Raw genomic sequence first — 41,749 nt, 5'->3', positions numbered from 1 at the left:
CGTGAGCTGCGCCGCAATCAGCACGCTGCGCGGTACCAGCCCGATCACGCGCAGCGCATCAGCGCCCATCGGCGCACGCACGCCAGCCGGCGTCCACGCATCGACGCTGAGCGTATCGGCCAGATCGAGGTCCTGCTGAGGGAGGACGCCAGTCCCGAACAGATCGCCGGCCGCACCGGCTTGGCCAGTCACGCATGGATCTATCGGCACATCGACGCCGACCAGAAGCTTGGTGGTCAGCTGTTCATGCATCTACGCAAACGCCGCCGCAAGCGCCGTCGGCGTGGCGTGCGCGATGGCCGCGGGCAGCTGACGCATCGGCGCAGCTGGACACAGCGCCCAAGCGTGGTTGAGCAGCGAAGCCGCATCGGCGACTGGGAGCTGGAGACCATCAGGGCCTCGCACGGACGCGCCGTGGTGGTCAGCATGACCGAACGCTGCAGTGGCCTGCATCTGCTGGCTTATTCACCCGACGGCACCGCCGAGAACGTGCGCAACGCCATTGTCCAGCGACTGGGCGGCCTGCGCCATGCAGTTCACACCCTCACCGCCGACAACGGCAAGGAGTTCGCCGATCATCGGCTCATTGCCGCCTGCCTGCAGAGCGATTTCTATTTCGCAGATCCCTACTGCCCATGGCAGCGCGGCAGCAACGAGAATGCCAACGGATTGACACGCCAATACTTGCCACGGCAGACCGATGTCAGCACCATCACCGATGCGCACCTGCGATGGATCGAGCAGCGGCTCTACAATCGTCCGCGCAAGATACTTGGATTCAAAACGCCCCTCGAAGTCTTCTCCGAGGAGGTCCTCAAAAGCGTTGCGAATCAGAGTTGAATTCGCCATTGAAATAACCCATCACGATGCGCCGCGTTCTTTCGCATGCGGTGCGTGCGTCTCGCTATTTCCATCGCATGCCGCGCATGGGGAAGATGCCGGCGTCGTTGCCAGGCAGCGTTTGCAATGGCGACCGCCAGCCGTGGCATGCGCCGACACCGCGACGCCATGAAACGGCGCACTGTCGTTCGCATGATTCCGCGCAGCAGTCTCCACTGCTGCGCGGCTCTGTGCTGCGCCGATCTACCAGCGGTACGCCACCGACATCTGGTACTGCCGCCCGGCAATCGGCCGGCCCATGAAGAGACCACCGGTGGCCGCACCAGGCACGCGCACGTTGCCTTCGGTCAGGCCCAGCGTGTCGGTGACGTTGCTGCCGCTGGCGGTGACTTCCCAGTGTTCGCCCACATGCAGGTTGGCGCCCAGCTCCAGCATGTCGTACGAGGGCAGGCGCTGGCTGTTGGCCAGATCCGCGAAGCGCTCGCCGATGTACGAATAGGTGGCAAACACCTTGAGATCGCCGAACGGTAGCATCCAGTAATAGCTGGGCGTGATGCGGAACTGGCGCTTGGGCTGGCGCATCACCTGGTTGCCGGTGAACTCGCGATAGTTGCGGTATTTCGCATCCAGCCACACCCCGGTGCCAGCCAGTTCGAACCCGCCCAATGGCCGAATCGCGCCTTCGACTTCCAGGCCGCGTGCGCGCGAATCGCCGACCGCGGTGAAGTTCTGGCCATTGGCCAGAAATGCCTGGAATGGCGAATTTTTAAAGGTGTTGTAGAACGCGGTGAGATACAGGTCGTAGGCACTGGTGCCGGACTTCACGCCAAGCTCGTATTGATCCACGTCCTGCACGCGGTTCTGGCCATCGCGCAGGTTGTCGAAGCCGGGAAACTTCACCCCGGAGTTGACCCGCACAAACAGGCTGTTGTTCCGATCGAGCGTGAAGTTCACGCCGGCCGTCCACGAGAACGCTTCATCGTCTTGATCGATGCGCCGCGTGGTCGCAAGCGCCAGCGAGGTGGCGTTGTCGTATAGCGTGGCCGGGTTGCCATCCAGATCCACAGTGGCGGTGTCGTGCACATCGCCGGTGACGCTCTGGCACTCGTAGCGCGCGCCCAGGTCCAGGCGCAGACGCTCGCTCAGCTCCCACTCGTCGGCAACGAATGCGGCGATGTTTTCGCCGTTGTACTTGGCGCGCAGGTTGAAGAAGGCAGTGCTGGTGAAACCCTGGCGCGTGGGCTGCCGGCCATCGTCCAATGCCACATCGATGCGGCGTGCGTTGTTTTGCGCGGTCAGCAACAGGGTGTTGCCCAGGTACCAGGTGTCGGCAGAGGAATACTTGGCGTCATACGCACCTACGGTCAGCGTGTTGCCGGCAAACAACTCGCGGCTCAGGCGCAGATCGTTGGTCAAGGAATTCAGGCGTTTGTCCACCGACCACCAACCGGCTTCGAGCACCTGCTGATTCGCATCCACCGCGCCTCCTCCATTGGTGTAGCTGGCGCTACCGCTGCTGCCGTAGCCGGCGATGAAATCGCCCAGGCGTTGTGGCGCATCGCCGGTAAATAGCGCGTAGGTTGGCGCGCTGCCGTTCATCACGTTGAAGCGGTCGGCCACGGTCCAGCCGCCGCGCTCCCAGTTCCATTCGCCGCCGAACACGTCGATGTCGACGCCGCGGCCATCGGCCAGATCGCGTCGCAGCGTCTGGCCATTGGGACCGACGAGAAGATCCACAGTGCGGAAGTCGCGGCCGAGCAGGGTGCCGGTTTGCGCGTTCAAGCCGGGAAAGCTGGAAAGAGCGTTGCCGTTGTTGCGCGAGAGCAACGGAATCGCGGTGTAGAAGGCGTTGTTATCGTCGGTGTGGCGCGCATAGAGCGACAGCTCGCCGCTGTCCCAGCGCTTGCTCAAGGTGGCGCTGAACTGGCCGCCCTTGTCGGCGGAGAACTGCGGGTCGCGCACGCCGTCGGTGTCGCGAAAAAAACCGCCCACGCTGTAGTACCAGCCATTGCCCATCGGCCCGCTGTTGAACACATCGATGCGGCGCAATGCAGTGTTGCCGCCGGTCAGGCGCACGCTGCCTTCGGGTGCATCCTGGCCTTTTTTCTGGATGAAATTGACGGTCAAGCCAGGCTGGCCGTTGGAGAAGATGGGGCTGGAGCCACCACGCAGCACTTCCATGCGTTCGACCGTATCGTCGACGCGGAACAGCGTGGAATTCTCCAGGAACGACAAGGTCGGCGGCGGGAACAGCGGCGAGCCATCCAGTTGCATGGTCACGAACGGCGCATCGCCTTCGGAGGGCATGCCACGCACGAAGATGTTGGCGCCGGTGCCGCCACCGCTGGGCTCGGCCCACACGCCGGGCACGATCTTGAGCAGATCTGCGGTGCTCTGCGGCACCGCTTGTTGGATCTGCTCGGGGCTGGCCGTGGTGATCGAAAAACTGGCGTCGCGTTTGGCCAGGCCTTTGAAGCGCGCGGTACCACTGACGATGACCGCATCCAGCGTGGTGGCGTCCTGATTGCCCGATGCAGGCGTGACGGTCTGCGTGCGGCCATCCGGTGCCAGCAGCACGGCAGCGACGGCGAGCGAGAGGGCGTAGCAGGATGATGAAAAACGCATGCGCAAGGCTCCTTGTCTTAAATGCAAGAACGCCGCCAAGCCACGCGGTGGTGCGCAGGCATCGGCAGCGCGTGCACGCGCCCGCCCGCGCCATCGCGTCGCTTGCGCCCCCTGTCAGCGCAGTGCTCATGAAGTTTTAACCCTAGATGCACCACAGCCTGTTGTGCGACGCAGCAGCCGCGGTCTGCACTTTCATGATGACGGTACGACGATGTTTGCCTGGCTGTGGCGGCGATCACATCCTGTGCATCGGCTGACGCACGCAGCGACGAGCGGGTCTGCAGATCTCATGCAGCAGCGAGGAAGCACACGCTGCTATGCTCGCAACGCGCATGAAAAGGCCGCCCGAAGGCGGCCTCGCTTCCAGTCAGCGGGGAGAGAGTCCGCTGTCAGAAGAACAAGCGCACGCCGAACGAGGCGTTGCGGCCAGGCAGCATCACGTCATCCTTCAGGAAGAAGGTATGCACGCGTGCGTCCTGATTGGTCAGGTTGTTGCCGTCCAGAAACACTTCCCACGCAGTGCTGCCGCGATCCACGTGATACGCCAGATGCGCATCGACGAAGGTATAGCCGTCGGTCGGTGTTTCGTTCACTGCCACCTTGTCCTGCTTCATGGTGCGGGTGGCACCGAGCGATGCGCGCCACTGTTGGGCATTCCAGCGCAGCTGCGCGCCGAAACGCCCCGGTGCGATACGCGGCAGGTTGCCGCCATCGTTCAGACGCGCGCGCACAGTGTCGCCGAAGACGCGCAGGTCCCACGCGCCGTTATCGTTGTTGGCCAGATGAAAGGTGGCCTCGCCCTCGAAGCCGTGGAAGGTCGCATCGGCCTGCGTCCATTGGCGGATCGGCAGGAAGTCGTTGTCTTCTTCGTTGAACCACTGGCCGCCGGTGTCGACGATATAGATGAAGTCGTTGTAGCGGTTGTAGTACGCCGCCACCTTGGCATCCACCCATGCGTTCTGGAAATTCAATCCCAGCTCGGCCTGATTGGCTTTCTCGGTCTGCAGATCGGCGCCGCCGATTTCGAAGGTGAGCGTGGCGATGTGCGGGCCGTTGGCGAACAGTTCTTCTTCGGCAGGCGCACGTTCGGCGTGATCGAGATTTGCGGTCAGACGCCATTGTTCGTTGAAGCGGAAACCGCCGCTGGCCGAGAAACTGGTCGGGGTGAAATCGCGGTCTACGCCGATATCGGTCTGGTACTTGACCGTGTCCACGCGCGCACCGAATTCGGCGGTGACGCGCTCCCAATTGTTGCGTGCCACGGCGAATGCGCCGAGCGAGCGCGTATCGGTCTTGGGCACAAAGGATTCTTCACCGATCGCCTGGAAGGTGCTGTCGCTGCCCAGCAGGCCGAATGCGGTCTGCCAGCCGCCGCCAAACGTAAGCGAGGCTTTCACGCGGCCTTCGTTGGCCCGCTTGGTGAACACGGTGCCGACTTCGGCGCCTTCGAATTCGGTAAGTGCGTAATCGGTGTGGCCGACGCTGTAACGCAGCGCGCTGCCTTCGCCCCACGGATCGGTCAGCCCGCCCTTGAGGTCGTAGCGGTCCTGCTGCAGTTTCAGCGAAACACCGCGCTCGCCGATGGACGGGTCGCCCGGCTCGCCGGGGTTGCCGTAGTTGTCGCGGAAGCGCGACGCCGACAGGCCGACAAATCCCCAGTCGCCCGACAGCGACGCACCGATCGAGCCCACCTTGGAATCAACCCAACTATTGAGCTGACGGCCCTTCGGCGTGTCGTAGTCGTTCTGGTTGCGATACACGCCATCGGCATGGATCGACAGCCCGCTACCGTTGCCGGCGTCGACGCGGAACATGTCGGTGTTGCCGTCCTTGTTGCCGTCCTTGTCGTCGCCGTCGACGCGCACTTCGGCGCGCCCGCTGAAGCCGTCCACCGGCGTTTCAGCGATGCGCCCGTCGACCACGTTGACCACGCCGCCGCTGGCGCCGGAGCCGTACAGCAATGTCGACGGACCCTTCAGCACGTCGATCTGATTGGCCAGGAATGGCTCGATTGCCGGGGAATTGTCCTGGCTGACGGTGGACACGTCCTGGGTGGACAGGCCGTCGCGCAACACCGCCACGCGCGGGCCGTCCAGGCCGCGGATGATCGGCCTGCCGACGCCGGGGCCGAAGTTGGAACTCTGCACGCCGGGCAGGCTCGCTACGGTTTCGTCCAGGCTCGAACTGCGCACCTCGTCCAGACGTTCACCGGCCCGCACTTCCACCGGGCGGGCGGCTCAACTCACCGGCCGCAGCGCGCAGCGGGCTGGCGGTGACCACCACCTTGTCCAGATCCTTGATGTGCCGGCCGCTGGATGGGCTGGCAGCGTGGCGCGTGTCCGAGCTGGGCGGGGTCTGTGCATCTGCAACGACCGGAGCGTCCTCGGCCATGGCCAGGGCAGGGGTCAACAGACTGGTCAGCGCCAGCGAGAGCGACGGAACGAGGCATCGAAACGTGCAGGCATGATAGGCGGGACTCTGTAATTGTTACCGTGTATCAGTGGCAGGCGCAGCTTGCCTGCTGCGCCGGCGGCGAAGGCCTGCACGGCTGCGCGATGCAATGATGCAGGGCTGAAACAGTAAAACGTTATATTATTCCACATCGCCGCGAGCACCTGCTGGACCTCATGCCTCCACCGACCCTTCGTCATCTTCTCGACCGCTTCGGTGCGACCGGGTCGCTGCTGTGCGCCTTGCACTGCGCGGTATTGCCGCTGGTGCTGGCCCTGGCGCCCTCGTTGGGCCTGTCGTTCTGGCTGGGCGATGGGGTGGAACTGGCCATCGTGGTGTTCGTGACGCTGCTGGGCCTTTTCAGCCTGGTGCTCGGGTATCGCCGGCACAAAGCGCTGCATGCGCTGGCATTGCTGCTGCCCGGCCTGGCGCTGCTATGGGTCGGCCTGTTGTACGACCCGCTGCATCATTCGGTGGTGCCGCATGCGGTGGTGATGACGCTGGGCGGCGCCCTGGTCGGCATCGCGCACTTGGTCAATTTGCGCCTGAATCATGGGCATGTCCATGACGCCAGCTGCGCGCACTAAGAACCGCTGGCAAGGCGGCTGCGTAGCCTCCGGGCCAATGCGGATGGCAGCCGGAATCGGCCTCTGCCACTCGCACGTTCGGGTTGATCGGCGGCTTGCATGCTGCCCGATGCCAGTTCGCCACTGCGCGCACTGCGCCTGAGTCAGATCGCTCTGCAAGGTCAGTCGGGCGCTGCCTGGCTACGCTGGCCGGAGCCGCCGTGGTAGGCTTGCCGGCCTTGTGCGAGGGCGCTGCCGGTGAAACCTCGCCAGACCTGTGCCAGCACGGGAATTTGTATTCACATTCAGGAGTCGACGAAATGGGTAAGGGTGACCGTAAGACCGCCAAGGGCAAGCGCTACAACGCCAGCTACGGCAATTCGCGTTCGCACGCGGCGAGCAAGGTTGTCGTGGGTGCAGCTGCCCCGGTTGCCAAGAAGGGCGTGGTCAAGGCTCCGGTCAAGAAGGCCGTCGCCAAGAAGACCGTCGCCAAGGCCAGCTGATCCCGGCTCGCTTCGCGACACCAAAACGCGGCGCTTGCGCCGCGTTTTTTGTTTTGCAGACCGGTGATTTACGCTCCCGGCCGGCCCATCAATGTGCGCCCCATGTGTGCGCGATGCCGGCGGCGATACGCGCTAGAAGCGATCGATGACGCTGATGCCGAGGTCGCGCGTAGCGTCCATGCCAATCAGCACCGCAATGGCCTCGTCCAGGCACACCCTTCTGCCGATGAGCCGTTGTGGTGCGATCTTCCCGGCCTGGATCATCGCCAACATGGCATCGTACCGCCATGCCTGCATCCCGTGGCTGCCGTAGATCTCCAGTTCGTGGCCAATCACCTGCGCCATCGGGATCCTGGGCGTGGCGTGTTCGCCCAGCATCAGTCCCACCTGGACATGACGGCCGCGCCGTCGCAGGTTGCTGATGGAGTTGAAACAGGTCGTCGGGCTGCCGAGCGCATCGATGGAAACGTGCGCGCCTCCCTTGGTGATCTCGCGAATCGCCTCCACCGTGTTGGCCGCTTTCGACGCGTTGACCGTTGCGACCGCGCCGCATTCGACGGCGAACGCCAGCTTGTCGTCGAAGATGTCCACCGCAATCACCTGCGCCCCCAGTGCCGCTGCGATCATCACTGCCGAAAGCCCGACGCCGCCGCAGCCATGGACCACGACCCATTCGCCAGGGCCGGTTCTGGCCTGATCGACCACCGCCCGAAACGAGGTGGCAAACCGGCATCCCAGGCTTGCCGCCGTCGCATCGTCGATGCTCTCCGGCAGTCTGACCAGATTTGTCTCGGCAAAATCGATCGCGACATACTCGGCGAACGATCCCCATGCGGTGAAGCCGGGCTGGAACTGGTTCGAGCATACTTGCTGATTGCCGCCATGGCACTGCACACAGCGCCCGCACCCGGACACGAACGGCACGGTGACCCGGGTGCCGATCGCAAAGCCCGATATGCGTTTTCCCATGGCGACCACTTCGCCGGCGAACTCGTGTCCCGGCACGTGCGGCAATGCGATGTCCGGATCGTGCCCCATCCAGCCGTGCCAATCGCTGCGGCAGATGCCTGTGGCTGCCACTTTGATCACCACGCCGTCATCGCTTGGGGGCGGGTCGGGGAGCTGCAGAATTTCCGGGACCTGTTCAAAACGCTCGAAGTGCATTGCACGCATACATAACCTCGGGAAGCAGCACGATGAAGAGGGGATCTACTGCGCTGCACCACTGGCGAGCAGTGCGGCAGCCTATGTTCGTGGGGGAGCGTTGTCCTCGCCGCTGTTTCCGGCCAAGGTCTGGAGCCGCGACGTCGACGCGCGCTCTGCAGCGGGACCAGCAGGCGCCTGCACGGTCAACAACTGCTCTGCCAGGCCGCGGTAGATCGGCGTCTTGCAGACCAGCCCGGAGACTGCGCGCGCGATCAGTACGGTGGCCAGGATCGGCAGCAGCATCTGGCTGGTGTCGGTCAGTTCCAGCGAGATGATAGCCGAGGTCAGCGGCGCCTGGGTCACGCCGGTGAGATACGCGCACATGCCCAGCAGCACGAAGGTGCGCGGGTCCACGCTGGGCATCAGTACCGACAGGTTGTGACCGATGCCGGCACCCACTGCCAGCGCCGGTGAAAACAGACCGCCCGGAATGCCGGCCAGATACGAGACCAGATTGGCGATGAGTTTCATCATGCCGAACTCATGGCCGACGACCGCGTGCCCCTGCACCAGACTGCGCGCCTGCTCGTAGCCGGTGCCGAAGGCGCCTTGCCCGAACACCAGCGCAAGACCGACCAGGGCGAGGCCGCACAGCGCAGCCAGCAGCACCGGATGCCGCTGACGTAGCGCGCCCAACCAGCGTGGTTTGCCGCCGACGCTGGCCAGCACCAGCCGCGCGAATACCCCACCGAGCAACCCGGCCACGCTGCCGCACAATGCGATTGCCAGCCATGCCTGGCCCAGCGGTAAGGCGACAGCTACCTTGCCGAAATAGGTGTAATTACCCAGCAGGCCCAACGACACCACGCCACCGACGATCACCGCGGTGAGCAAGGTGCCGGAGAAGCGGTGCTCGAAGCGCCCGCTCAGTTCTTCGATCGCAAACACCACGCCGGCTAGCGGTGTATTGAAGGCCGCTGCGATACCGGCAGCGCCACCGGCGAGCAGAAAGTGCGAGAGCTCGCGCGGTTCGCGAAAACCGAACCAGCGCCCGAACACATGCATCAGGCTGGCACCGACGTGCACGGTGGGCCCTTCGCGCCCCACCGATGCGCCGCCGAGCAGCGACAAGGTGGTCAGCGCGAGCTTGCCGACCGAGACGCGCAACGAGAGGTTGCTGTCGCGAAAGGCCGGGTCGGGGTGCTCCAGCGCGGCAATCACTTGCGGGATGCCGCTGCCGCGCGTTGGCCGCAGCGCACCGGAGGTGAGCCAGGCAAGCAGGGCGAAGATGCCCGGCGTCAGCAGAAATGCCCACCAGATCGAATGCGCTGTGATGCGTTGAAACAGATGGAAGGCCGCATCGCTGGCCTTGGCGAACACGATCGCCACCAGCGCCACTGCAATTGCGCCGCCCCATAGAGCAGCACGACGACGCCAGCCTTCGCTGGACAACAGCGGCCGCGAGCGACGCGGCGGGGGATTTGAACCAGACATCCCGCGATTGTCGCACTGCCTGGCGGCAGCCGTGTCTTCAACGCTCCACATGCCCGCGCTGTTGCCGGTATTTGCTATCTCGCGACGCCATGGAATGGCGTCTTCAAGTGTCTAGATCGCTGCCTACGCTGCGCGATCATGCCGGTTCGTCAGCGCTGCCGAAGGTGCCTGGCGCGTCTACTCTGGCCTGGCCGCCGGCGGCACGCGCAAGGCCGGCAGCAAGGTCGCCGGATTGCCATCGTTGGGTGCGGCCGGAATGCCCGGCAGCCGGGTCATGCGTGCATAGACATCCACGTTGTCCAAGCCCGGCAGTGTCTTGCCCTGCGCCAGGTCCGGGCCTTGTGCCAGGACTACCGCGCGCATCGACGGCAACCCCGGATCGAAGCCATGCGAGCCGCGCGTGTCTTCCTGCGCGCGTTTGGCGAGCTTGTTCGGAAACAGCGCATCCCAGCCTTCATGCATCGGGCACACGACCGGCGGAATCCGCGGGTGGCGGCCGTAATGCCGGCGCGCTGGCAGCTCTGCCTTGCGCCAGCGGTCGCAGTGCGCGTGCGCGCCAGGCAGGCTGGCCTCGGCAGCGGCCTGTTGCCCGGGCAGTGGCTCCAAACCGATCACCTGGCCATCGATGATTGCGGTGGCGATCTGCGGCGGCGCGATGTCTTCCACGCTGATCGCATGCCCGGGCGCAACCTCGGCCCTGCCATGGTCGGAGACCACGATGATGTTGATGCGCGCAGGCGTGCCATCGCGTTGCATGCCTGTCAGTAGCCGGCCGATGGCCGCATCCACCGCGCGCACGGCGTCGGCGTATTCGCGCGATTCCAGGCCGTGGTCCTGGCCGGCTTCGTCCACGCGTTCGAAGTACAGCGTGACCAGGCGATTGCGCTGGGTACCGTCGGTTTTCAGCCAGCCCCGCACCGCGTCCACGCGCGTGTCCAGGCGCATGCCTTTTTGGTAATGGCGCCACTGCGACGGGCGTACGCCCTTGATCGCCGCCTCGCCGCCTGGCTGCCTGGCCAGGACCAGGTTGCCGCATGCTGGCCGGTATTTTCCACGCCCACCCACACCGGTTCGCCGCCCCACCAGCGCGCATCGCCCACCGCCTCGGAGGTGCGCAACCAGAAACCCCCAAGCGTCGGGTCGCGCATGCTGTTGTGCACGATGCCGTGGTGATCCGGGCGCAGGGCGGTGACCAGGGTGTAGTGATTGGGAAACGTCAGCGATGGATACGAGGGCGTCATCCAGCGCGCACGCACGCCTTCATGCGCCAGTTGCGACAGGTTCGGCGCGATGCCGCGATCGACCATGTCCGCGCGCAGGCCGTCGATGGAGAACAACAATAAGGTGTGCGGTGTGCTGGCCGATGCGGTGTTCGCCGCTGCAGTTGGCAACTGCGTGGGCGCGCTGCGCGAAGAAGGCGGGCTGCTACAGGCCGCAAGCAGGGCAAGCGCCGCTACGGCAACTCCAAAACGTCGGTCGATCATGGCGTGAGTTTACGGCGCAGCGATGACGCCGCTAGTGTGATGTCCCGCATGTGACTTTCCATTCTTTGCGTGGTCCAAGCAGTATTCTTGGCACTGTGGAGACGCATTGATGGGAAGGTCTGCAACACGAGCGGACGTGGGATTTCGCTTGATCGCTGCGGTCGCTCATGCTGCAAATCAATGACTTGCGAGTTATGGAGACTGCCCCAGCTACTGATCGGAAGTTAGCGAACCAGTTGTTCACAGGTTCCCTCAGTCAGCCAGTGCGTAGTGCGGATGCAGGGGCGAACAGATCGTCGGCGCGCGCACCACCACGCGGCGACCAGCCTTCCAGCTGCAACAACGCCTGCTTGGTCGGCAGCCCGCCGCCGAAGCCGGTCAATGCGCCATTGGCGCCGATCACGCGATGGCAGGGCAGCACGATCGGCAGCGGATTGCGCCCGTTGGCCGCACCCACTGCGCGGTTCGCGGTCGGCTTGCCGACCGCCTGCGCAAGTTGCGCATAGCTCCAGGTCTGCCCGAACGGAATCTGCGCCAGCGTGCGCCAGACGCTGAGCTGAAACGGTGTGCCGATCGGCGCCAGCGGCAGATCGAAACTGCCTCGCCCGCCATGCAGGTAATCGAGCAACTGTTCGCGTGCTGCGCGCACCAGCGGCGCATCAGGATCGTGCAACCAGCGCGCACGGCCGATGGCGTCGTAGCGGTTCTGCGCGAACAGGATGTGGTGCACGCCGGTGTCGTCGGCGGCCACGCTGAGCGCGCCGATCGGCGAGGGAAAGGTGTCGTAGTGCAATGTGCTCATGCGCGGGTGTCCTTACGGTCGTTGGCCAGATGCCACAGGTGCAGCACGGCGAAGGCGCGCCACGGTCGCCACGCTTGCGAACGTGCATCGGTGGCGCGCGCGCTCAGGCGCTCGGGGGCGCCGAGCACCTGCTGCAGGATCAAATCGCCAGCCGGAAACGCATCGGGATGCGACAACGCACGCATGGCCAGGTAATGCGCGGTCCACGGCCCGATTCCGGGTAGCGCGGTGCAGGCGGCGAGGAAGTCGGGCAGACGCTGCCCGGCACCGCAGTGCAGCTGGCCTTGTGCGCAAGCCGATGCCAGCGCACGCAGCGTGGCGGCGCCCGCACGCGGTAGCCCGAGTTGTTCCAGTGGCGCGTCGGCCAGCTGGTCGGGCGTGGGGAAACTGCGATCCAGTCCAGGTGGCATGTCGGTATGATGGCCGCCATGAGGGTCCACCAGCCGCGCCGCCAAGGTCGCCGCGCCGGCGGCACTGATCTGCTGGCCCAGCACCGCACGTACCGCCACCTCGAAGCCGTCCCAACCACCGGGCACGCGCAGGCCTGGTCGGCGTGCGATTGCCTCGGCCAGCAGTGGGTCGGGCGCAAGCGTCGCGGGCACGGCTTGCAAGTCCGCATCCAGATCGAACAGCCGTCGCACGCGCCGCCCGCTCTGCGGAATCTGGCGTGGGTCGGTCGCCCCGATGCGCAGCAGGAGTTCCGCGCGCTGCGGCGCCGCGCTGACGCCGATCACGCTGGCCTTGCCCGGCGGGCCGGTCACGCGACGGTCGCCGCTGGCATCGACCTGCTCGATCCCCGGGATCGCACGGCGCTGCAAGAAGGCCAGCATCGCCGGCAGATCCAGTGGCGGGCGATAGCCCAGGCGCAGTGTGAGCTCGCCGCCCGGCACCTCGGCACGCTGCTTGCGCAGTGCAGAAGGCGGCATGCCGCAGCCCTGCAGGAAGGCCGCATTGAACCGCCGCAAGCTGTTGAAGCCTGCTGCGAGCGCCACCTCGGTGACCGGCAGTGCGGTTTCGGTGAGTAATTGCTTGGCCAGCAGCAGCCGATGCGTCCCGTGCACCTGGATCGGCGTGGCACCCAACTGTTGCACGAATTGCTGCTGCAGCTGGCGCGCGCTCAAGCCCACCGCATCGGACAGCGTCTGCACCGGCTGCTCCTGCAGCGCGCCGTCGGCAATCATCGCCAGTGCGCGCTGCACGCTTTCTTCGCCCAGATGCTGCTGCGCCTGCGGCGACAGCTCCGGCCGGCAGCGCAGACACGGGCGGTATCCGGCCGCGCTGGCCGCCGCGGCAGTGGGGTAGTCGCTGACATTGGCCGGCTTCGGCGGCGGTGCCGGACACACCGGGCGGCAATAGATGCCGGTGCTGCGCACGGCGGTCAAAAACAACCCGTCGAAACGTGCATCGCGCGCCAGGCGGGCACGGTCGCATTGGGTTCGGTCGGGCGTCGCGATCTGCATGGCGCCAGTCTATGCGCTTGCCCGCGCACCGGCTGGCCGTTTTCGGACAGGGGTGCGGCGGGCCTGCGCGTCATGGCCGGGTCAACCCATCCGCCCATTCAGCCATGGACTGCGGGCGATCTCCGTCGTGGTCCGTGCCCCCCATCGTGTTGAAATCGGTTTGCCTCTCACTTGCCTGCGTGCTGGTGCTAGCCGCTTGCGATCGTTCGGCGATCTCCGCCGATGCAGCGGTTGCGCAGCAGAGTGGTGCAGGGCAGGCGGGTGATGGCGACCATATGGTGTCGGTGGATACGCCCGACCCCATACCGCGCCCGCGTGCGCAGTCCGGCAAGGCGGGATGGCCGCAGGCGGAGTTGGAATCGGGCCAGGCCTGGATCAGCTGCGCGACCGATGACAGCCGCGAGGCCGGCGACGGCACACTGCTGCCGGCATTGGACCGGGCCAGCGTGGAAGCGGCGCTGGCGCCATGCCGCGAGACCGGGCTGGTGCGGGTGCGTGACGCCGGCAAGATCAACGCCGGGTTTGCGGCGCTGGTCTGGCGCCTGGCCTCGGTGGCCGAGCAATGGAAGTTGCCGCATCGCTTCCTGGATCTGGATTCCAGCGGCGGTCAGGTGGAGGCGGCGATCCGCGCCGGCGACACCATCGGTGCATCCACCTGGACCATCTGGATGCGCGAAGGCTCGATCTCCCATAGCGCGTGTGTGTTCGTGCTGGCGGCTGGCGACAACCGTCTGGTCGCCGGCAAGGTCGGCATCCACCGCATGATGCGGATCAGCTCCAAGGCCACCTCGCGCGCCGAGTTCAATCGCCAATTGCGCGAGGTCTATGGCAACGCCAAGGATTATCTGGAGCGCAACGGCGTGGTAGTGGCGGTGGCCGACCTGATGCTGACGGTGCCCAACCGCAGCCTGCGCCTGCGCACGATGGAAGAACTGCGCGAATACGGCCTGGATGGCACCAACGCGGTGCAGGACGATCTGGAACGCATCCGCCAGATGCGCACGTGCGGCGCAAGGACGCGTTTTGGTCGCCTTCGATCAGAAGTGCAAGGGTGAGGGTGCGGACTTGGACGCAGTCAGTGCCTGCGGGTTGGCGTTGAAGCAGCGTTTCGGCTTTCCGGATGCGACCTGCCCGGAAGAAAGTCCGCTGGCCGAAACCGATGCGGCTGCCCTGCCGCCGGCCAGCCCGACGGTCGAAACGCAGCCTGGTGAGGCGGAGAACGGCCAGGCGCAAACTGGCCAGGCGCACGGCGACCAAGCGCAGACCGGCGAGGCCCAGAACGCTGCCGCAGGCACTGGTGCGCCCGCTACCGCGCCAGCGCAGGATGCCGCCCAGGCCGACCCGCCGTCGGCGACCCACCCTGAAGGCTGAATGCAGTGACGGGCTTCACGCGTATCGCACTGCACGCTGCCTATCGTCGCTGCATCACAACCGAGCCGGTGGGGGCGTATGCGAGGCAAGACCAAGGGGGTGTTACTGGCCTATCTACCGTCGGCCCTGTTGGTGCTGGTCGGCTTCGGTGTCGCCGAGGTGCTGCGTCTGGCCGCTGCCGCCATGCATGAACAATGGCCAGCAACGGTGGCAACGTGGCTGAGTCTGGTAGCGCTGATTGCCGCGATTGCGCGTGGCTTCTGGGTCAGTTGGCGCCTGTGGCGGCCGCGTGGTGTGGCGGCCGTGCCGCCGGCTCCCGGAGGCGAGGTCTAAATTCGATGAGGGCGCGGCGGTGTGGTTGCCGACGGTGGCGTGGCCTTCCTCGGGATCGGCGCGAGGTGCTTCCACTACATTGCCACGCGTGCGTCCGCATCCAATTGACGCTGCCATCCGCAGCGTCTGGGCGACTCCAAAAAAAGACGAAAGCGGCCGCGGCCAGATTTGGTGACCGCCAATGCGTGTCGCTGTCGCCGGGGTTCCATGCTCGCCGCTTGTACTGTCGATGAGCACATCGTTCACCAGCTCCTCGTCACCGCTCGCCATGGTTTGCCTTCCGCGCCATCCCGCCCTGCACGCGGGACTTGTGTTGCGCAGGGCGCACCCTAGACTGCGCTACGTACCGCAAGGTGTGCAGTGCCTCTCCTTTCCACCCGATCCTGACAAGGTCCTCGTCCCATGCCTCGTTCTCGTCTGGTTATCGCGTTGGCACTGGCTCCAGTGCTGGCGTTCGCTCAACAGCCGCAGGCCGCCAGTCGCACCGCTAGCCCGGCGGCGCGGCCGGCACCTGCGGCGCCCGCAGGCCAGCCGGCGCTCACCCCCGCGCAGCAAGCGCAGCTGACCAAGCAGAACACCGAAATGACCCAGGCGGCCCTGCGCGTGGCGCAGATGGTGGACGGCAACCAGGTCGCTTCCTTGTGGGATGGCGCGTCCAAAGTGGCCAAGACCGCCGTCAAGCGCGATGTCTTCGTCAGCCAGATCGGCACCGAACGCGCGCGGCTGGGTGCGGTGGTCGGACGCGGGCAGGGCTCGGTGACGCGGGTCAAGTACGGCCCCGGCGCGCAGGTGCCCGAAGGCCTGTATGTCAACGTCAGCTTCCCGACCCGCTTTGCCAAGGCGCAGCAGCCGGTGCGCGAGTTGGTGTCGTTCCGTCTGGACGAAGACAAGACCTGGCGGTTGGCCGGTTACAGCCTGCGCCCGGCGGTGAAGTGATGGTTCCATCGGCCGGGAGAAACGTATGCAACTGACGATCGAACTGCAGATGCTGGGCTGGGCGATGGTGCTGGGGTTGGTGCAATTGCTGGCTGCCTCGGCCAGCATGACCGCCCAGCGCGGCGCCAAGTGGAATGCCAGCGCACGCGATGGCGCGGCCAAGCCGCTTACCGGCGTGGCCGCGCGGTTGGACCGTGCGTTCGGCAACTATCTTGAAACCTTTCCGATCTTCGCTGCTGCCGTGCTGGCAGTGAACGTCGCGGGGCGCAGCAGTGCAGAAACAGCACTCGCCGTGCAGCTCTACCTATGGGCGCGCGTGGCCTATGTGCCGGTGTATGCCGCGGGGATTCCGTACCTGCGTAGCGCCATCTGGGTGGTGTCGTTCTGGGGCATCGTCAAACTGGTGCGCGCACTGCTGGGCATTTGATGCAGCAGTGCCGCCAGGCATGAGGCTCGACCCGACGCTTGCACCCGCGCCAGGATTGCATCGATTGCCGCCTGCGTCTTGTCGGTAAGCAGGCCCTCTTCCAGAATTCGGAATCGCCCACAGCGCAACCGGCCTTGGTCACATCGGCACGCCGGTCGCCGCGCCACGCATCCCGTTCGTGCAAGGCCAGCATCGTGCATCCGCCTCGCTCGGCATGGCCGCCGCGGATGGAGTGCTCCAGCCAGAACGGCGTGTCCGAATCGATGGCGATCGAAAAAATGGAGACGTCGTGGGTTGGATCGTCGGCCGAAGGTGCGTTGTTGCGCTGACTGATCTCCACCACCTTCATGCGTCAGGCTCGGCATCCGGGTCCAGTGCCAGCACGCGAATTTCCACATCGTCCAACTGCACCAGCTGACCGGGGCGGATCTTGGCGGTCTTGCGCAGCTCCTGTACGCCGTCGACGCTGACCGCGCCGCTGGCGACGATCGCCTTGCCCTGGCCGCCACTGTCGGCAATGCCGGCCAGTTTGAGCAACTGGTTGAGTGCGATGTAGTCGCCGTCCAGGTCGAATTCCAGGGATTGCATGGTGTGCTCGGTCGCAGTGAGGCAGGGATTATCCGCCTACTCGCGCTGGAAACGCGCGATCTGTTCCAGCAGGGATTCGGTACGCGCGACGCTGCGGCCGGCATGTGCGGCATCGAGGCGTTCCAGCCAGGGGGGGGGGGGCACTGCGCTGCAGGCGCCGATAACCTAACCAGGTGCCGATGCCGCCAAGCACGCCGACCAGCACGTTGCACAGCATCCAGGCGGTCGGCAACGACTGGCCGGTGAAGGCCCGCCACGCAGCGTCTGCCACCGCTACCCACAGTACCCAGAACGCTACGCCCAGCCACGGCGCCACGCGCGTGCGCCAGCGCCGCAGCTGTGCAAGCGCGCGCTGTGTCTGTAACAGGGGCCTGGCGAAATCCAGTTGCGACAACAGCCACAGTTGACGGACCGCCGAAGCTGCCAGCGCAACACTCCAGACTTGCAGCAGCACTCCGCCGACGACGGCTGCCGCCTGATCGGCAAACGGGAGCCAGCTGTGGGCGATGACGCCGCTCAGCGCGATGGCGCACAGCAGTTGCGCCGATTGGCTCAGCCACAACGGGCGCAGTTGCGCACGTGCTGCGTGGCTGCGCATATCACCCAGCAGTTGGCTGGTGAGTGCAGTTTGTTGGTCCAGCCGTTGTTCCAGCGAACGCCAGGCCAGGGCGATGTCATCCAGTTCCATGTCTTGCTCCGGTTGCGGATCGGTGTGGGTCAACGTTCGCCGCGCATACGGGTTTTCAGGCGGCTGAGTTTTGTGGCGACATTGGTTTCGCTGATGCCGAGCACTTCGCCGATTTCGCGGTAGCTGTGCTTGTCCAGATAGAGCAACAGCAGCGCGCGTTCCAGCGGCGGTTGGTGTGCGATGAAGGCATATAGCGCGGCCACCTGTTGCGCGCGGACAGGGTTGTGCGCCTGTGGATCTGCGATGCGCTCCATCCCGCATCCAGCGCGATCGGCTCGCCGGCCGCGTAGATCGCTGATCGCCACGTTCAGGGCGATGCGATACATCCAGGTGGAAAACGCCGACCCGGGTCGTAGCCGGGAAATGCCCGCCACAGGTGCGTGGCGATTTCCTGCGCCAGTTCGTCGCGGTCGTGGCAGTAGCTGGCGGCCACCTTCAGCACGATGCCGCGGTGTTGCTACAGCAGGCTGCTGAAGTGGGTCTGCAGGTCTGTGTCCAGGGGCATGCCTCCGGCCGGGCAGGTAAGGGGGATTGGCATGCAGGATGATTCGCGCGAACGCGCAATTCCTCACAACCTGAATGGTCTGTAACGAAAATTTCGACAGCAGGGGGGCTGAGAAGGCACACTATCCGGCTTTGCGCCTGCCGGCTTCGTGCGGCGCCTCCGGAGTTACCCATGACCCAAGAATCTTCCGCGCCGCTGCTGTTTGCAGACCTCGGCCTCTCAGGCGCTGTGATGAGGGCCGTTGCCAATGTCGGCTACGAGTCGCCGTCGCCGATCCAGGCTGCCACCATTCCCGCGTTGCTCGCCGGCCGTGACGTCCTCGGCCAGGCCCAGACCGGCACCGGCAAGACCGCCGCGTTCGCGCTGCCGGTGCTGTCCAACGCCGATCTCAACCAGGTCAAGCCGCAGGCATTGGTGCTGGCCCCGACCCGCGAACTGGCCATCCAGGTCGCCGAGGCGTTCCAGAAGTATGCCGAAGCCATTCCGGGCTTCCGCGTGCTGCCGGTGTACGGCGGCCAGCCGTATGCCCAGCAACTGAGTGCGCTCAAGCGCGGCGTGCATGTCGTGGTCGGTACCCCCGGCCGCGTGATCGATCACCTGGACCGCGGTACGCTGGATCTGTCCCAGCTCAAGACGCTGGTGCTGGACGAAGCCGACGAAATGCTGCGCATGGGCTTTATCGACGACGTCGAAGCGGTACTGAAAAAGTTGCCGGAAAAGCGTCAGGTGGCATTGTTCTCGGCCACCATGCCGCCGGCCATCCGTCGCATCGCGCAGACCTATCTGAAGGATCCGGCCGAAGTCATCATCGCGGCCAAGACCACCACTTCGGCCAACATCCGCCAACGCTACTGGTGGGTGAGCGGGCTGCATAAGCTGGATGCGCTGACCCGCATTCTCGAGGTCGAGCCGTTCGACGGCATGATCATCTTCGCACGCACCAAGGCCGGCACCGAAGAGCTGGCGCAGAAGCTGCAGGCGCGCGGTCTGGCCGCGGCCGCCATCAATGGCGACATGCAGCAGGCGGCGCGCGAGAAGACCATTGCCCAGCTCAAGGACGGCAAGCTGGACATCCTGGTCGCCACCGACGTGGCCGCACGCGGCCTGGACGTGGAGCGCATCAGCCACGTGCTGAACTACGACATTCCGTACGACACCGAAAGCTATGTGCATCGCATCGGCCGCACCGGCCGTGCCGGACGCACGGGCGACGCGATCCTGTTCGTGACGCTGCGCGAAAAGGGGATGCTGCGCTCGATCGAACGCGCCACCCGTCAGCCGATCGAAGAGATGCAGCTGCCGAGCGTGGATGCGGTCAACGACACGCGCGTGGCGCGTTTCATGACCCGTATCACCGAGACCCTGGCCGGCGGCCAGATCGACATGTACCGCGATCTGCTGCAGCGCTATGAGGCCGAAAACAACGTGCCGGCGATCGATATCGCCGCCGCGATGGCCAAGCTGCTGCAGGGCGATGCGCCGTTCCTGCTGACTCCGCCGGTGCGTGGCGCACGCGAAGACGCCGCGCCGCGCGAGCGTCATCAGCGTGCCGATCGTGGCGACCGCCCGCGCTTCGAGCCGAAGTTCGAGCGCGGCCCGCGGGCCGACGGTGAGCGCGCCCCACGTCCGCCGCGTGGCGACGATGCCGGCGGCGAGCGTCCGCGTCGCGATCCGGTCGCCCCGCGTGGGGAGCCGGAATTGGGCATGGAGAGCTATCGCATCGAAGTGGGCCACAGCCATGGCGTGAAGCCGGCCAACATCGTCGGCGCGATCGCCAACGAAGCCGGGCTGGAAAGCCGCTATATCGGCCGGATCGACATTCAGGACGATTATTCGATCCTGGATCTGCCGGCCGACATGCCGCGCGAACTGCTCACCCACCTGAAGAAAGTCTGGGTGTCCGGTCAGCAGCTCAACATGCGCAAGCTGGAAGAGGGCGAGGCAGCCGCGTCGCCGGCCAAGCCGCGCTTCCCGCGTGGCGGCAAGCCGTCCGGTCGTTCGAACGGCCCGGTCCGTCCGATGGACCGCGCTGGCGCACCGCACCGCAAGGGCCCGCCGAAGCCGCGCGGCGAGTAAGCGTGGCCGGCACCGCCTGCGGGGTCACCCTGCAGGCGGTGTGGTTGCCTAGTATCGCTATGCGTAAATTCGCATAGCGAGCGTGTGACGCGTTACGGTGCCTCACTGCGCCGGCGATCAGGCTGGCCTGGTTAGCGTTGCTAACCCGATGTGCATCACGCCAAGCGGGTATTGCCATACAGACTGGGCCGTTGCGGCCGTTACTGTCTTCGGGCGCCCACTGGGCGCCTGAGTCGCACTGGGGCGGCGAAGGACGGACGGCGATGGCGCAGGCAAACGGCGGTGGACAGATCATGCAACTGGTGCGTGGCTGGCTGACGCTTCCTCTAGCGCTCTTGATCGGTATTGCCGTCTGCATGGCGGTGGTCTCGGCGCTGCTGATCGAAATTCAATCCGGCGCCACCGCCTGGATCGTTGGCCAGAGCCATTGGTCCAACGCCCAGCAGGAATCGGTGTACTGGATGGAGCGCTACCTGGGCAGCGGCAATACAGCCGATCTGCAATCCGCTTGCCGCGTGCTGGAAGTGCCGCTGGGCGATCGTGCGGCGCGCGTGGCGATCGAACAACCGGTGATCGATTGGGACGCGGTCTACGCTGGTCTCGGCGCTGGTCGCAATGCCCGTGAGGACATGCCGCATATGGTGCGGCTGTATCGTTATGGGCAGCAGTTTCCGTATCTCGGCGACGCCATCGCGCTGTGGAAGCGCACTGACGGCGACGTCCTGCAACTGAGTGCCTTGGCCGATCGTGCCGCCTCGGTACAGGCCGCCACCCGGCCAGACCCGCGCGCATTGCAGGCACTGCGCGATGAGCTGCATGTGCTGGATGGCCGCATGCGCCGCGATGCTTCCCAATTCCTGGGCTATCTGACCCGCTGCGCGCGGCTGCTGCACGATGTGATGGTGGTCTGCAGCCTGGTCACCTTGCTGCTGGTGCTGATCACCTGCGTGCTGGCCATGCGGCGCATCCGCGATTACCTGCTGTCGCACGAAGGCCGCTTCCGCACCGCGTTTCAGCAGGCGGCGCTGGGCATGGTCAAGTTCGATCTGCGCGGCAACGTGCTCGATGCGAACGCGTCGATGGCCAACATCCTGCTGTACCGGCCGGAAGAGCTGCAGGCCTGCACGCTGGCCGAGGTGATGCACCCGGAAGACATCAAGCTGGACAGCCGCGGCATGCTCGATTGGCCCAAGCTGCTGCAGTCCGGCGAGAAGCGCTTCGTCCGCGCCGACGGTGGGGTGATGTGGGGCCGCTGGAGCGCATCGCTGGTGGAGCCGGGGCCGGAAGAGCCGACCCTGGTGCTGGCGGTGATCGAAGATGTGTCGCATGCGCACGACCTGGCCGACCAAGTGGCCTTCCATGCGTGCCACGATGCGCTGACGGGGCTGATCAATCGGCATGAAATCGAGCGCCGGCTGCAGCTCCTGATCGAACTGCCGCGATCGCCGCAGATGTGCCATGCGCTGTGCTTTGTCGACATGGACTATTTCAAGCTGGTCAACGACACCTTCGGGCATGCAGTCGGCGACAAGTTCCTGTGCCACTTTGCCGATGTGATCACCATGCAGTTGCGTCCCGGCGACTGGCTGGGGCGTCTGGGCGGCGATGAATTCGCCATCCTGTTGGCCAATACCGATTTGCCGCAGGCGCGCGCCTTGCTGGAGGGCATGCACGCCGTACTCGGGCAACCGTGGAGCCATCAGGGCGGGCGACCGCTGACGCCGAGCTGCAGTTTTGGTGTGGTGGAGATTCGCCAGTCCGCCAGTGACGTCAATAGCTTGATGACCGCTGCCGATCTGGCCTGTCATGCGGCCAAGGAAGAAGGGCGCAACCGCATTCGCTGCTTCAACGAAACCGATGTGGCGCTGGCGCAGCGCCGCCACGACGGTGGCTGGATCAGTGCGGTGCAACTGGCCATCGCCGAAGAACGCTTGCTGTTGTACGCGCAGAAAATCCAGGTGCTGAGCGACCCGGGGCGGCTGCAGTACGAGGTGCTGGTGCGTATGCGTGCCAGCGACGGGCGGGTGCTGAGTCCGGGTGAATTCCTGCCGGCCGTGGAGCGTTACGGCTTGGGGCGCATGGTCGATACCTATGTGCTGGAATCCTTGTGCGCGCAGCTGTCGGCCAACCCGATGCATCTGGCGATACTGGACCTGTGCCACGTCAATCTGTCTGCGCAATCGATCGCGCAACCGGATTTTCTCGACTTCGTCTGTGCCCTGTTCGAACGCTACCCGGCCCTGGTGCCGAAGCTGTGCATGGAGATCACCGAGACCGCGGTCATCGGCGACCTGGAACATGCGCAACGTTTCGTGCAGAGCGTGCGTGCGCGTGGCTGCCACGTGGCGCTGGACGATTTCGGCAGCGGCATGGCCTCGTTCGGTTATCTCAAGCAATTCACCGTGGACGTGTTGAAGATCGACTGCGGCTTCGTGCGCAACTACGCGCACGATGCGGTGGATCGTGCGGCGGTGCACTCGATCGCCCAGGTCGGGCTGGCGCTAGGCATTGAAGTGGTGGCCGAAGGTGTGGAATCGGAGGCCGACATCCCCGGGCTGCGCGACGCTGGCGTAGGCCAGGTGCAGGGCTTCAGTCTGCATCGTCCCTGTCCGCTGGAAGAGCTGCTGCACCCGCCGCAGCTGGTGCCCGTGTCTGGATAAGGCGTCTGAGCATGCGGCTGCACGCAGCATCAGACGGGCGCTGCGTGTACCCATCTGGCGAGTACCAACTGCCGATTGCCGATTGCCGATTGCCGATTGCCGGTCTGGGCAGCTGGCATGGCGCACGGCCTGCGCTAAATCGCCGATAATTGGCAGATGACGACGCGACTCAACAAATACATAGCCGAAACCGGCTTCTGCTCACGCCGCCAGGCCGATCGCTTGATCGGCGAACGGCGGGTGACCGTCAATGGCGTGCCCGCCGGCACCGGCGCGGTGGTCGGCGAGGAAGACACCGTGCTGGTGGATGGCCAGCCGCTGCGCGTGCGCGAGGCCAAGAAGCTCGGTGGCCGCAAACATGTCTACATCGCGCTCAACAAGCCGGTGGGCATCACCTGCACCACCGAGAGTTCGGTCAAAGGCAATATCGTCGAATTCGTTGGCCACGAGCAGCGCATCTTCCCGATCGGCCGGCTCGACAAGGAGTCCGAAGGGCTGATCCTGATGACCAGCAACGGCAACATCGTCAACGAGATTCTGCGCGCGGAAAATCGCCACAAGAAGGAATATCTGGTGGCGGTCAACAAGCCGGTCACCGACGAATTCCTGCGTGGCATGGCGCGCGGCGTGCGTATCCACAACGAGACCACGCTGCCATGCCACACCGCGCGCATCGCCAAATTCGGCTTCCGCATCGTGCTGGAGCAGGGCTTGAATCGGCAGATCCGCCTGATGGCCGCCGAGTTTGGCTATCGGGTCACGCAACTGCGCCGCGTGCGCATCGACAACATCAAGCTGGCCGCGCTCAAGCCAGGGCAGTGGCGCAACCTCAGCGATGCGGAATTGCGCGGCCTGCTGCCGCAACGCACCGACTGGTAAACCCGGCAGACGCGCCGACCGCGCCGCCGCGTGTCTGTCGTCCGCCTGCTGATCACGCCGGCCTGGCAACGGCTCAAGACGAGCGCTGCAGCGCCCACGCCCCGCGCTAGAGCATCAGCCGCAGCGTGGCTTTTGAGACGTAACAGTTGCTGCGCGCGACGTGCGCTGTCGCATCACGTCGTGCAAGTCAGTCAACGATGTTTTTCGCTTCGGCCGTTCCCAGCAATTCCGGATGCACTACCTTGCGCCGACGCTCCAGCACCGGATGCAGGAATACTGCGCCAAGAATGATCGCCACGCCGAGATAGAACTGCAGGGTGAGTTCGCGTTGTTCGCCCAGCAGCGCGATCGCCAGCACGATGGCGTAGACCGGTTCGAGATTGGTCACCAGCTGCACCGAATAGGCGCTGAGATGGCGCAGTGCCACCAGCGCCAGCGCGAACGGCAGCAGGGTGCAGGCCAGTGACAGTGCCAGCAGCAAGACGCCATCGTGCAGGCTGGGCACGACCAGTAGATCGCCGTGCAACGCCGGCAGCAGCAGCGGCATCGCCGGCGCGAGCAGGGTCAAGGTGAGCGTGCCGGCGCCGAGTTCCAGCGCGGTGACGGTGAGCGGGTCGGCATGCGCCACCATGCGTTTGTTGAGCGAGCCGAATAACCCGACGAAGACTGCCGAGATCGCGCCGACCACCACGCCGGCCCGCATGCCCTCCGGCACCCCGCCAACGACGAGCGCCACGCCGGGCAACACGGCCAGCCCGAACAGCAGCTCGCGCGGGCGGAACGGGCGCTTGGTCACCCACGGCTCGATCACCGCCGTAAAGACCGGCGCCAGCGCGATGCAGGTCGCCGCTACCGACGCATTGGCCAGCTTGATTGCGTCGTAGAAGGTGAGCCAGTGCAGGGCAACCAGCGCGCCGATGCCGCAATAACCGAGCACCACACGCGTGGCCACAAGGCTAGCGCCACCACCACGATCAACATGCGCCACCACACCAGCGGCAATGCCTGCAGCGTGATCAGTTTGCCCAGGATCGCGGTGATGCCCCAAAGCAGCACGCAGAAATGGATTTGCAGTTGCGCCTTGCGCAGGTCGGTCGTGGGCATGCGCCATTGTCGCCGAAAACGCGTTGATCGGCGTTGCAAGGGCGGCGGATGCGGGGCGCAGCGGCGGGTTAAGGGAATGGCGAATGTGACTGCCGGGCAGTCATCGCGCGGCCGGTCGCCAGCCATCGCCCACCCGCATCGCGGCAAGTAGAGTCAACCAGCGATTTGGCACATCACGCCGCGATCGAGTGCTCCACCCCAGTGATCGCCACTGCACCCCAAACACAGCCGCATCATGCATCGCCGATTGCGCCGCATGCGCGGGGCCAAGAGCGGCCAAGCAGACGTAGCAAGCAATCGTCAGGCGGGCGTGGACGGCACACTCAAAACCGGTATGTGCGCGCAGTACATGCCGCATCGGGCACCGGGCGCACCGTCTGCCGGCTGCGCCATCGTGTTGCCAGCTGCTCTAACGTGTCGATAGCTCTTTCAACAACGCCATCGCTGCCGCAGGGTTGCGCTCCTTCGCCGCACTGATGAAAAACACGAAGACCTCGCGTGGCTGACGTGCTGGCGCTGCCGATGCATCCACATGCGGCAGATCGGCCGGGTCGTCGCCACCTCGCCAGGCCTGGATGCGCTCAGCCCAGCGCGCCAATGCCGGCGCCGGATATCCCGCATGCAGGCGCGCCTGGCTGCGCATCAAACGCGCATAGACAAAATCGGTGGACAGATCCGCGAACGAGGGATGCTCGTGCGAATCGGTGAATACCGTGGCCACACCGTGGCGGCGCACCAACGCCAGCAGCGGTGCATCCACCGCATCGCGGTCGCGAATCTCCAGCACATGGCGCAGCGCACGCGTGCCCGCACGCTTGGGCAGCAATGACAAAAACGCGTCCAGGTCGTCGGCCTGCAGCCGATGCCCTTGTTCGAACTGCCACACCAGCGGTCCCAGGGTGTCGCTGAGCTCCACAATGCCGCCGATGAAGTCTTCCACCGGCGCCTTGGTGCCGGCCAGCTTGCGTGCCTGGGTGATGCGGCGCGGCGCCTTGGCCGAGAAGACGAAGCCCGGCGGCACTTCATCGCGCCACGTTGCGTAGGTGGCCGGCTTCTGCGTGCCGTAGTAGGTGCCATTGATCTCGATGGCGGTGGCGTGGCGGTTTGCGTAGTCCAGCTCGCGGCGCTGTACCAGCCCTTCCGGCTAGAACATGCCCGCGCGCCACGGCGCATACACCCAGCCACCGATGCCGATATGGATGCCGTCGAGGGCGGGTGGGGCGGAAGCGAACAGATCGGTCATTGCGTGGATACTCGCTGGCGGGGGCGTGGGCCATGACAGGTTCTTCGGCAGGTGCAATGCGCCTCGTCCGATCATAGCCGCGGTGCCGATGGTGCGATGCGAATCCGGTGTCGCCGTGGGCGACCGTTGCGCGGTGCAAGGGTTGAGCCTGCATGGGCATCGTTGCGTGGCGGCGTCGCTATCGTTGTGGGAAGGCGAACGACGACAGCGCTGACATGGCGCATGGGCATTGCAGCCTGTCGGAGACGATCTGGGTAAGACGTCAACAGCGCAGTTGTCGGCAACCGCAGCGGCCGCGTCATGCGCGTCGATGCGCCAGAGCTGCGCATTCGCAGTGCGCGTTCTGGGCTGTCGCGCCGGGGGCTGTTCGCGTATGCGCCACTGAAAACGGCCAGCACGCAGCACACGACGCGCGGCGCGCCCACCGCAGCGGCAACCAAGAAACCGCAGGGCTACGTACTGCCCACATCCGCGCACCGCCGCTGCCTGGGTGCTTACGCGGCGCCTCACAGGTCGCCCGCACACCGCCGCGGCCGGCTACCATGCCAGCTCTGCCGCGCGAGACTGCCCCGATGACCTGGACCACGCCTGATCTGTGTGACCGCTACCCCGAGGTGACGATTGCCGAGCCGCCGTTTCGCCATTTCGGCGGGCGCACCGTGTTCTGCGGGCCGATGGTCACGGTGCGTTGTTTCGAAGATAACTCGCGGATGCGCGAGCTGGCCGCCACGCCGGGCGATGCCCGGGTGCTGGTGGTGGACGGCCAGGGCTCGCTGAAGCATGCGCTGCTGGGCGACCAGATCGCGGCCAACGCGGTGGCGAACGGCTGGGCCGGCGTGCTGATCCATGGCGGCGTGCGCGATGTCGAGATGCTTGCCTCGCTGCCGTTGGGGGTGCTGGCGCTGGCCGCCTGTCCGCGCCGCACCGAGCGACGCGATCTGGGCGATGTGGATGTGCCGGTGAGTTTTGCGGGCGTGCCCTTCGTTCCAGGCCATTGGCTGTATGCCGATGCCAATGGCGTGCTGGTGTCGCCGCAGCCGTTGTCGTTGGATGGCGCCAGCGGATCGATCTGACCGAAAACCTGAGGGCGATGCAGTGACCTTGAAGCGATGGCTGAGTGGGGGCGTGCTGATGGTGGCAAGCTTGGTGGCGACAACGCACGCGGCCGAACTTCCCGCCGGCATGCAGCAGTTCGACGTGCAGATGGAGCGTGTGCGCAAACAGTTCGATGTGCCAGGTATCGCGGTGGCCATCGTCAAGGACGGCCAGGTGGTGCTGGAGCGCGGCTACGGCGTGCGCGAGACAGGCAAGCCCGCGCCGGTGCAGGCCGACACCTTGTTTGCCATTGCATCCAACACCAAGGCCTTCACTGCCGCATCGCTGTCGATCCTGGCCGACGAAGGCAAGCTCTCGCTCGAGGACAAGGTCATCGACCATCTGCCGTGGTTTCGCATGTCCGACCCGTATGTGGGCGGCGAAATGCGCATCCGCGATCTGCTGGCGCACCGCAGCGGCCTGAGTCTGGGGGCGGGCGACCTGTTGTTCTGGCCCACCACCAGCTACACCACCGAAGAAGTCGTGCAGCGCCTGGCCAAGGTGCCGCTGAAGGGCGGTTTTCGCGACCGTTATGCGTACGACAACATCCTGTACGCGGTCGCGCAAAAGGTGATCGAGCAGGTCTCCGGACAGAGTTACGAGGCGTTTCTGCAGCAACGTATTTTCGCCCCGGTGGGCATGCGCGGCACGCGCTTCAACGCCGACCATCTGCAGGCTGGCGATCACGCTGCAGTGGGGCATGCCAAGTACGACTTCACCGAGTTGCGCACGGTGGCGCCGCTGACCTGGTCCAACAACTCCGGTGCCGGCGGCATTTATTCCAGTGCGCACGACATGGCGCTATGGATGAACGTGCAACTGGCCGGCGGCATCCTGCCCGATGGCAAACCCTTGTTCAGCGCCAAGCGTCAGCACGAGATGTGGTCGATGATCACGCCGATTCCGATCGGTGAGGTGCAGTTGCCCGAGTTTGCCGCGGCACGGCCGAACTTCGCCGGTTACGGCGAGGGCTGGAGCTTGAGCGATTACCGTGGCCATCGCATGGTGTGGCATACCGGTGGCTGGCCCGGCATGGTGTCGCGCCTCACGCTGCTGCCGGATCAGAAACTGGGCGTGGTGGTGTTGACCAACCAGGAAGTGGGCGCCGCATTCAACGCAGTGACCTTCCAGGTGCTGGATGCGTTCTTGCGGGTGCCGCCCACCGATTGGACGGCCGCTTACGCCAAACTGGTGGAAAAGGCCGACAGCGATGCCGATGCCAGCTGGAAGAAGCACCAGGACGCACGTGCGGCGCGGTCCACCCCGTCGTTGCCGCTGCGCAGTTACGCGGCCACCTACCGCGACCCGTGGTACGGCGATGTGGTGATTGTCCAGGACGGCAAGCGGCTGCGGCTGCAGTTCGCCAAGACCGCCCAACTCGTGGGCACGCTGGAGCATTGGCAGCACGACAGCTTCATCGTGCGCTGGGACGACCGCTCCTTGAATGCCGATGCCTTCGTCAATTTCTTGCTGACGCCGGATGGCGCGGTGCGCGAGATGCGCATGGAGCCGATTTCGCCGCTGACCGATTTCAGCTTCGATTTCCAGGATCTGGTGCTGACGCCGGTGCCGACCGAAACCGCTGCGGGCAAGTGATGCAGGCAGGTGCGCGTAGCCGCCGCGCTGCGTCTGGCGGGCCCAGGCGCGCGCTTGGGCCCGGATAGCCACCGGCAACTGCATGCTATCGAAGCGCGGCATGTCCGGTTACGATCTGCGCACTTTTCAGGGATGTTGCCGCACGCATGACCACTGCGCAGATGTCGGTGTATTTCTTTTTGCAGGCTGCCGCGATCTTGCTGGTGTGTCGGCTGGTCGGCATGCTGGCCAAGCGCCTCGGACAGCCGCAGGTGGTGGGCGAAATGATTGCCGGCGTGATGCTGGGGCCCTCGCTGTTCGGCTTGCTGGCACCTGGCGCGCAGGCGGCCTTGTTCCCCAAGCAGACCATGGACGTGCTGTACGTGTTCGCGCAGTTCGGCGTGGGCATGTACATGTTTCTGGTCGGTACCGATTTTCGCAGCGATCACTTTCGCGCGCGCTATCGCAGCGCGATGAGCGTGTCGCTGGCGGGCATCGCGGTGCCGTTCCTGCTGGCGTTTGCCATGTGCCCATGGTTGATCAACGTGGAAGGCCTGTTCTCGGAAAAGGCCAAGCTGATGGAAGCGTCGCTGTTCCTGGGCGCGGCGATCGCGATCACCGCCTTCCCGATGCTGGCACGCATCATCCACGAGCGCGGTCTGGCCACTAGCCCTTTGGGGACCTTGGCGTTGACCGCTGGTGCGTTCGACGATGCGTCTGCGTGGTGCATTTTGGCCGTGGTGCTGGCCAGCTTCGGCGGCAGTTGGGGCAGTGCCTACCTGGCCATCGGCGGCGGCATTGGGTATGCGGTTTTCATGATTTTCGTCGGCCGGCATCTGCTCAAGCGGCTGGCCGATCATGTGGTGCCCGGCCAGCCGCTGAGCAATAGTGTGTTGGCAGTGGTGCTGATCCTGTTCTGCGTCAGCGCCTGGGCGATGGACGCGATCGGTATCCACGCGGTCTTCGGTGGTTTCCTGCTCGGCGTCTGCCTGCCCAGAGGCGCATTGACCGAGAAGCTGCGCGAGATGCTGCAGCCGTTCGTCGTGGTCTTGCTGCTGCCGATGTTCTTCACCTATTCGGGCTTGAAAACCCAGCTCAGCGTGTTGCTGCAGCCGCAGATCATGCTGGCCGGCGTGGCGATCCTGGCCGCCTCGTTCATCGGCAAGGGCGTGGCCTGCTGGGCAGCGGCGCGTACGACCGGCGAGAACAACCGCGACGCGATGGCGATCGGCGCGCTGATGAATGCACGCGGGCTGATGGAGCTGATCATCATCAACATCGGCTTGCAGGCGGGTGTGATCGAACAAGGCCTGTTCTCGGTGCTGGTGCTGATGGCGATCCTGTCCACGTTGATGGCCACGCCGTTGTTCAACTGGATCATGCGTCGCCACGCCCACGTGAGCGACGCGGTGCCGAGCCTGCAATCGCGGTGATAGCGCGCAGTTGTCTGCTGTGGCCGGCAACTGCAGCGGCGTGCGCGTTTGGGGGGCGTCAACGCCCCAGCGGTAACCGCACGCCGGCCAGCAGGCCACCGCCGGGGCGGTTGCTGACGACCAGCCGGCCATCGTGCGCCTGGCAGATGGCCGAGGCGATCGCCAGGCCCAGGCCGCTGCCGCCGGAATGCCGTGCGCGCGAGCTGTCGGCGCGCCAGAAGCGGTCCAACAGATGCGGTAATTGCGCAGGCTCTACGCCCGGCCCACGGTCGCCCAAAGTGAGCTGCACGCTGGTGCCCTCGCGGTGCACCTCGATTTCCAGCAGCTTGCCGGCTGCGGCGTAGCGCAACGCGTTATCGATGAGGATCGACAACACCTGGCCCAGCCGGTGCCGGTCGGCACGCAAGCGCAGCGGGGGATGCATGGGGTAATGGATCGCCATCTGCGCCTGGCGCAGCGCCGGCCCCGCCCACTCGATGCGTTCGGCGACGAGCTCCCGCAGCTCGACACTTTCCGGCTCCAGCACCAATTGGCCGGCACGCGCCAGCGACACCAGGTGCAAATCCCCGATCAGGCGATTGATCTGCTCCAGCTGACGATGCACCAGCCGCAGTTGCTCGGGTTCGCGCGGGAAGACCTCATCCAGCATGCCTTGCACGCGTCCCATCGCGGCATTGAGCGGGGTGCGCAATTCATGCGCCAACATCGCGCTGGAGTCGCGTAATTCGCGCTCGTACTGCTGCAGCCTGCCGCTCATCGTATTGAAGTCGTCGGCCAGGGCGGTGAGCTCGTCCGGTGCGCCGCGCACCACGTGTGCGCGTGCGCCGAAATCGCCATCGCTGACCCGATGCGCCGCGAAAGCCACCTGCGAAAATTGCCGCGACAGCGGCCGCGACGCGAGCAGGCCGCAGAACAGGATGACCGGGACCGAGATGGTCATCATGGCGCCCAGCATCCACCAGTCCGGATTGGCCAGCCCGGGCAGGAAATTTTCAATGTCGTAATAGCGCTGGAACAGCTCCCACAGGCGGGCCTGGTTGGCCCTGGGCTGCGCGATCAGCTGGGAGATCTCGGCACGCGGCTCGGCGGGCACGTTGCTCAGAATCAGGCTGTAGCGAAGATTGAAATAGCACCACATGCCGAAGGCGATGACCATCATGGTCAGGACCGCCAGCGCGCTCATGCGCAGCCCCACCCACCACCACAGCGGGGCCTGGTTGCGCCACGCATGAAATCGCCGCAGCGCCTTCATTGAAAGCGGTATCCCACTGCGCGTACGGTGACCAGCACGCCGGTGATGCCATGCACTTCAAGTTTGCGGCGTAGGTTGTGGATGTGCGAATCCACCACCCGTTCCAAGGCATCGCTGTCGGGCAGGCAGGCGTCGAGCAGTTCGCTGCGCGTAAAGGCCTTGCATGGGGTCTTGAGCAACAGCGCGAGCAGATTGAATTCGGTCGGTGTCAGATCCAGCGCCACGCTGTCGCCGTTCTCGCCTTGCACGCTGGCGACCACCGCGGCCGGATCCACGCTCAGCCGGCCGTGCTGCAAGGGCTCGCCCGGCGCACGCACGGCCACACTTCGGCGCAGTACGGCATGTACGCGTGCCACCACTTCCTTTGGGCTGTACGGCTTGACGACATAATCGTCGGCCCCGTAGCGCAGGGCGCCGAGCTTCTCCGGTTCGTCGCCAATGGCGGTGACCATGATCACCGGCGTGTCGCTGGCACGGCGGATTGCCGACAGCACCTCGATGCCGCTGAGCTTGGGCAGCATCACATCCAGCAGCACCAGATCCGGTGCCCATTGCCGGTGCAGCTGGATGGCGCGTTCGCCATCGCCGGCCACCGCCACATCGAAGCCGTCGCGGCGTAGATAGGCCTCCAGAATGCTGGCGCTATCGGCGTCGTCTTCTACCAGCAGAACCTTTTTGCCTGTCATGGCGTGTTGCCCTGTCGTCTCGATCAAATCTGGATAATTCCCGAAAACAACCTGGACGCTGCGGGTCGAGGATGTCGGTCGAGATTGGCTCTGTGCTCCGACATCATGATTCCACAAATTATTCCGCATCGTTGGTCTTGCGTGTGCCTGGTTGCCGCCAGTGCGGTGCTGGCGGCTGGGTGCTCGCTCACGCCGGCCTACCAGCGCCCGGCGGTCAGCGTGCCGGCCACGTTCGGCAGTCCGCAGGCTGCATCCGCGCCGGCATCCGATCGGACCGACGCCAACGCGACGACCACCGTCGCTTTGAACGAACAAGCGCGCGCGTTCTTGCAGCGCTTCGCACCAGACCGCGACCTGCGGCCTCTGGTTGAACGTGCGTTGGCGCACAACGGCGATGTCCGCCGCGCTGCGTTGCAGGTAGAGCAGGCGCGTGCGCACTCCGGTATCGCGCAGGCGTCGCGACTGCCGGCGCTCGCCGTCGGCGCACAGCAGCTCCGGCAACATTTCGACAACCCGGCGCTGGATGCGCGGTACCAGCAGGACCTGGTGATTGCCAATGCCGGGATCGGCAATTTCGAAGTGGATTTCTTTGGCAAGCTGCAGGCGATGTCCGAGGCCGCACGCCAGCGTTACCTGGCCAGCACCTACGGCCGCGATGCCGCGCGTGGTGCCCTGATTGCTGAGGTGCTGCGTGCCTACACCGCCGAGCGCACCACTGCGCAGGCGCTGCAACAGCTGCAATCGCTCGATGCCGACAGCGCTGCGTTGCTTGCCATTGCCGAGCGGCACTATCAGGTGGGGCTGATTGCGCGCGACGAGCGCGATGCGCAGCGCCGTCAGGCCGATCAGGCCCATGTGGCGGCCTTGCAGGGCAACGACAATCACGCTGCGGCGGTGCGTGCGCTGCAGCTGCTGGTCGGCTACGACAGCACGCCGGTACCCGGCGATCTGCAGGGTCTGATCGCTGCTGATACGCCTGCCAGTGCCTGGCGCGCCCTGGATTCGTCGCTGTTGCTGCAACGCCCGGACATCCAGCAGGCCGAGCTGGAGTTGCGCGCGGCCAATGCCGATATCGGCGCGGCGCGTGCGGCGTTTTTTCCGTCGATCACCTTGAGCAGCAGCGTGGGCACTGCCAGCGACGGATTGAACGGTTTGTTTTCCGCAGGCCACGGCTTGTGGAGCTTCATGCCGCAACTGAATCTGCCGTTGTTCGATGGTGGCCGTAACCGCGCCAATCTGGAGTTGGCGCAGGTGCGCAAACGCGCCGATGTCGTCGCCTACGAGCAGGTAATCGAGTCTGCATTTCGTGAGGTCGCCAACGCGCTCGACGCGCACGCCACTTTGTCGCAGGCCGAGCCGCGCGCGCGCGCGCAGGTCGAACGCGAGCAACTGCGTCTTGCGCGAATGCACGCGCGCGTGGATGCCGGTCTGGAAGACCGCAGCGCGCTGCTGGCCGAGCGTACGCGCATCGCCCAGACCGAACTCGATTACCTGGACACCGCACGTCAGCGCGTGCTGAGCCGTATTGCGCTGTTTCAGGCGTTCTACGGCGTGCGCCTGCCCACCGCTTCCTGACTTCCGCCGGAGACTTCCGATGAATGCAACGTCCTTCAATCGCCTGCGTGGCACCCGTGCCGTTCGCACCAGCGTCCTCGCCTGCATGACCGCCATTCCGTGCATCGCGCATGCACAAACCGATCTGACCGGGAGCTCGCGCCTGCTGGGAGACCGGACTGAAATCACTGCGGGCGCCGCAGCAGTGGCCACGCCAGACTATGCCGGTGCCGAGCGCGCACGCGTGCAATTCAATCCGGTATTGGTGGTGCAACGTGGCGTGCTGTTCTTCGACACGGCGCGCGGCGCCGGCCTGCAATTCCAGAGCAACTCTGGCTTCTACATCTCGCAATCGCTGTATTACGACCTGGGCCGGCTGCAAAGCGACAGCAACTGGCGGCCGGGCTCGCGCCTGCTGGCGGGCATGGGCGATGTGCCTGGGTCGGTGACCGCACGCACGCTGGTGATGCAGCAGGTGACGCCCTACGTGAACGTCAATGCAGAGGCGGAATGCGCACTCAGGGATGCAGCGCGCCGCAACCGCTATCGCGCCGGTGTGGAGTTCACCCTGCTGCATCGCGCCAGCGACACGGTGACCCTGGATCTGGATGTGCATGGCGGCGACCACCGCTTCAATCAGGCCTCTTTCGGCGTCACCGACGCGCAAGCGGAGCGGACGCGTTTTGCGGCGTTCAACGCCGGATCCGGCGTCTACGCCGCCGCGGTCGGTGGCAGTTGGACGCATTCGGTGGGCGACCACTGGGCCACCACGCTGGGGGTCACCGGCACGCGCTACCTGGACAACGCCGAAGACAGCCCGCTGGTGGCACGCCGCGCGGTGGTCGGCGGCACCTTTGCACTGACCTACAGCCGCTGAGCGGCACAGACCGGGGGATCGAAGGATGACGATGTTTTATCGCGGCCTGGTGTGCGGCACGTTGCTGCTGGCACTAGCCGCCTGCAGCGGGCCGGACGCGCCCGCCACCGAGACGCCGCGCGCGGTGAAGCTGGAGCGCTTTGGCGCCGGCAGCGATAGCCCACTGCAGGTGCCGGCGCTGGTGCGCCAGGAACAACGCGCCGAGTTGGCGTTCGAAGGGGCGGGCCGTCTTTCTGCGGTATTGGTGGATGTGGGCGACCGCGTGACCCGCGGGCAGGTGCTGGCGCGCCTGGACGATGAACCGCTGCGGCTGCGCGAACAGCAGGCCGACGCACATGTGCGCGCGGCGCTGGCGCAGTCTGGCGAGCGGCAACTGCAACTGCGCCAACAACAGGCGATGTTCGATGACGGTGCCAGTTCTCATGCCACCTTGACTGCCGCGCGCGCAGCGGCCGATGCCGCCAGCGCGCAGTTGCAGGCGGCCAGGGCCGACCTGGCCATGGCCCGCCGTGGTACGCGTCTGGGCGAATTGCGCGCGCCGTTCGATGGCAGCGTGGTGGCACGCCTGCAACAGCCGCAGGCAGATGTGGCAGCGGGGCAGACGGTGCTGCAGGTGGAAGGGCAGGGCCATGTGCAACTGGTCGCCACGCTGCCGGCAGCTGCCGGCCCCGATCTGGTGCCCGGGCAAACCGTGCGCGCGCGTCTGGCTGATGTAGGCGCCTTGCCGATCGCGCTGCGTGTGCGCAGTCTTTCCAACCGCCTGGACAATGCCGCAACGGTACAGGCGTTGCTCGAGCCGGTCGCTGTAGCGCCTGCGCTGCGCAGCGGCGACAGCGTGCTGCTGGCATTGCCCACACGTGCCGCTTCCACGCCCAGCGTGCCGTTGTCGGCGGTCGTGCCGTGGCTCAATCGGCAACAGGCCAGCGTGTTCGTTTACCAGCCGGCGAAGCGGGCCGTGATCGAACGTGCGGTCGACCTGGGGACGATCGTCGGCGAGCGCGTCCAGATCCTGCGCGGGCTGCGTGCAGGCGAGCAGGTCGTCAGCGCCGGGGTGGGCTTTCTGGTGAGCGGCCAGCCGGTGACACCACTGCAGGTACAGACCCAACTGAGCGGAGGTCGCTTGCCATGAAGCTGACCCAGATGGCGATGCGCTCGAGCCGGCTGACGTTGTTTGCGGCAGCGCTGATCCTGATCGGCGGCATCGTGGCGTTTGTCGGCTTCCCCTCGCAGGAAGAACCGTCGGTGACCGTGCGCGACACGCTGGTCTCGGTGGCCTATCCCGGCATGCCCAGCGAGCAGGTGGAGAACCTGCTGGCGCGCCCGGTTGAAGCGCAGCTGCGTGAGCTGGCCGGCATCAAGCGCATCGTCACCACGGTACGCCCGGGCAGCGCGATCGTGCAGCTGACCGCCTACGACGATGTGCAGGATTTGCCAGCGCTCTGGCAGCATGTGCGCGCCAAGGCCGCAGAGGCCGGTGCGCAATTGCCTGCCGGCACGCTTGGTCCGTTCGTCGACGACGACTTCGGGCGCGTGTCGGTGGCCTCGATTGCAGTCACCGCGCCAGGCTTTTCGATGAGCGAAATGCGCGGCCCGCTGCGGCGCATGCGCGAGCAGTTGTATGGCGTGCCCGGCGTGGAGCAGGTGAAGGTGTTCGGCCTGCAGGACGAACGCGTGTACGTGTCGTTTGATCGCGCGCGCCTGCTGGCGAGCGGCCTGACCCCGTCCAGCGTGATGGCGCAATTGCGCGCGCAGAATGTGGTGGGCTCCGGCGGACAGGTGGCGGTGTCCGGATTGGCGCTGACCGTGGCCACGTCCGGCGAAATCCGCACGCCCGGGCAGTTGCGCGGCGTTCTGCTGAGCGTACCGGGCGCTTCTGTCGGCGGTAGCCGCGAAGTGACCCTGGGCGAGCTGGCACAGGTGCAGGTGATGCCGGCCGACCCGCCGCAAAGCGCGGCCGTTTACCAGGGCCAGCCGGCGGTGGTGGTCTCGGTGTCGATGCAGCCCGGCAGCAATATCGCCGATGTCGGCAAGGCGCTGCGCGCCAAGCTCGACGACACCGCGCGCCAGCTGCCTGTCGGCTTCACCCAGCACGTGGTGAGCTTTCAGGCCGATGTGGTCGAGCGCGAGATGGGCAAGATGCATCACGTCATGGGCGAGACCATTGTCATCGTCATGGCGGTGGTGATGCTGTTTCTGGGCTGGCGCACCGGCTTGATCGTCGGCGCGATCGTGCCGCTCACCATCTTCGCTTCGCTGATCGTCATGCGCGTGCTGGACGTGGAGCTGCAGACGGTCTCGATTGCCGCCATTATTCTTGCGCTGGGCTTGTTGGTGGACAACGGCATCGTCATTGCCGAAGACATCGAGCGCCGTCTGGTGGCCGGCGAGGAACGCCGCCAGGCCTGTATCGATGCGGGCCGAACGTTGGCGACGCCCTTGCTGACTTCGTCGTTGGTCATCGTGCTGGCGTTCTCACCATTCTTCTTCGGCCAGACCAGCACCAACGAATATCTGCGCTCGCTGGCCATCGTGCTGGGCGTGACGCTGCTCGGGTCGTGGTTGCTGAGCATCACGGTGACGCCGCTGCTGTGCATGTACTTCGCCAAGGTGCATGTCACCAAGCGCGATGAAGCCGAATCGCGGTTCTATCGCGGCTACCGCCGTGTGATCGAACGTGTGCTGCAGCACAAGGCGCTGTTTATCTGCGCCATGGCGGCGATGCTGGCGTTGGCGATCACCGTGCTGGTATCGATTCCGTACGATTTCCTGCCCAAGTCCGATCGCCTGCAGTTCCAGATGCCGGTGACCTTGCAGGCGGGCAGCGACGCACGCGAAACCCTGCGCACGGTGAGCGAACTCAGCCGCTGGCTGGGCGACCGCCGCGCCAACCCCGAGGTGGTGGACAGCATCGGCTATGTCGCCGATGGTGGGCCGCGCATCGTGTTGGGCCTGAACCCGCTGCTGCCGGCCGCCAACCAGGCGTACTTCACGGTCAGCGTGCGGCCGGGCACCGACATCGATGCGGTGATCGCACGGGTCCGCACGCATGTGCGCAGCCATTTCCCCGCGCTGCGTGCCGAGCCAAAACGCTTCTCGCTGGGTGCCACCGAAGCCGGCATGGCGGTGTACCGCGTGATGGGCCCGGACGAAGCCGTGTTGCGTCGCAGCGCCGCTGCCATTGCCAGGGCGTTGCGGGCGGTGCCGGGCACCGTGGATGTGCAGGACGATTGGCAAGCGCGCATTCCGCGCTATGTGGTGCAGGTAGACCAGCTCAAGGCGCGCCGCGCCGGGGTGAGCAGCGAGGACATCGCGCAGGCATTGCAGGGGCGCTACAGCGGTGTGGACGCCACGTTGATCCGTGACGATGGCACCGATGTGCCGGTGATCGTGCGCGGTAGCGCACAGGAGCGCGCCGCCAACGGCAATCCGGCCGATACGCTGGTGTATCCGCAGGCAGGCGGCGCGCCGGTGCCGCTGGCGGCGATCGCCACGGTGCTGCGCGACAGCGAGCCGTCGGCGATCCAGCGGCGCAACCTCAGCCGTGCCATCACCGTCACTGCGCGCAATCTGCAACTGACCGCGACCGAGATCGTCGAACGACTGTCCGCGCCAATCGCTGCGCTCAAACTGCCACCTGGCTACCGTGTGGAGATTGGCGGTGAGCTGGAGGATTCGGCCGAAGCCAATCAGGCCTTGCTGCACTACATGCCGCATGCGCTGGGCGCGATCCTGTTGCTGTTCGTGTGGCAGTTCAACTCGTTCCGCAAATTGTGCATCGTGCTGTCGGCGGTGCCGTTCGTGTTGATCGGCGCGGCGCTGGCGCTGGTGCTCACCGGCTACCCGTTTGGCTTCATGGCGACGTTCGGTTTGCTGGCGCTGGCCGGCATCATCGTCAACAACGCGGTGTTGCTGCTGCAACGCATCGAGGCCGAACTTGCCGATGGCCTGCCACGCCGCGAGGCGGTGGTGGCCGCTGCGGTCAAACGGCTGCGTCCGATCGTCATGACCAAGCTCACCTGCATCGTCGGCCTGGTACCGCTGATGCTGTTCGCCGGCCCGCTGTGGACCGGGATGGCGATCACCATGATCGGTGGGTTGGCGTTGGGCACGTTGGTCACGCTGGGCCTGATTCCGATCCTGTACGACCTGCTGTTCGGTCTGCGCATGCGTCGCGGTGCCTGAGCTGCGCCTGCATTCGTCGGCCCTGCACGCCATACTCGCGGGCAGGCAGCAACAAACACGACACGATGACCAAGGCAAAAAAGAAGGCCACACAGCAGCCGGTGCAGGCACCGGTGTATCAACTGCATGTGGCATTGACCGGCAGTGCGCCGTTGATCTGGCGGCGCCTGCTGGTGTCGGGCGCGGCGCGCCTGGCCACGCTGCATCGCGTCTTGCAGCCGGTGATGGGCTGGAATAACACGCATCCCTACGAGTTCGACCTGGGCGTGGGGCGTTATGGCGAATCCGGGCTGGATGTGCCGGAGCGTCCACGGCTCAAACATGCTGGTCGTGTCACCCTGGAAAGCGCCCTGGGCCAACTGGAAAGCTTCGATTATTTCTACGGCGCCGGGCAGGGCTGGCAGCATCGCTTGCAGGTGGAAGCGTTGCTGCCGCCGGATGCCGGCCTGCGTGTGGCGCGCTGTGTGGAGGGCGTCAACGCCTGCCCGCCAGGGAGCAGCGGCGGCATTGACGACTATCAGACGCTGTTGCAGATCCTCGCCGACCCGGACCACGCGCAGCATGTGCAGGAATTGGCGACCTTGGGCGGGCGCTTCGAACCCGGGCATTTCGATCTGGCACAGGTCAACCGCGTGCTGGCGCGCGTGCGCGAGTAAGGCATGCGCGCCTGATCGTGGAATGCGCTGAAAACCGCGGCTTTTGCGCGCCATTGCGGCCCGACCAGCGCCACTGCGGCTTGACGCCCGATCGTTTAGCCTGAGCCCCCGGTTTTTCAGACGTTTGCGCAATGTTCCGCTGGTTCGAGTCCCTGATCGATATTTTCCCGCCCATCGAGCGGGAGATGCCGCCACGCAGTGTGTGGCGCTTTTATCTGCATTACCTGCGGCCCTTGTGGCCGATCCTGCTGGCCACGTTGATCGCCGGGCTGCTGCTGGCGTTGGTGGAAGTGGCGATGTTCGACTTTCTCGGTCGCATCGTCGACATGCTGTCCGACAAACCGGGACCGGACTTTTTCCGGCTCCATGCAGGCGAACTGATCTGGATGGCGGTGATCACGCTGGTCGCGCGGCCATTTTTCACGGGCTTGCACAATCTGCTGGTCAATCAGGCGATCGTGCCGGGCCTGAGCAACCGTTCGCGCTGGCTGATGCACAACTATGTGGTGCGCCAGAGCCTGGCCTTCTTCAACAACGACTTTGCCGGGCGCATCGCCAATCGCGTGATGCAGACCGGCACCTCGCTGCGCGAATCGGCTGTGCAGATGGTGGATGCGCTGTGGTACATCGTGGTCTACACCGGCAGCGCACTGTGGTTGTTCGCGCAGGCCGACACGTGGCTGATGGCGCCTCTGCTGATCTGGCTGGTGGTGTACGTGGCGCTGATGGCGTTCTTCGTGCCACGCATGAAGGCGCGCGCATGGATTGCATCGGACGCGCGCTCCAAGGCGACCGGTCGCATTGTCGACGGTTACACCAATATCTCCACGCTCAAGTTATTCGCTCATGCCGGCCGCGAACAGGCCTATGTGCGCGATGCCATCGACCAGATGGCGGTGAAGCATCGCGAGCAGACCCGGGTGACCACCGCCATGGACACCGCCATCGCGGTGGCGAACGGCTTTTTGATCGTGGGCACCTGCGCGCTGGCGCTGTGGTTGTGGAGCCGTGGGCAGATCAGTGTGGGCGCGATCACGTTGGCCACCGGCTTGGTGATCCGCATCCAGAACATGTCCGGCTGGATCATGTGGACGGTGAATGGCATCTTCGAAGATATCGGCACCGTCCAGGACGGCATGCAGACCATCTCGCAACCGGTGCAGGTGCAGGACGCACCGGATGCGTTGCCGCTGCAGGTGACCCAGGGGCAGGTGCAGTTCGAACACATCCACTTTCATTACGGCAAACGCGGCGGCGTGATTGCGGGGCTGGATCTGCAGGTGCGTGCCGGTGAAAAGATCGGCCTGGTCGGGCCCTCCGGCGCCGGCAAATCCACCTTGGTCAACGTGTTGCTGCGGTTGTACGACCTGGAGCAGGGCCGCATCCTGATCGACGGGCAGGACATCGCAAGTGTGACTCAGGACAGCCTGCGCGGCCAGATCGGCCTGGTGACGCAGGACACCTCGCTGTTGCATCGTTCGATCCGTGACAACCTGCTCTACGGGCGCCCGCAAGCCAGCGAGGCGCAGATTCTCGACGCCGTGCGCAAGGCACGCGCCGATACTTTCATCGACACGCTGATCGATGGCGAAGGCCGCAGCGGCTTCGATGCGCATGTGGGCGAGCGTGGGGTCAAACTCTCAGGCGGTCAGCGCCAGCGCATTGCGATTGCGCGGGTGCTGCTGAAGGACGCGCCGATCCTGGTGTTGGACGAAGCAACGTCGGCGCTGGATTCGGAAGTGGAGGCCGCGATCCAGGACAGCCTGGAGGCGTTGATGGGCAACAAGACCGTGATCGCCATTGCGCACCGACTTTCCACCATCGCACGCATGGACCGGCTGGTGGTGATGGACGACGGCAAGATTGTCGAGTCAGGCACGCATGCGGAACTGATCGCACATGGTGGCTTGTACGCGCGCTTGTGGGCGAGGCAGACCGATGGGTTCGTTGCGGCGGATGCGTGACGGAAAAAGCGACGCGTGAGGACACCCAACTGGGTGCGTGTGGCTTGAAAACTTGCCAATGGAAATTAGGGCCTGTTAACACATTCGAAGCCCATCAACGACCAGAACGAAGCTGAGGAAGCCAAGGAACATGACATCCAGCTTCTCGAAGCGCGTGAAAATCCGTCGGTAGCCCTTCAAGCGACGGAACAGCCTCTCCACTTCGTTGCGCCGCTTGTACATTTCCTTGTCGTACTCCCAAGGATCGACCCGATTGGACTTGGGTGGAACCACCGGCACGAAGCCAAGATCGAG

General features: G+C 65.4%; 29 protein-coding genes, 1 other RNA gene and 7 pseudogenes. 20 read left to right on the top strand and 17 right to left on the bottom strand.

Annotated features, from left to right (window positions below; genetic code table 11):
* On the top strand, positions 1-840 hold an 840-nt coding region (locus WJW29_RS17550; RefSeq protein ID WP_113084240.1), incomplete at its 5' end, for an IS30 family transposase.
* Positions 841-1,083: 243 nt separating this feature from the next.
* Here the strand turns inward: WJW29_RS17550 and WJW29_RS17545 are convergent.
* On the bottom strand, positions 1,084-3,465 hold the full coding sequence (locus tag WJW29_RS17545; protein ID WP_041182035.1) for a TonB-dependent receptor: 2,382 nt from the start codon (positions 3,463-3,465) through the stop codon (positions 1,084-1,086).
* A gap of 389 nt (positions 3,466-3,854) precedes the next feature.
* Positions 3,855-5,892: pseudogene (locus WJW29_RS17540) on the bottom strand (TonB-dependent receptor).
* A gap of 200 nt (positions 5,893-6,092) precedes the next feature.
* Here WJW29_RS17540 and WJW29_RS17535 point away from each other — a divergent pair.
* Positions 6,093-6,503 carry a MerC domain-containing protein gene (locus WJW29_RS17535; RefSeq protein ID WP_011258314.1) on the top strand — a complete coding sequence of 137 codons (411 nt, stop codon included), beginning with the start codon at positions 6,093-6,095 and terminating at the stop codon, positions 6,501-6,503.
* 299 nt (positions 6,504-6,802) lie between these two features.
* Positions 6,803-6,985: a 30S ribosomal protein THX gene (locus WJW29_RS17530; protein WP_011408042.1), complete on the top strand. Its 183-nt coding sequence runs from the start codon at positions 6,803-6,805 to the stop codon at positions 6,983-6,985.
* Between the two features lie 132 nt (positions 6,986-7,117).
* Here WJW29_RS17530 and WJW29_RS17525 read toward each other — a convergent pair whose 3' ends face one another.
* The 3 genes and pseudogenes from WJW29_RS17525 to WJW29_RS17515 all read right to left on the bottom strand — a co-directional run bounded on the left by WJW29_RS17525 (position 7,118) and on the right by WJW29_RS17515 (position 10,932).
* On the bottom strand, positions 7,118-8,158 hold the full coding sequence (locus WJW29_RS17525) for a zinc-dependent alcohol dehydrogenase family protein (protein WP_011258316.1): 1,041 nt from the start codon (positions 8,156-8,158) through the stop codon (positions 7,118-7,120).
* Between the two features lie 72 nt (positions 8,159-8,230).
* Complete coding sequence (locus WJW29_RS17520) at positions 8,231-9,676, bottom strand: chloride channel protein (protein ID WP_011258317.1); 1,446 nt, start codon at positions 9,674-9,676, stop codon at positions 8,231-8,233.
* A gap of 126 nt (positions 9,677-9,802) precedes the next feature.
* Positions 9,803-10,932: pseudogene (locus WJW29_RS17515) on the bottom strand (ectonucleotide pyrophosphatase/phosphodiesterase).
* A 19-nt stretch (positions 10,933-10,951) separates the two neighbouring features.
* On the opposite strand from WJW29_RS17515, the gene WJW29_RS17510 reads away from it, so the two are divergent.
* Positions 10,952-11,116, top strand: coding sequence for a hypothetical protein (locus WJW29_RS17510; RefSeq protein ID WP_011258318.1), 165 nt, complete (start codon positions 10,952-10,954; stop codon positions 11,114-11,116).
* Positions 11,117-11,365: 249 nt separating this feature from the next.
* Here the strand turns inward: WJW29_RS17510 and WJW29_RS17505 are convergent, their stop codons facing one another.
* Positions 11,366-11,911 carry a methylated-DNA--[protein]-cysteine S-methyltransferase gene (locus WJW29_RS17505; protein ID WP_011258319.1) on the bottom strand — a complete coding sequence of 182 codons (546 nt, stop codon included), beginning with the start codon at positions 11,909-11,911 and terminating at the stop codon, positions 11,366-11,368.
* Positions 11,908-13,371, bottom strand: a complete 1,464-nt coding sequence (locus WJW29_RS17500) for an AlkA N-terminal domain-containing protein (protein WP_011258320.1) — start codon at positions 13,369-13,371, stop codon at positions 11,908-11,910. Before WJW29_RS17500 ends, WJW29_RS17505 begins: the two co-directional genes overlap by 4 nt.
* A gap of 146 nt (positions 13,372-13,517) precedes the next feature.
* Here WJW29_RS17500 and WJW29_RS17495 point away from each other — a divergent pair.
* The 4 genes and pseudogenes from WJW29_RS17495 (at position 13,518) to WJW29_RS17480 (ending at position 16,438) form a co-directional block, all read left to right on the top strand.
* Positions 13,518-14,742, top strand: a pseudogene (locus tag WJW29_RS17495) (hypothetical protein).
* 78 nt (positions 14,743-14,820) lie between these two features.
* Complete coding sequence (locus WJW29_RS17490) at positions 14,821-15,075, top strand: hypothetical protein (protein ID WP_011258323.1); 255 nt, start codon at positions 14,821-14,823, stop codon at positions 15,073-15,075.
* Between the two features lie 402 nt (positions 15,076-15,477).
* Complete coding sequence (locus WJW29_RS17485) at positions 15,478-16,011, top strand: DUF4019 domain-containing protein (RefSeq protein ID WP_011258324.1); 534 nt, start codon at positions 15,478-15,480, stop codon at positions 16,009-16,011.
* Positions 16,012-16,036: 25 nt separating this feature from the next.
* Positions 16,037-16,438, top strand: coding sequence for an MAPEG family protein (locus WJW29_RS17480; protein ID WP_011258325.1), 402 nt, complete (start codon positions 16,037-16,039; stop codon positions 16,436-16,438).
* 35 nt (positions 16,439-16,473) lie between these two features.
* Here the strand turns inward: WJW29_RS17480 and WJW29_RS17475 are convergent.
* From WJW29_RS17475 to WJW29_RS17460, 4 genes and pseudogenes are all read right to left on the bottom strand, one after another.
* Positions 16,474-16,787 (bottom strand): annotated as a pseudogene (locus tag WJW29_RS17475) (hypothetical protein); the annotation flags it as partial.
* Positions 16,784-17,026, bottom strand: coding sequence for an RNA-binding S4 domain-containing protein (locus WJW29_RS17470; RefSeq protein ID WP_011258326.1), 243 nt, complete (start codon positions 17,024-17,026; stop codon positions 16,784-16,786). The gene WJW29_RS17470 and the pseudogene WJW29_RS17475, both read right to left, overlap by 4 nt.
* Before the next feature lie 36 nt (positions 17,027-17,062).
* Positions 17,063-17,714 (bottom strand): annotated as a pseudogene (locus WJW29_RS17465) (hypothetical protein).
* 29 nt (positions 17,715-17,743) lie between these two features.
* Positions 17,744-18,159: pseudogene (locus WJW29_RS17460) on the bottom strand (sigma-70 family RNA polymerase sigma factor).
* Between the two features lie 231 nt (positions 18,160-18,390).
* Between WJW29_RS17460 and WJW29_RS17455 the strand changes: the two are divergent.
* The 3 genes from WJW29_RS17455 (at position 18,391) to WJW29_RS17445 (ending at position 23,834) form a co-directional block, all read left to right on the top strand.
* On the top strand, positions 18,391-20,295 hold the full coding sequence (locus WJW29_RS17455) for a DEAD/DEAH box helicase (protein ID WP_011258329.1): 1,905 nt from the start codon (positions 18,391-18,393) through the stop codon (positions 20,293-20,295).
* 263 nt (positions 20,296-20,558) lie between these two features.
* Positions 20,559-22,955, top strand: coding sequence for an EAL domain-containing protein (locus WJW29_RS17450; RefSeq protein ID WP_011408052.1), 2,397 nt, complete (start codon positions 20,559-20,561; stop codon positions 22,953-22,955).
* Positions 22,956-23,111: 156 nt separating this feature from the next.
* Entirely contained in the window at positions 23,112-23,834 is a 723-nt protein-coding gene (locus tag WJW29_RS17445; protein ID WP_011258331.1) for a pseudouridine synthase, read from the top strand.
* Positions 23,835-24,021: 187 nt separating this feature from the next.
* Here the strand turns inward: WJW29_RS17445 and WJW29_RS17440 are convergent, their stop codons facing one another.
* From WJW29_RS17440 to WJW29_RS17430, 3 genes and pseudogenes are all read right to left on the bottom strand, one after another.
* A complete protein-coding gene (locus WJW29_RS17440) occupies positions 24,022-24,786 on the bottom strand; it encodes a DMT family transporter (protein WP_229002714.1) in 765 nt (254 codons plus the stop codon).
* Between the two features lie 426 nt (positions 24,787-25,212).
* Positions 25,213-25,289: non-coding RNA, sX9 sRNA (locus WJW29_RS17435), on the bottom strand.
* A gap of 58 nt (positions 25,290-25,347) precedes the next feature.
* Positions 25,348-26,181 (bottom strand): annotated as a pseudogene (locus WJW29_RS17430) (DUF72 domain-containing protein).
* 572 nt (positions 26,182-26,753) lie between these two features.
* Here WJW29_RS17430 and rraA point away from each other — a divergent pair.
* The 3 genes from rraA to WJW29_RS17415 all read left to right on the top strand — a co-directional run bounded on the left by rraA (position 26,754) and on the right by WJW29_RS17415 (position 30,284).
* A complete protein-coding gene (gene rraA / locus WJW29_RS17425; protein ID WP_011258334.1) occupies positions 26,754-27,254 on the top strand; it encodes a ribonuclease E activity regulator RraA in 501 nt (166 codons plus the stop codon).
* Positions 27,196-28,872, top strand: coding sequence for a serine hydrolase (locus WJW29_RS17420; RefSeq protein WP_075241746.1), 1,677 nt, complete (start codon positions 27,196-27,198; stop codon positions 28,870-28,872). The genes rraA and WJW29_RS17420 overlap by 59 nt, the downstream gene beginning before the upstream one ends.
* Before the next feature lie 146 nt (positions 28,873-29,018).
* On the top strand, positions 29,019-30,284 hold the full coding sequence (locus WJW29_RS17415; RefSeq protein WP_011258336.1) for a cation:proton antiporter: 1,266 nt from the start codon (positions 29,019-29,021) through the stop codon (positions 30,282-30,284).
* A gap of 58 nt (positions 30,285-30,342) precedes the next feature.
* Here the strand turns inward: WJW29_RS17415 and WJW29_RS17410 are convergent, their stop codons facing one another.
* Both WJW29_RS17410 and WJW29_RS17405 read right to left on the bottom strand, forming a co-directional pair.
* Positions 30,343-31,536 carry an ATP-binding protein gene (locus WJW29_RS17410; protein WP_011258337.1) on the bottom strand — a complete coding sequence of 398 codons (1,194 nt, stop codon included), beginning with the start codon at positions 31,534-31,536 and terminating at the stop codon, positions 30,343-30,345.
* Positions 31,533-32,222: a response regulator gene (locus WJW29_RS17405; RefSeq protein ID WP_012444424.1), complete on the bottom strand. Its 690-nt coding sequence runs from the start codon at positions 32,220-32,222 to the stop codon at positions 31,533-31,535. Before WJW29_RS17405 ends, WJW29_RS17410 begins: the two co-directional genes overlap by 4 nt.
* A gap of 105 nt (positions 32,223-32,327) precedes the next feature.
* On the opposite strand from WJW29_RS17405, the gene WJW29_RS17400 reads away from it, so the two are divergent.
* The 6 genes from WJW29_RS17400 (at position 32,328) to WJW29_RS17375 (ending at position 41,455) form a co-directional block, all read left to right on the top strand.
* A complete protein-coding gene (locus WJW29_RS17400) occupies positions 32,328-33,797 on the top strand; it encodes an efflux transporter outer membrane subunit (RefSeq protein ID WP_033013597.1) in 1,470 nt (489 codons plus the stop codon).
* Between the two features lie 19 nt (positions 33,798-33,816).
* Positions 33,817-34,653 (top strand): MipA/OmpV family protein, encoded by an 837-nt coding sequence (locus WJW29_RS17395; RefSeq protein ID WP_011258340.1) that lies wholly within the window; start codon positions 33,817-33,819, stop codon positions 34,651-34,653.
* 25 nt (positions 34,654-34,678) lie between these two features.
* Complete coding sequence (locus WJW29_RS17390; RefSeq protein WP_011258341.1) at positions 34,679-35,782, top strand: efflux RND transporter periplasmic adaptor subunit; 1,104 nt, start codon at positions 34,679-34,681, stop codon at positions 35,780-35,782.
* Positions 35,779-38,835 carry an efflux RND transporter permease subunit gene (locus WJW29_RS17385; protein WP_044756980.1) on the top strand — a complete coding sequence of 1,019 codons (3,057 nt, stop codon included), beginning with the start codon at positions 35,779-35,781 and terminating at the stop codon, positions 38,833-38,835. Before WJW29_RS17390 ends, WJW29_RS17385 begins: the two co-directional genes overlap by 4 nt.
* A 65-nt stretch (positions 38,836-38,900) precedes the next feature.
* On the top strand, positions 38,901-39,491 hold the full coding sequence (locus WJW29_RS17380) for a plasmid pRiA4b ORF-3 family protein (RefSeq protein WP_011258343.1): 591 nt from the start codon (positions 38,901-38,903) through the stop codon (positions 39,489-39,491).
* 131 nt (positions 39,492-39,622) lie between these two features.
* Positions 39,623-41,455, top strand: a complete 1,833-nt coding sequence (locus WJW29_RS17375; RefSeq protein WP_011258344.1) for an ABC transporter ATP-binding protein — start codon at positions 39,623-39,625, stop codon at positions 41,453-41,455.
* 75 nt (positions 41,456-41,530) lie between these two features.
* Here WJW29_RS17375 and WJW29_RS17370 read toward each other — a convergent pair.
* Positions 41,531-41,749: transposase (locus WJW29_RS17370; RefSeq protein ID WP_075243905.1), on the bottom strand; the 219-nt coding region annotated here is incomplete at its 5' end.

This window comes from Xanthomonas sp. JL1, from assembly GCF_038405005.1.
The sequence above is the reverse complement of the archived record's forward strand: the minus strand, read 5'-3'. Positions and strand labels throughout refer to the sequence as shown.

What these genes read in the sequence shown, in the direction of transcription:
- WJW29_RS17535 (WP_011258314.1), top strand. Translation starts at nt 6,093, where the DNA reads ATGCCTCCACCGACCCTTCGTCATCTTCTCGACCGCTTCGGTGCGACC.
- WJW29_RS17385 (WP_044756980.1), top strand. Translation starts at nt 35,779, where the DNA reads ATGAAGCTGACCCAGATGGCGATGCGCTCGAGCCGGCTGACGTTGTTT.
- WJW29_RS17480 (WP_011258325.1), top strand. Translation starts at nt 16,037, where the DNA reads ATGCAACTGACGATCGAACTGCAGATGCTGGGCTGGGCGATGGTGCTG.
- WJW29_RS17450 (WP_011408052.1), top strand. Translation starts at nt 20,559, where the DNA reads ATGGCGCAGGCAAACGGCGGTGGACAGATCATGCAACTGGTGCGTGGC.
- rraA (WP_011258334.1), top strand. Translation starts at nt 26,754, where the DNA reads ATGACCTGGACCACGCCTGATCTGTGTGACCGCTACCCCGAGGTGACG.
- WJW29_RS17455 (WP_011258329.1), top strand. Translation starts at nt 18,391, where the DNA reads ATGACCCAAGAATCTTCCGCGCCGCTGCTGTTTGCAGACCTCGGCCTC.
- WJW29_RS17545 (WP_041182035.1), bottom strand. Translation starts at nt 3,465, where the DNA reads ATGCGTTTTTCATCATCCTGCTACGCCCTCTCGCTCGCCGTCGCTGCC.
- WJW29_RS17405 (WP_012444424.1), bottom strand. Translation starts at nt 32,222, where the DNA reads ATGACAGGCAAAAAGGTTCTGCTGGTAGAAGACGACGCCGATAGCGCC.
- WJW29_RS17380 (WP_011258343.1), top strand. Translation starts at nt 38,901, where the DNA reads ATGACCAAGGCAAAAAAGAAGGCCACACAGCAGCCGGTGCAGGCACCG.
- WJW29_RS17510 (WP_011258318.1), top strand. Translation starts at nt 10,952, where the DNA reads ATGGAGAACAACAATAAGGTGTGCGGTGTGCTGGCCGATGCGGTGTTC.
- WJW29_RS17395 (WP_011258340.1), top strand. Translation starts at nt 33,817, where the DNA reads ATGAATGCAACGTCCTTCAATCGCCTGCGTGGCACCCGTGCCGTTCGC.
- WJW29_RS17485 (WP_011258324.1), top strand. Translation starts at nt 15,478, where the DNA reads ATGCCTCGTTCTCGTCTGGTTATCGCGTTGGCACTGGCTCCAGTGCTG.
- WJW29_RS17490 (WP_011258323.1), top strand. Translation starts at nt 14,821, where the DNA reads ATGCGAGGCAAGACCAAGGGGGTGTTACTGGCCTATCTACCGTCGGCC.
- WJW29_RS17400 (WP_033013597.1), top strand. Translation starts at nt 32,328, where the DNA reads ATGATTCCACAAATTATTCCGCATCGTTGGTCTTGCGTGTGCCTGGTT.
- WJW29_RS17505 (WP_011258319.1), bottom strand. Translation starts at nt 11,911, where the DNA reads ATGAGCACATTGCACTACGACACCTTTCCCTCGCCGATCGGCGCGCTC.
- WJW29_RS17420 (WP_075241746.1), top strand. Translation starts at nt 27,196, where the DNA reads ATGGCGTGCTGGTGTCGCCGCAGCCGTTGTCGTTGGATGGCGCCAGCG.
- WJW29_RS17470 (WP_011258326.1), bottom strand. Translation starts at nt 17,026, where the DNA reads ATGCAATCCCTGGAATTCGACCTGGACGGCGACTACATCGCACTCAAC.
- WJW29_RS17445 (WP_011258331.1), top strand. Translation starts at nt 23,112, where the DNA reads ATGACGACGCGACTCAACAAATACATAGCCGAAACCGGCTTCTGCTCA.
- WJW29_RS17390 (WP_011258341.1), top strand. Translation starts at nt 34,679, where the DNA reads ATGACGATGTTTTATCGCGGCCTGGTGTGCGGCACGTTGCTGCTGGCA.
- WJW29_RS17525 (WP_011258316.1), bottom strand. Translation starts at nt 8,158, where the DNA reads ATGCGTGCAATGCACTTCGAGCGTTTTGAACAGGTCCCGGAAATTCTG.
- WJW29_RS17375 (WP_011258344.1), top strand. Translation starts at nt 39,623, where the DNA reads ATGTTCCGCTGGTTCGAGTCCCTGATCGATATTTTCCCGCCCATCGAG.
- WJW29_RS17520 (WP_011258317.1), bottom strand. Translation starts at nt 9,676, where the DNA reads ATGTGGAGCGTTGAAGACACGGCTGCCGCCAGGCAGTGCGACAATCGC.
- WJW29_RS17530 (WP_011408042.1), top strand. Translation starts at nt 6,803, where the DNA reads ATGGGTAAGGGTGACCGTAAGACCGCCAAGGGCAAGCGCTACAACGCC.
- WJW29_RS17415 (WP_011258336.1), top strand. Translation starts at nt 29,019, where the DNA reads ATGACCACTGCGCAGATGTCGGTGTATTTCTTTTTGCAGGCTGCCGCG.
- WJW29_RS17410 (WP_011258337.1), bottom strand. Translation starts at nt 31,536, where the DNA reads ATGAAGGCGCTGCGGCGATTTCATGCGTGGCGCAACCAGGCCCCGCTG.
- WJW29_RS17500 (WP_011258320.1), bottom strand. Translation starts at nt 13,371, where the DNA reads ATGCAGATCGCGACGCCCGACCGAACCCAATGCGACCGTGCCCGCCTG.